Raw genomic sequence first — 57671 nt, forward strand, 5'->3', positions numbered from 1 at the left:
ACTCTACGCTCACCATTCCCGCGATCATTGAAGCGGCGGTTGCATACGACATGCCTGCCGTGGCGATCACCGACAGGAATCTGCACGCTGCCGTGCCATTTTTCCAAGCAGCAACCGCTGCCGGTATCAAGCCAATCATCGGAGCCGAGTTGTGCTGCAATAAACAATCTCTGCTCGCCTATGTGCAGAATGTGCGCGGCTACCAGAACCTCTGCCGTCTGCTTTCCTTCAACAACGATGCCTGCATCAGCCTGGCCCAACTCAATACGCATCGCGAAGGCTTGATCATCATTCCTGCCGATTCCGCCGATGTGGTCTTGCCAGAAATCCGTTATCACAAACCAGAAGACAAAGTGTTTTTCGACATCGTGCAGAGCATGAAGACGCTCACCCTTCTGCATGAGAAGCATGCGAAAAAGAGGCGTGGTGATTTCGCCTTTCATCCACCCGGCCAATGGGGCGAGCGCTATTCGTCCGCTGCCCTGCAGGCTGCGCGTGAAGTCGTTGATCAATGTGATTTTGCCTTCGACTTTAAGACGCTGCGTTTTCCTCGCTATACGCCTGTTGATGGGAGCACGCCTGCGGCCATGCTGTATCAGCTGGCTCATGACGGGCTGAATCGTCGCTATGGAATCAAGGCCAGACAGCATGAAGCGCAGCTGCGTGAGGAGCTTTCGATCATCGCCGAAGTCGGATACGAGGAATACTTTCTCACCGTGTGGCACCTGCTTCAGGAATGTGCAGGGCAGGGGATCGGCTGGATCACCCGTGGAAGTGCTGCCGATTCTCTCGTCTGCTACGCTCTTGGCATCAGCAACGTCTGCCCGATCCGGTTCGAGCTTTATTTCAAACGCTTCCTCAACCGCGATCGGATGGCATTGCAAAAACTGCCGGACATCGACATCGACTTTGCCCATGATCGTAAGGACGATGTGGTAAGGCTACTGCTCGACCGTTACGGACCCGAACATGCTGCCATCGTCGGAGGGTTCAACACCTTCCAAGCGCGCTCCGCTTTTGGCGACGTCGCCAAAGTGCTTGGTGTGGCTGAAAATGAGATCCGCCGCCTCACCGAGCACATGCCTTGGACAGATGCCCGACATGTTGCCGATGCCGTTGCCCTCTCGCGTGAGTGCGATCATACTGCATGGCAGGAGGAGCCATTACGTACAGCATTGCTCATGGCGGGGATGCTGGATGGTGTTCCCCGATACGCCAAGATGCACCCATGTGGTGTTGTGCTTTCGCGTGACCCGATTCGTGATCAAACGCCCACGTTCATCAGTTCCAAAGGCTGGCCCACCACCCATTTCGATATGGATGCTGTGGAAGCAGTCGGCTTGATCAAGCTCGACATCCTTGCTCAGGGGGGGCTTGCTGTTTTGCGGGATACGCAGATCACCTTGGGTTCGCAGGGGAAGGCCTTGGATCTGCAATCTCTCGAAGTCGGCCTGCAAGGATGCACAGAGCAACCTGTTCGCACTGAGCCCATCGAGCCTTGGAGTGATCCGGGCATCTGGCACATGATCGCCACCGGCAATGCACGTGGTGTTCACCATATTGAAAGCCCTGCCATGACCAGCCTCGCCTGCATGGCCGACGTCCGAGACATCGACCGCCTCGTGGCGATTGTTTCCGTCATTCGTCCCGGTGCTGCCAATGGCCTCAAAAAAGCACAATTTGCTCGACGTGCTCAGGGCCTGGAACCCGTGGACTATACGCACGACAGCCTGGCTCCTGTGTTGCGGAGCACCTTTGGCGTTGTGGCGTATGAAGAACACATCCTGCAAATATGTGAGGCATTCGCGGGACTGCCCCCTGGTCGTGCGGATGTGCTACGCCGTGCCTTGGTCAAACAGGACCGTGCCAAGATCAATGAAGTGAAGGCTGAGTTCATGCAGGCGGCAAAGGAACGCCGACGTGATGCCCGCAGCATCGCCTACGTCTGGGATCTGGTGGCCGGGTTCCAAGGATACGCCTTCTGTCGTGCTCATAGCACAGCCTACGCCGTCGAGGCGTATCAAGGAGCCTACGCCAAGCACTACCACCCAGCCGAGTTCATGGCTGGGGTGCTCACGAATGGCAAGGGGTTCTACTCCCCTTTGGTTTACACCCTTGAATGCCGCCGTCTTGGGATTGGATTCCACTCGCCGGATGTGAATGTGCCTTCCAATGGTTTCACCGTCGAGTGTTCCACTGTCCCACAAGGTACGCCTGCAACCCCCATGGGCAAAGCGATACGCCTGCCAATACGAGCCATCAAAGACCTGGGTGAAGCCACCCTGGCCCGTTGGCGAGCCGAAGTTGCCTGTTCACCCTTTGCCAGCATCCGTGATTTCTGCGAACGTGTCCGCCCTGAAGGCACGGAGGCGCTGAACCTCATCCGTGCCGGTGCCTTTGATTCACTTGGGGGAGGGCGTACAGAGCAGTTCTGGCGCTGTATGCACAGTTCTCGGGATGTGAACGCCGGAGCCGACTGGCTTTTCCGGGATGCCCGAGAGGACGACATTCGGGCCACCTTCCGCGAGGAACCGACCCTGCTGCAGATGCTCCAAGATGAGCTTGAACTCTTCGGCTACACCGTCAACGGCCATCCTTTGGACCTGCACCCGCAAGTCGCGTGGCATACCTACTGCCCGATTGCCGAACTGCACTGCTACCCCAATCAACGTGTCACCGTCTGCGGCCTCATCATCGTTAGCCGATCCCACTTGCAGCAGAACGGCCAGCCCATGAAGTTCATCTCCATCTGCGACCGAACTGGCATTGTGGAGTGCGAAATTTTTGCCGCCGCCTACCGTTTGTACGGTTTGAACACCATCCGTTACCCCGTTGTTCAGGTAACAGGGGACGTGAAGCCGTTCGACAATGGCGCGGGCTACACGCTGGACGTGCTGCGGGTCGAAAAGGCGAGGATGATTTGAAATGAATGAAAATGCCATCCCCCTGCCAATGTCCCACCCCACGTGGTAAATGCCCAAACATCCTCATGAAACGAGATTCCCGTGAATTCATTCGCTCCACCACCACCCTGCTTGATCATGTGCTCACTAAACTCACCCAGGATGAGCAGCGGGAACTGCTCGAAGCACTATCGGTCGAGATCTCGCAAAGGCTTGATGCCCGTGCCGAGATGATGGAAGCATGAACACCCACTTCTCCAACTCCCTGATGTCCCCAGATTATTTCGATACACGCTTCAAACTCGACCTGACGATTTCTGAGTTGCGAGGGCGGGGGCTGACCACGGCCAGATTATCTGCTACAGCAAGGCCTCGCTCGACTTCTAGTCATAGTGGACACAGGAAAAGGTGCTTGTTCGCTAGCTGTTCTCGTTTAGGAGTCGAGAGCATCGCTGCGAGCTATCTGCTCTGCGGTTAGCTGGTTGATAATCAAATCCACTGCCAGTCTTCCACTCCATGAAATTCGATTTGCCCGAGACATTTTTTCCCAACCTCGCTGACTATACGAGGTTTCTACTTACACTAAAAGAAACTGCGAGCACGGCTCCCGACGGTTCATGGTTTGCCCACCTTAAGAAGGACGGAAACAAGTTCGTTTACACCCTCGAGTGGAACGACGGGCGTTTCGTGTGCGAACACGTCCGCCCCTTCATGGCAACCGAGGCTAATCTAGAATTGTTTAACGCAGGCTGCAAAGAGATGTCGCAGGCGCTCCAAATTTACCTTGAGACCAACGACTTGGAACAAGTGCCAAAGGGACCAGCCTTCGGGATTCTGTCCTGCGAATCACCAGAAACTCTCGCAACTGTAGATGCCCCGTCGGATCAACAGGAACCACCACGAAATTATTTCCCGGTGGTAAGTGACGCACAACTCGTCCGGAGTTATGACGGCGGACCATACAAGCTGGAGCTGTTGACCAGGGTGGAATGCCGGGGAATCATTCAGTGCGACCACATGCTTGTCGTATTCAGAAAGTCGGAAAATAAACTATCTTATGTGGTCGCTGCTGAAGCAAACAATCTCCGGACTCCTGACAACAATTCTGGTTCTCACTTCCTCGGTTGTTACCCTGGGTCGGGGCACGTGAACCTCGGATGCTCCGACGATTGGGGTGACTTGTCACGGTTCGAGAAGGAAGCATGCCGGATTGTGGGTGACGAGTTGGGTATTCTGATCACGGTCGCTGCATAGAAAATCATGGAGGCAGATTGATTTCTTCACACAAATTCCCAACCTCTTCCACGGCTTTATAGCCCTTGTGTCTTCCAATAGATTCTGAGGTGTTCTCGTTCAAAATCGGTCATTTTTACGTCTCTCAAATCCGCGCTATCGAGGCTCTTTGCCTTCGTAATGTCAGTGCCTGTGAGGTTTGCACCCGCAAGTTTTGCATTAGCAAGATTGGCATTGGTAAAATTTGACCCGGCAAGGTCAGCTCCGCTGAAGTTGGTTTGAGTCAGATCCTTACCACTGAGGTCAGCAGCTGAGAGGTTGGCTTTAAAGAGATTGGCACCTGCGAGGTTAGTCTCAAAAAGAGTTGCTCCAGCCAAATTTGTTCGTGTGAGATCCTTCCTACCGAGATCCACGCCTGAGAGGTTGGCGTTGGCAAAATCAACACCAGTCAAAATTGCTCGTGCGAGATCCATGCCACTAAGGTCCGCGCCCGAGAGGTTGGCTTGGGTGAGATCAGCACCCGCCAGATTCGTCCCAGCGAGCTCTTTTCCACTAAGGTCCACGCCTGAAAGATTAGCGTCAGTAAAGTTGGCCCCGGCGAGTTTAACTCCAGCAAGATTGGCTCCAGTCAAAATTGCGCGTGCGAGATCATTGTTGCCCAAGTCGGTGTTTGAGAGATCGACATCAGCAAGATTGGCTCCGGCGAGTTTAACCCCAGCAAGATTAGCTCCAGCCAAAATTGTCCGGGTGAGATCCTTCTCACTGAGGTCCACACCTGACAGGTTGGCTTTGTTGAGATCAGCGCCTGCAAAATTGGTTCCTGTGAAATCCTTGCCGCCGAGGTCAGCACCTGAGAGATTAGCTTTGTTGAGATCAGCACCCGCCAGATTCGTCCCAGCGAGCTCTTTTCCACTAAGGTCCACGCCTGAAAGATTAGCGTCAGTAAAGTTGGCCCCGGCGAGTTTAACTCCAGCAAGATTGGCTCCGGTCAAAATTGCTCGTGCGAGATTCTTCCCGCTGAGATTCACACCTGAGAGGTTGGATGCGGTGAGATTAGCGCCTGCGAGAATTGTACCGGTGAGTTTCTTCCCACTAAGATCCACGCCCGAGAGATTGGCATTGCTGAGGTCAGCACCCGCGAGGTTCGTTTCCACGAGATTTTTTCCGCTCAGGTCCACACCTGAAAGGTTAGTATCAGCAAGATTGGTCCCCCAAAGAACAGAATTTACGAGATTTTTGGTGCGAAGGTCGGCTCCTTGCAAATTCGCATTCGTAAAGTCATTTCTCCAAAAGTCAGCATTTGTGAGATCCGCACTAGTAAAATCAGCCCCTCTTAAAACGGCACCGCTAAACTTGGCGTTTAGAAGAATAGCAGAGCGAAAAATAACGCTTTCCAAAATTGCATTTCTAAAATCAGCACCAGTAAGATCTGCGGATGACAAATCGGTGAACTCAAGGTTTACCGAGGAAAAATCAACATGGGCAAGCTGAGCACCAACTAATACCGCGCTCTTCAAGATCACAGGATTCGGCGGTGGGTCGAACAAATCTATGCGCCCTCGCTTGAGCATAGCTCTCCAGTTGTTCCAATATTCCACTCCTTGTTTCAACCGGTCTATATGAATTTGATTTGTCATCAAGGAGGTTAGAAGTTGAGTGTGAATTTCCTAGCAGTGTCTTGGTCTATCGGAGCATTCGGTCAATCTCGCTACGTTTTCTGCTGAGAAAGTGAGTGCGTGGGTCTCAGGTCTTCATCATCCCAGCCAGTTCCTCTTGAACCCGCTGCCTCAGTTCCGGCGGTCCCAGCACCTTCGCCTTGCTACCCCAGCTCAGCACCCAGCGGGTGATTTCCTCTAGGCCGGACAGGTCCGCCTGAAACTCGATCACGCTGCCATCGGGTTTCAGCTTCCGTATCGCTTGGGTCGAGTGCCACTGGCGCTCTGCCACCACGCGGGCGGCGTAGCCTTCAAAGCGGATGTGAACCTCATGTGTGCGCTTCTCCTCGCCAGCATAGCTCCATACGCCAAAGCCACCACCCAGATGATCCCTTGCATTGAATCGCGGATCACGCTCGAACTTCGTCTTCAGCAGGCTCAGGTTCGTGATGCGTTGCAGGGCAAAGGTACGTACGGCTTTCCGTGCCGGGTCGTAGGCCAGTAAATACCAACCGTGTTCGATCTGGCCCACGTGATACGGATGCACCGTGCGCTGCTCGGGCTTGCTGCCGGTGAGTTTGTGATAATCAAAACTCACCTCCCGAGAGGCCCGTACGGCATCAAGCAGATCGCCAAACAGCGTCACATCCGCTGGCAATACCCCCGAAGCCTTCACCGAAAAGGCCTCGTCAAGTTCATGCCACTCGATGGAAATCTCCCCAGGGCAGGCATCCGCAATCTTGCTGAAGCTCTCGGTCAGCATGCGTTCCAGGCGTGTTCCCCGCAGTGGTTCTAGCGCATGCCGTGCAAGGAACAGGGCCACCAAATCATTCCGGGACAGATGGAGCATGGGGAACTCATGCACCTCCTGTGTGTAATGGTAGCCGTGCTTGAGCGGGTCATACTCCAGCGGCAATCCCAGTTGGTCCCGCATGAAGCTCACGTCCCGCTGGATGGTCTTGGGCGTCACCTCGATCTCCTTTGCCAGGGTGGAGCAGTTGGGGAATTTGCCTGTGCGGATGATCTTGTGGATCTCCAGCACCCGCCACATGGCCGGACGACTGGTTCCTGAGCGGATGGCCGGTGCAGAGCTGGAAACCTTGGCCCGTGATCGTCGGGAAGGGGATGTTTGGGACATGGGAGGAAGGCATACCGCAGAAAGTTTGCGGCGCACCGTGGACGCTTCCAATGTTCGTGTCTCAAGCTGCTTGCGCCATGCAATTAGATGCGACCGTTTCACCAGGCGAAATTCTTCTGCTTGGTGAATGCCTGCGAACCGCATGAACTCGCGGACATCGTTCCGGTAGGCCCGACACGCCTTTCGACCGCTTCATGCGGGGTGCTAAATCCGCCATGACACCCGCCCAGCAGCATGGGATGCAGGTCTTCCAAAAAGCAAAATACACTCTCTGCCACAACGGCCCCATGCTCTCCGACTATAGGCTCCACGCTATCGGCCTGCGCGACAGCGCGACGAATCGGCACGAGTTCCCCACCCCCACGTTGCGCAATCTCAAACACACCGCCCCCTACATGCACCATGGCGGCTCGCTCACGCTCGATGAAGTGCTGCTATTCTATGACCAATTCATGGATCAGGTCGCCGAAACCCTGGAAGGCGGCGACGACTCGACTCTGCCGCCGCTTGATCCATTGCTGCGGCAATGAACATTCTCCCCGAGGATCACGTGCCGATTGCTGCTTTCCTTGATTCGTTCAATGGTGGCTAATACGATTAAAGCATCCCGGAGAAAGTTCCGAGCGGGCTGCCAGTGGCGTCGAGTCGCTGAATGAGTGAGTTCAGCATTTAAATTCAGTTCAAGTGTGCCTGCGGCGGCGCAGAAGGATTCCCAACCCAGTGCAAGCGAGGAGCAATGCTGAAGAGGGCTCCGGCACAGGAGCCGTGTGGGTCTGGAGGACAAAGGCACCCGGTGTGCTGCTAAAGTCACCTGCATATTGCGAGTCATTAAGCCCTCCGAAGGGACTGGCAGTAGCGTCTTCGATACGCCAGTCGAGGGTGGTGGAGACGTGCCCCGAGGGAGCCGGGAAGAGCCAGTCGTCCGAAGGGTTGCCGTCTCCCAGACCGTTGGTGACCAAGGCCCAATTCAGTGCAGCATTGTAGCTGGGCGTGGGGCTGAGATTGCCAAACGTGTCGTTGTAAACCCAGATGTAAGCCTGCTCGCCTTGGTTGAAGACGAACGGAGGGAGGGATGCGTTACTTGAAACTGAATCGTACAGCAAATCAGTCGGAGCCGTTATGATTTCCGTAGCTGTCGCGCTGCGGGCGACAACGCCAGCGGCGGAGTTCCAACCACTGCCGGATGGAGCGAGCGCACGGTCAAAAACCTTCCAGTTGGCGAGCCAGGTGGACATGTTGGCTTGGGTGGGAGTGAATGAGCCGAAGGTGCCGAGTTCGAAGACGTAGTCGTCATTGAGGTTGGCACCGGTGGAGTCGAAGAGGTAGCTGCTGGGGCTGATATAGGTGCCCCAGTTGATGGTGGTGGCGCTGGAGGAACCTGGGAGGAAAGCTAGGAGGAGAGCTGCGAGGGAAGCGAGCTTGGCGGCAGCGGAAGAGAGTGTTGAAGCGTGTGTTGTTTTCATTGCAGTTATTATAATTATAACCTTAAGGTCTGGCGTGGTCAAAGAGATTGGCGGGGGTTTTCCGTGTGGGAGCCGTCCCTGTGCCATGGGCTGGAGCTGTGTTTGGAGTCCAGCCAGGGCGGGGGAACGGTTCGGTTACTTTTTAGGGTGTCCAGGGGTTTGGCATGACGTAGTTGGCTTTGCCCAGTCTGCTGGTGAACACGACGCCGCGCATGGCTTTGAACAGTTTGAGGTCGTTCTCGTTGGTGAGCGTGGCGTTTCCATCGGTGATCCATTGGGTGAGGCCGCCAAAGTTGTAGAGGAAGTGGGTTTCATACCCCTCGGCATGCAACACGATGTCCCCCTTCCACAACTGGAAGCGGTCGGCATTGGTGGAACTGCGAGCACCGGTGAAGCCGTTCGTTACGCTCATGAGGCGCTCGTTCGGGCTCTGGTCGATGGGCCAGCCACCGCCGATGTAGTTGGTGCCAACCTTAAGCGGCACGGCGAAGTCATTGGCGCGGACGATGCCGACGAAGGACATGGTGATCGGGCTGTTGCGTGGGTGGACGAAGAACGCACCGGCTTCACCAGGGCTGAGGATGCGGGTGCCCGCGTCGGCCCGGGTGGTGTCACCTTCGAGGACCCAGCGGCGCTGTCCGGCGACGGTGGTCATGAAGATAATGTCGTAGTCGTTCTTGGCTGGGTTGAAGAACATCAGTCGATCCCCGGCTGTGCTGGTGGCACCTGCGACGAAGTAGGTCTTGGGGAACAGGCTGTTGAGTGTCCAGTGGTTGCGCACGGTGACCTTGTCGCCGACCAGGCTGGCTGGGAGGGTGGCCTGGGTGTTGCGTGCGCTGCTGGCCTCAATGCTCAGTGTGGTGGCCGTGGTGGCGGCTTCATTCAACTCGAAGCGGTGGCCTTCGTTGTCGCCGTCGGTGACTTCGAGGAACGAGGGTTGGGCTGGGTTGATGACGCCGGTGAGGCTGACGAGGCCAGCGGAGGTGGCGACGTTGATGGTGTTGCCGCTGATGCTGTCCACGACGCCGCTGAACAGTTCTTTCTGCAGGTAAGGCATGGAGAACGTTTCACACTGGAGGGGGAACGCGCGCTTGGTCCAGCCGAACACTTCGGTGGTGCCGCTATTCGGTGTGCCGGTGAGGCTGACCTTGAGACGGACGAACCCGTGATCGGTTCCGGCGAATGCTGGATCCTGCTCGAGGCTTGGGTAATACACCCTCTCGGTGCCGTCTCCGTTGGCGGTGATGGTCGGAGTGAGCGTGGAAGCTCTCCAGCCGGTCGGTGACTGACTCAACTCGTTCAAAACTTCGAGGGTGTAGGTGATGTCGCTCTGACCACCACCTGCGCGGCGGGTGTAGAACGCTTCCACCTTGCCGTCGGCAGGGTTGGTGCCGGCATTCAACCGTGCGCAGAACGCTGGCGATGGCTGCACGCCGCTGGCGGGGTTTTGGCAAAGGGCGTATTCGACGAGGTTGTTGAACGTGTCGGTGTCGCCGTTTTGGGTCGGGCCGTTCTGACCGTTGAGGCCGTTGATGGCCTGCCAGTAGCTGAACGTGGAGGCTTTGGCGCCGACGAACCCGAAGTCAATGGTGAGGTCGGTGTTGGCGTCGTTGGCGTTGTCCTGATCGGCACGGTTGCCGCCTTCGCTGGTGGCGTCGATCGGTTCGGTGCCTGGCGAGAGGGTGAACACGATGGAGTGGATGCCGCTGACAGCGGTGCTGGCGACGTCGATGCCGTTTTCATCACTGAGGTCATCGACGCCGTTGTCGATGCCTGATCCAGGGATGGAGTTGCGCCCTGCCAGCGGTGCGCCGGTGGCGAACTGGGTGGCCGGGATGTTGATGAAGTAAGCGCCGGGCTTGAGGTTGCTGAACAGGTAGTTGCCCCCTGCGGTGCTCGTCGTGGTGGCCACCGGTGTGCTGGTGCCCACGGTGTCGCCCTGCTTGTAGAGACGCAGGGTGACGCCTGCCACGCCTTCGCCGTCGTCGCCCACGCCGTTGCCGTTGTGGTCGATGAACACGAAGTTACCCACACCGACGGTCGGCACGAAGCCAAAGCCGATGGTCTTGTCGCTCTCACCGTAGCTGAGGGTGATGACGGGGCTCTTGGTCGGTGCGCCTGCACCGTTCTGGTTGCCGTTGTCATCGCCAGGCTGATTGTTGTCAGCAAGGTCGGTGTTCGAGGAAGAAACCGGTGCGCTGGTCGGTGGTGTGTTCACCTTCACGCGATAGAGGGCGGATGGCAGGTTGGTGAATTCGTAGCTGCCATCGACTTCGGTCGTGGTGGTGGCGACGACGGTGCCATTCAGCAGCGTCAGCGTCACGGTCACTTCATCGAGACCTGTTTCCGATGGGTCCTGAATGCCATTGTCGTTGCTGTCATTCCAGACGGTGCCGCCAAGGGTGGATGGGCGGAAGATTCCTGCATCCCATGAACCATCGCTTTCGGTGGCGTCGAGCGTGGTCTTCGGTGTGCGGCCGGTCGTGGCATCGGCATCGCTGTCGATGTTGTCATTGGTCCCCTGCTCCGCCTTGGTGAAGGCGAAGCCCTGCGGAAGGCCGAACTGGACGCAGTAGTCGCCAGCCGTGAGGCCGGTGAAGCTATAGAATCCGCTGCCGTCGGTGGTCGTGCTCTGGCCGGTCGGCGTGCCGCTGCCATTGAGGAGATAGACGGTCACGCCGCCAATGCCCTGCTCGTTCGGATCTTGCAGGCCATTCGCATTGCGGTCTTCCCAAACGCGGTCACCGAGCGTCGGGCCACTGAGGACTTCGACAAGCTGGATGTCAGCGCTGTCATGATCGCCGAGAGCGCCGTTGAGTTCGTCATCGACGATGGTGGCCTCGTTGGCGGCATTGGCGTCGAATGGACCATCGACATCGGTGGTGACAGCCACGTTGGTGGTGCCATTCCGTGCGGCGAAGATCTCGGCGAAGTTCTGCGCGTTGCCCGTGGTGGTGCCAGCCTTCAGCGTGATGTTCACGATGCTGCTGGTGCCAGGGAGGAGTGGTCCGGCGATGCTGCGCAGGGCCATGTTGTTTGGCATGGAGACCCAGGCGCTGTCTGAGAGCGTGAAGCCCGCAGGAATGATGTCCACGATGCCGATCTGCGTGGCGGGGATGCTGCCTTGGTTGAAGACCTCGATGGAGAAGGTCACGAGATCACCTGGGCGCACGCTGCCGATCTGGTTCGGAGCCAGACGCTTCTGGAGCGCGAGGTCGAAGCGGTTGGCGGCGCTGACGGTGATGTCCACGCAGTCGTTGTCGTCTTCATCTTCTTCCACGAGGCCGCAGCAGGTGCCGTTGTCGCCATGGTTGTTATTGAAGGTGCTGTCTGCATCCGTGACGGCCTGGCCTTGCTCATTCTTGGCAGCAGCGACTTCGGCGCAGTTGTTCAGCGTGGTGCCGGGGAGCACGTTGTCACCGACGACGAAGGTTACCTGCACGGTCTGAGTGGCGCCAGGAGCTAGCGGGCCAGGGATGACTTGGCTGATGGTGCCACCGCCTTCGTTGGTCCATTGGTCGATGCACTCAGGAGCGAGCGTGAGACCGGATGGGACGTAGTCGTTGATCTTGATGTCCTTCACAGGCTCACCGCAGTCATTGGTGACTTCGATTTCATAGATCACCTTCTGACCGGGAGCTGGCGTGTTGGTCTGGCCGGGAGCCAGCTTCTTGTGGAGGGAAAGATCAACCTTCTTCGGCGCGAGGATGTTCACCGCTTCACCGTCCGAGTCATCCTGGTCAAAGGACTCGTTGTTGATGGCGTCGTTGGTCATCTGGCCGTCGTTGCCGAAGACATTGTCTGGAGTGCTGTCGGCGTCGGTGGTGATGATCACGCCATTCGGGCCAGTGGCCTTGAAGGAGCAGATCTCAGCGTAGTTCACCACACTGCTGTTCGGCGTGGCTGCGCTGCCGACGGTGAGTGTAACCTCCAGCGTGGCGCTGGCTCCCGGTGCAAGCGGGCCCGTCACAGTGCAGGAGACGATGTTGTTTGGCTCGCTGGTCCAGAAGACGTTGTCAGCAGGAACGAAGTTCATGTTCGCAGGGACGTAGTCGCACACCTTGATGTCGGTGGCTGGCAGCACGCCTTGGTTGAAGACTTCGAGGCGATATGTGACCTTGTCGCCAGGGCGGACACCACCGGCCTGGCCGGGTTTCAAGGACTTGCGCAGGGCGAGATCGACGCGACCTGGATCATTGACGGTGACGAGGGCGAAGTCGCTGTCATCTTCATCAAAGGCGGCGTTGTTCAGCTCGTTGTCGGTCATGAGGCCGTCATTCGTGCCGTTGGTGTCGTTCACGCTGTCGTTGTCAGCGACCACGTTGCCATCGGCATCGCGAGCGGAGATGATTTCAGCGACGTTGCGCAATTGGCCCGCGGTGACGCTGTTACTGACCTTCAGGCGGATCGGAAGCTGCACGCTGGCTCCAGGAGCGAGGGTGAAGATGCTGCCAAAGCTGCCCGTGGCGGTGCCGTTGCCATTGTCGATCCAGTTCGCATCTGCCAGCGTCATGCCAGCAGGGATGTAGTCGATGACCTGGATGGATTTGGCCGTGACGGAGCCCTGATTGAAGACCTCAATCGTGTAGCTGACGAAGTCGCCTGCATTCACCGAGGTGGCTTGACCAAGGGCCAACGTCTTGCGCATGGCGAGGTCGAAGATGCCCGGAGGCTGCACTGTGAAGGTGGCAAAGTCGGCGTCATCCTGGTCGCCATTGGCACCATTGATTTCGTCGTTGGTTGGCACGCCATCGTTGTTCGGATTGTTGTCCATGGTGCTGTCACCATCGATGGCGGTGGCTCCGGTGCCGGTCTGCGCGGCGCTGATCTCGGCGCGGTTGTTGATGGTTGCGTTCGCCGTGGCGTTCGCACTGAGGCGGGCGGTCAAGGTGAGGCGCACGGACTGGCCTGGAGTGATCGGACCAAAGACGGTCGTGGCCACCTGACCTGGCAGGGTGCTGAACCAGTTGTCGTCTTCGAGAGCGAGGCTGTTCGGCAGGTAGTCGGTGAGAACCACGTTCTGCGCGGTGATGGAGCCCTGGTTGAAGACTTCGAACTCGAAGGTCACAAGACCACCGCGTGCCACGGTGCTGCTCTGGCCTTCGGCAAGCTTCTTGCGCAGCGCGAGGTCGAACACGAGCGGGGCGTTCACCTTCACGAGAGCACCGTCATGGTCGTCCTGATCGCTGTTCTCATTATTGATGGCGTCATCGGTGGACGGGCCATCGTTCGTTGGTGAGTTGTCGGCGAGGCTGTCTCTGTCAGGGCGCGTATTGCCATTCACATCGAGGAAGGACTGCACTTCAGCGAAGTTCGTGATGTCGAGGGGACCGACGACATTGTTGTTCACCCTGAGGATGATCGGCAGGATCACGCTGGTGCCGGGTTGCAGCGGCTGATTGAGCAAGCTCGTCGCGGTGTTGCCGGTGGCGGCGGTCCAGCGCAGGTCATTGAGCGTCATGTTCGCCGGGATGTAATCGACGACGCGGACGCTGTAGGCTGTTTCAGTGCCTTGGTTGAAGACCTCGACGTTGAACGAGACGTTGTCGCCTGGATTCACGGCCTGAGCCTGAGTGGTGGCCAAGGATTTGCGCAGAGCGATATCCCAGACGCCCGGAGGCAGGATGACGATGTCGGCCTGATCATGGTCGTCTTCGTCGCCGTTGTTGTTGTAGAGTTCGTCGTCATCCACGAGGCCGTCATTGCCTGGGATGCTGTCAGGCGTGCTGTCCACATCGGCGATGAGCGCGCCGTCAGGATCTTTGGCTCCGGTGATTTCAGCGAAGTTGTGCAGAGTGCTGCCTTCAGCCGTCAGTGCGACGGTGTAGGTGATGCTGACCATGGCGGATCTGCCAGGAGCAACAGGATTGATGATGAGACCGGTGGCTGTGCCATTGACCTGTGCGACCCAGTTGGGTGAGAGCGCGGTGTCGAGGACAAGACCAACTGGGGTGTAATCAACGAGCGTGATGTTGTTCACTGCAATGTCGCCTTGATTGAACACTTCAATATTGAAGGTCACCTTGCTGCCTGCCTTGATTGGATTGGCCTGTGCTGGAGCCAGCGTCTTGCGGAAAGCGAGGTCATACTTCGGATAGTAGAAGCCGAAGTCGAGGGTGCGATTCGTGTTGGTATCGACATCGCTGTCGTTCACAGGCTCGCTGTTGTTCAGCAGCGTGATCGGCAGGGACTGCACGAAATCTTCGCCGAGCATCTCCACGCCGTTGCTGTCCTTGTTGTTGTCGTTGTCAGGATCGACGCCGCCGATGGTAGGTGCGAGACCTGCTGGAGCGGTGACACGAACGATGTAGTCACCAGGAGCGAGATTGGTGAAGAAATACTCACCATTGCTGCCGGTGGTCTGGAAGACGACGAGGTTACCCTCATAATCGCGGGCCGGAGTCATGTTCGCGAAGAACAGTTCCACCTTCGCAAGAGCAATGCCAGGTTCACCGAGGTCTTGCAGACCATCGTGATCCTGATCAAGCCAGACGAAGTCGCCGAGGCTGAGTGGAGGATTGATGTAGCCAGCATCCCAAGTCATGTCGTTCTCGCCAGCGACGAGCACTGTGGTGACGGTGCGTCCGGTGGTGGCGTTGACATCGCTGTCCCTGGCGTCGTTTGCCCCCTGATCAATGGTGGTGATCAATGCGCCGTCGATGAGTTCGGTCGGGAAGCCCAAGCCGTAGGTGCCGGGCTGGAGATCATAGAAGCCGTAGTAGCCGAGACCATCTGTGATGTCGGTGCCGATGGCGACGCCTGTGCTGTCATACAAAGTAACTCGGATGCCAGAGATGCCGGGCTCGTTGCTGTCCTGGATGCCATCGCGGTCGGTGTCACGCCAGACGCGATCACCAATGCTGGCGAACGGTGTGTAGTAGCCAACATCCCAAGTCGGATCATTTTCACCCGCAGAAAGCGTGGTCAGAGCGGAGCGGCCCGTGATCTGCGAGACATCGCTATCGAGCGTGTCATCGGTGCCTTGATCCTGCGGGCTGACGGTGAGGCCATCGTTCAGCGTAGTGGTCACGCCGATATAGTATTCACCGGGCTGCAGGTCATAGAATGAGTAGTAGCCATTGCCATCCGTCGAGTCGGTGCCGACGGCTGTGCCTTGGGCGTTGTAGAGAGTGACGACGACGCCCACGATGCCGGGTTCGCCGGGCTGCTGGATGCCATCGCGATTGAGGTCATGCCAGACGAAGTTACCAAGCGATGCGAAGGGCGAGGTGTAGCCTGCATCCCATGTTGGATCGTTTTCGCCAGCGACCAGGGTCGTGGTGATGGTGCGACCGGTGGCTGGGTTGGCATCGCTATCCTTCGCGTCATTGCCGCCCTGATCAGCGCTGGTAAGCACGTATCCGGGCTGCACGCTGGCGGGGAAGCCGACGCTGTAGTCGCCGGGTTGCAAGTCGATGAAGGAGTAATAGCCGTCGCCGTTGGTGACGTCGATGCCGACAGCCACGCCATTGGCGTCATAGAGAGTGACGATGACATTGGCGATGCCGGGTTCACCGGATTGTTGCTGACCGTCGCGATTGAGATCAAGCCAGACGTAGTCACCCAATGAAGCGAGCGGTGAGTAGTAGCCTGCATCGACATCCGAGTTCACTTCGCCCGCAGCGAGCGTGACGGTGGCAGTGCGGCCCGTGGTGATGTTCGCATCACTATCCGTGGCTTCCGTTCCGAGGTCGGCACCGGTGAGCAGATTGACTCCATTGACCACCGTTGGGAAACCGACGCTGTAGGTGCCTGCCTGGAGACCGAGGAACCAGTAGTAGCCTTCGCCATCGGTGACGTCGTGACCGACTGCAGCACCTGCGCTGTTGTAGAGCGTGACGGGGATGCCTGCGATGCCGGGTTCGTTGGCGTCCTGGATGCCGTCCTTGTTGATGTCGAGCCAGACACGATTGCCAAGGGCAGCGAGCGGCGAGTAGTAGCCTGCGTCCCACGTTGGATCGTTTTCACCAGCGACCAGCGTGGTAGCGATGGTGCGGCCCGTGGTCGTGTTTGCATCGCTGTCGAGCGTGTCATCACCTGCGGCCTGATCGGCGACGGTGAGCACGGAGCTGTCGGCGAGCGTCAGCGGGAACTGCACTTTGTAGCTGCCCGGAGTGAGGCCGGCGAAATGGTAGTAGCCGGTGCCATCGGTGACCGTGGTGCCGATCTCGACGTTGCTATTGTCGAGCAACTTCACGGTCACGCCAGCCACGCCGGGTTCGCCAGCGTCCTGCTTGCCATCCTTGTTGAGGTCCATCCAGACGAAGTCACCCAGAGAAGCGAGCGGTGTGATGTAACCCGCGTCGATGGTCGGATCATTCTGACCGGCCACGAGCGTGACATTGGCGGTGATGCCAGTGGTCGCGTTGGCATTGCTGTCGGTAGCGCTGGCTCCGGTGGTCGCCGTGGTCAGCGTGTAGCCGCCATTGTTCAGCGAGACTGGGAACTGCACGGCGTAGGTGCCGGGCTGGAGATCGACGAAGCTGTAGTAGCCTGTGCCGTCAGTGACGGTGGTGCCAATCGGCGTGCCGGTGCTGTTGAGCAAGACGACCGTGACATTGGCAATGCCTGGCTCAGTGGACTGCTGTTGACCGTCCTTGTTCACGTCTTCCCAGACGAAGTTGCCAAGGGAAGCGAGCGGCGAGTAGTAGCCTGCATCCCAGTTCGGATCATTCTGACCCTGCACAAGGGTGATGCTCGCGGTGCGGCCGGTGGTGAGGCTCGCGTCGCTGTCGCTGGCGTCGTTGCCGACGTTTGCAGGGCTGAGCACATTGCTGCCGACGGTCAGCGGGAAGCCGACGCTGTAGGTGCCGGGTTGCAGGCCGTAGAAGCTGTAGTAACCGACGGCGTCTGTAGTGGTGGTGCCGATGGCGACACCACTGTTGTTATAGAGTGTGACGATGACGTTCTCGATGCCGGGTTCGCCGCCGTCCTGCTGGCCATTGCGGTCGAGATCCTTCCAAACAAAGTCACCGATGCTGGCGAACGGAGACACGTAACCTGCGTCGATGGTTGGATTGTGTTCGGTCGCGGCAAGCGTGACGTTGATCGTCTTGCCGGTGGTGATGCTGGCGTCGTTGTCGGTGGCGTCTGCGCCTTGATCGACGCTGGTGATGACGCTGCCGTCCACAAGGGTGATCGGGAACTGCACAGCGTAGGTGCCGGGCTGCAGATCATTGAAGAGGTAGTAGCCCGTGCTGTCGGTCGTGGTTGTGCCAATCACGGTGCCGGTGCTGCTGAGGAGGTTCACCACGACACTCTTGATGCCGGGTTCGCCACCATCCTGCTGACCGTTACGATTGAGGTCCATCCAGACGTAGTCACCGAGCGAGGCCAGCGGATTGTAGAAGCCGGCATCGAGCGTAAGGTTATTGTCACCAGCGGCGAGGGTGACGTTGATCGTCTTGCCAGTGGTTGCATTGGCATCGCTATCGAGCGTGTCATTGCCACCCTGATCGATGCCAGTGAGGACGAGATTGCCGATGGTCGTCGGGAATTGCACGGCGTAGTCGCCGGGTTGCAGACCAGTGAAGAGATAGAAGCCAGTGGCATCCGTGGTGGTGGTGCCGATGGATGCGCCTGCGCTGTTGAGCAAGGTCACGACCACGCTCTCAATGCCGGGTTCACCGGAATCCTGCACGCCATTTTTGTTGAGATCCTTCCAGACGTAATTACCCAACGTCGCGAGTGGCGAGTAATAGCCGACGTCCCAAGTGAGATCGTTTTCACCCGCCACCAGAGTGGTGACGATGGTCCTGCCCGTTGTGAGGTTAGCATCGCTGTCGCTGCTGTCAGAACCGACATCAACAGGGCTGAGCACCTTGCTGCCAACGGTAAGTGGGAAGCCGAGTCTGTAGTCGCCGGGTTGGAGATCCGTGAAGCGGTAAAAGCCGGTGGCATCTGTGGTGGTGGTGCCGATGGAAACGTTGCTGCTATTGAATAGAGTGACGGTCACGCCTTCGATGCCGGGTTCGCCGCCGTTCTGCTGGCCGTTGCGGTCGGCGTCAAACCAGATGTAATCACCGATCGAAGCGAGCGGTGAGTTGTAACCCGCGTCGAGGGTGAGGTTGTTCTCACCAGCAGTGAGCGTGACGTTGATCGTCTTGCCGGTGCTGATGTCGGCATCGCTGTCCTTGGCATTATCACCGCCAAGGAGAGGCGTGCTGAGTACGAGGTCGCCACCATTGAGGCTGGCTGGGAACTGCACGGCGTAGGTGCCGGGTTGGAGATCGGTGAAGACGTAGTAGCCGCCGGCATCCGTCAAAGTGGTGCCGATGGCTGTGCCCGTGCTGTTCAGCAGCGTGACGGTAACGCCCTGAATGCCGGGTTCGCCTGAATCCTGCACGCCATCGCGATCTGTGTCGGTCCACACATAGTTACCGAGTGAGGCGAGAGGTGAGACGTAGCCTGCATCAATGGTTGGATTGTGCTCCGCAGCCGCGAGAGAGACGTTGATAGACTTGCCCGTGGTTGTGCTGGCATCGCTGTCCGATGCGTCTGCACCTTGATCAATCGTGGTGAGGACGAGATCGCCGCCTTCAAGAGAAGCTGGGAACCGCATGGCATACGTGCCGGGCTGAAGCTCGGTGAAGACATAGTAGCCAGTAGCGTCCGTCGTGGTGCTGCCGATGGCGACACCGCTGCTGTTGAGCAACAGGACGGCAACACCCTGGATGCCGGGCTCACCGACATCCTGCTGTCCGTCCTTGTCGAGATCGCGCCAGACATAGTCACCCAGAGAAGCGAGCGGCGAGACGTAGCCTGCATCGAAGTCAGGATAGTTTTGGCCAGCCACAAGTGTGACCGTGGTGGTCTTGCCCGTGGTCAGGTTTGCATCGCTATCGAGACCATCTGCGGCGGCATCCAGCGAGGTCAGCACGTGACCGTTGCCGAGATTGATTGGGAACCCGATGCTGTAGGTGCCGGGCTGGAGATCGCCGAAGTGATAGTAGCCCACGCTGTTCGTGGTGGTGGTTCCAATGAGGACATTGAGGTTGTTGTAAAGATTGACGGTTACGCCCTGGATGCCGGGCTCTCCAGAATCCTGCGCTCCATCACGATCCAGATCACTCCAGACGTAGTCACCGATGGAAGCCAGCGGCGAGATGTATCCCGCGTCGATGGTTGGATTGTGCTCACCCGCAGCAAGCGTGACAGCGGCCGTGCGCCCGGTGGCGACGACAGGATCGCTGTCGGTCGTAGTTGCACCCTGAAGCGAAGCGGTCAGCACGGCGAGATTGCCGAGTTCGGTCGGGAAGCCGACACTGTAAGTGCCCGGATCGAGATCGCCGAAGTGGTAGTAGCCGACCCCGTTGGTGGTGGTGGTGCCTATCGCGGTGCCCGAGTTGTTGTAGAGCACGACGGTGACGCCTTCAATGCCTGGCTCGTTGGCATCCTGCTGGAAGTTTCGATTCAAATCGAACCACACGTAATCACCGATGGAGGCCTTCGGAGAGATGTAGCCTGCATCCCAGGTTGGGTCGTTTTGACCGGCGACCAGAGTGATCGAGGCAGTCTGGCCCGTGCTGGTGTTTGCATCACTGTCCGTGGTGACGGCACCACTGTTGGCAGCGGTCAGCGTGTAGGAGTTGTTGTTCAGCGCTGTTGGGAATAGCAGCGAGTAGCTTCCGGGCTGGAGACCGCTGAAGCTGTAGTAGCCAGTCGCATTCGTGACCGTGGTGCCAATGGCCGTGCCACCATTGTTGAGCAGGGTGACCGTGACTCCAGCGATGCCGGGTTCATTGAGGTCCTGTGCGCCGTTCTTGTTCACGTCCTCCCAAACAAAGTTGCCGAGGCTGGCGAGTGGTGAGTAGTAGCCAGCATCCCAAGTGAGATCGTTGTCACCCGCAGCCAGCGTCAGGCTGATCGTCCTGCCCGTGGTGGTGCTTGCATCGCTGTCACTTCCATCAGAGCCACTGTCGCGAGTGGTGAGAATATTCACTCCGCTGGTCAGCGGGAATCCGACGCTGTAGTCACCGGGTTGCAACTCCGTGAAGTGGTAGAAGCCGGTGGCATCGGTGGTGGTCGTGCCGATGGCGTCTCCATTGTCATCAAAGAGGGTGACGATCACGCCCTGGATGCCAGGCTCGCCGCCATCCTGCTGGCCGTCGCGATCCAGATCGAGCCAGACGAAATCACCAAGGGCAGCGAATGGTGAGTAGTAGCCTGCATCCAGCGTGAGGTTGTTTTCACCCGCGAGCAGAGTGACCGCACTGGTGCGACCTGTGGTGAGGCTGGCATCGCTATCCGCAGCATCGTTTCCACCGGCATCCACTGGCGAGAGAACCAGGCTGCCGACGGTGAGTGGGAACTCGACCGAGTAGGTGCCGGGCTGGAGGTCGGAGAAGAGATAGAGGCCGGAAGCGTCCGTGGTCGTGCTGCCCAGGGTGTTGCCAAAGCTGTCGATGAGCTTCACGGTCACGCCTTGGATGCCTGCTTCACCAGCGTCTTGGACACCATCGCGGTCGGTGTCGCGCCACACGTAGTTGCCGAGGGACGCCAGCGGCGACTGATAGCCCGCATCAAGCGTGAGGTCATTAGCACCGGCAGCGAGTGTGACATTGTTGGTCTTGCCCGTCGTGATATTGGCATCGCTATCCGTTGCATCATTACCACCCTGATCAGGCGTGCTGAGCACAAGGTCACCCCCATTGAGGCTGGCCGGGAACTGGATGGCATAGGTGCCGGGTTGGAGATCGGTGAAGACGTAGTAGCCGCTGGCATCGGTCAAGGTGGAGCCGATGGCGACACCGCTGCTGTTCAGCAAGATGACGCTGACGCCCTGGATCCCAGGTTCGCCGGAGTCCTGAACGCCATCACGATCCGTGTCGCTCCAAACGTAATTACCAAGCGAGGCGAGCGGTGATACGTAGCCTGCGTCGAGCGTTGGATTGTGCTCAGCGGCAGCGAGTGTGACGTTGATCGTCTTGCCGGTGGTCGTGTTTGCATCGCTATCGGAAGAGTCTGCGCCTTGATCGATGGTAGTCAGCACGAGGTCGCTGCCATTGAGGCTGGCTGGGAACTGCACGGCGTAGGTGCCGGGCTGGAGATCAGTGAAGATGTAATACCCGGTGGCGTCAGTCGTCGTGCTGCCGATGGCCACGCCGCTGCTGCTCAGCAAGGTGACAGGAACACCCTGAATACCAGGCTCACCCATGTCTTGGGCACCATCCTTATCGAGATCGCGCCAGACGTAATCACCGAGTGAAGCAAACGGCGAGACGTAGCCGGCATCGAAGTCTGGGTAGTTCTGGCCGGAGGTGAGCACGACCGTTGTCGTCCGGCCAGTGCCGATGTTGGCATCGCTGTCGGCGATGTCCGCTGCGTTGTCGCGAGTGGTCAGCACATAACCGTTCCCGAGCGTGGTCGGGAATCCGATGCTGTAGGTCCCTGGCTGAAGATCACCGAAATGATAGTAGCCTACGCTGTTGGTCGTGGTGGTGCCCACTAGCACGCCAAGGTTGTTGTAGAGATTCACAGTGACGCCATCGATGCCTGGCTCGCCCGCATCCTGGAAACCATCTCGATCCAGGTCTTTCCAGACGTAATCGCCAATCGAAGCAAGCGGCGAGACATAGCCGGCGTCGATGGTTGGATTGTGCTGACCTGCGATGAGAGTCACCGAAGCCGTGCGACCATTGGAAGTGACCGGATTGCTGTCGGTGGTGGTGGCTCCCTGGAGTGAAGCCGTGAGAACTGCACTGTTTGGCAAAGCCGTGGGGAAACCGACACTGTAAGTTCCAGCGTCGAGGTTGGTGAACTGATACCAGCCGAGGCCGTTGGTAGTGGTCGTGCCCACGGGCGCGCCGCCACTGTCATACAAGGTGATGACAACGCCCTGGATGCCTGGCTCATTGGCGTCCTGTTGGAAGTTGCGGTTCAAGTCCATCCACACGAAGTCACCGAGGCTTGCCTTGTTGCTGATAAAGCCGAAGTCCACGGTGATGTTGTTTTCACCTGCCGCGAGAGTGATGTTGGCGGTCCTGCCAGTCGCCGGGTTGCCATCGCTGTCAGTGGCATCAGTGCCCAACTGATCTGCGGCACCGAGAAGTTTACCATCGGCCAAAGTCGGAGGCACTCCCACTGTGTAGGTGCCGGGATCGAGATCCCAGAAGCTGTAGAAGCCCACGGCATTAGTGGTGGTCGTGCCGATGGCGGTGCCACTGCTGTTGTAAAGCGTGACCACCACATTTTCGATACCTGGCTCACCGGCATCCTGGATACCATCGCGATCCAGATCGAACCAGACGAAGTTACCCAGCGAGGCTTTCGGGCTGAAGTAACCGGTGTCGAGGTCCGGGTAGTTGTCTCCAGCCGCCAGCGTCACGGCGGCAGTGCGGCCCGTGGTGACATTGGCGTCACTGTCCAGACCTTCGATGCCAATGCCGGGAAGCGTGAGGATCAAATCAGGATTGAGTGATGCAGGGAAACCAACGCTGTAGTCGCCCGGCTGCAAACCGGTGAAGGCATAGTAGCCAAGGGCATTGGTCGTGGTCGTGCCAATCGCAATGTTGCTGCTGTTGTAAAGTGTGACGACCACGTTCTCGATGCCGGGTTCGCCAGCGTCTTGAACGCCATCACGATCAAGGTCACGCCAGACGAAGTTGCCAAGCGAGGCAAGCGGATCGTAGTAGCCCGCGTCCAGCGTCGTGTTGTTGTCGCCTGCGGCGAGCACAACGTTGGCCGTTTGGCCGGTGGTGAGGCTTGCATCGCTGTCGGTGGCGTCATTGCCACTGGCATCCAGCGGCGAGAGCGCAAGGCTGCCGACCGTGACAGGGAAATCGACCGAATAAGTGCCAGGCTGGAGTCCGGTGAAGGTGTAGAAGCCCGTGGCATCCGTCGCGGTGCTGCCGATGGCTGTGCCGCTGCTGCTGAGCAAGGTGACGACGACACCGGCGATGCCGGGTTCGCCGGAGTCCTGGGTTCCGTCTTTGTCGAGATCCTTCCAGACGTAGTTGCCGAGGCTGGCGAGCGGCGAGCTGTAGCCCGCATCGAGCGTGGTGTTGCTGTCGCCAGCGGCGAGCGTGACGTTAGTGGTCTTGCCAGTGGTCGCGCTGGCATCGCTATCAAGCGTGTCATTGCCACCGAGATCAATGCCGGTCAGCACGGAGCTGGCACCGGCGGTCAGCGGGAACTGCACGGCATAGGTGCCGGGCTGCAAATTCGTGAAGGCGTAGTAGCCGGTGGCGTCTGTTGTCGTTGTGCCGATGGCGGTGCCGGTGTTGTTAAGCAAGGTCACGATCAGGCCCTGGATGCCGGGTTCGCCAGCGTCTTGCACGCCATCGCGATCAAGATCGCTCCAGACAAAGTTGCCGATGGAGGCGAGCAACGGCGTGACATAACCCGCGTCGAGGTCGGGGTAGTTCTGGCCTGCGCTGAGCGTGACGTTGGCGGTTTTGCCCGTGCCGACGTTTGCATCGCTGCCGGAGGCTTGCGTGCCTTGTCCGGCTTGGGTGAGAGTGGCCGTGGTGCCGAGAGCGGTCGGGAACTGCACGGCATAAGTGCCGGGCTGGAGATCGGTGAAGTTGTAGTAACCGACGCCATTCGTGGTGGTGCTGCCGATGGCGACGCCGCTGCTGTTGAGCAAGGTCACGGTCACGCCCTGGATGCCGGGTTCGCCCGCATCCTGGATGCCGTCCTTGTCGAGGTCACTCCAAACGAAGTCACCCAAGGAGGCGAGCGATGAAACATAGCCAGCGTCCCACGTTGGATCATTTTCACCGGCCGTTAGCACGGTGGTGATGGTGAGTCCGGTGCTGGTGCTGGCATCGCTGTCGAGGGTGTCCGCAGCATTGTCCGCCGTGGTCAGGACCATGCCCTGGCCGATGATGGTCGGGAAACCGACGCCATAAGTTCCAGGAGCCAGCTCAGTGAAGCTGTAGTAACCGAGGCTGTCGGTGGTGGTGCTGCCGATGGCAACGCCGCTGCTGTTGTAAAGCGTGACGGCTACTCCTTCGATGCCGGGTTCGCCTGCATCCTGGCGACCGTTGCGATCAAGGTCCTTCCAAACAAAGTCACCGAGGCTGGCCTTCGTGGACTTGTAGCCGGCATCAATCGTTCCGTTATGCTGACCTGCCGTGAGCGTGACATTGGCGGTGAGGCCCGTGCCAGCATTTGGATTGCTGTCGGTGGCAGTTGCCCCTTGCAGTGCGGTGGTCAGCGCGTTGCCATTTGGCAGTGTGGCGGGGAAGCTGACGCTGTAGGTGCCGGCATCAAGACTGGTGAACTGATACCAACCCGCGCCATTCGTTGTGGTGGTGCCGATGGCTGTGCCGCCGCTGTTGTAGAGGGTGACGGTCACGCCTTCGATTCCGGGTTCATTCAGATCCTGTTGGCCATTGCCGTTGAGGTCGAGCCAGACGAAGTCACCGAGGCTGGCTTTGTTGCTGTAGAAGCCGAAGTCGATGGTGGAGTTGTACTCACCCGCCACGAGTGTGATCGAGGGACTGCGACCTGTGCTGATGTTGCCGTCGCTGTCGGTGGCATCTGTGCCGACTTGATCGGCAGCGCCAAGGATGAGGCCATCGGGCAAGGTTGTTGGAACACCCACACTGTAGGAGCCTGGATCAAGGTCCCAGAAGTTGTAGAAGCCAACGGCATTCGTCGTCGTGGTGCCGATCGCCGTGCCACTGCTGTTGTAGAGAGTGACGATGACGTTCTCGATGCCGGGTTCGCCGACCTGCTGGATGCCATCGCGATTCAGATCCTTCCAGACGAAGTCGCCGAGTGAAGCCTTCGGTGAGTTGTAGCCTGCGTCGAGCGTGGTGTTGTTTTCACCGGAGACGAGGGTCACGGTCGGTGTGCGGCCGGTGGTGACATTCGCGTCACTGTCGGTGAGATCAGAGCCAACATCAGCCGTGCTGAGCACGCCTGTCGGAGTCAGCGAGGTTGGGAAACCAACGCTGTAGGTACCTGGCACGAGACCTGTGAAGCTGTAGAGGCCGACGGCGTTTGTGGTGGTGGTGCCGATGGCGGTGCCACCGCTGTTGTAAAGAGTAACGACGACGTTCTCGATACCGGGTTCATTGAAATCCTGCACACCATCACGGTCGAGATCCTTCCAGACGAAGTTGCCGAGTGAAGCAGGCTGCACAAAGCCGCTGTCGAGTGTGAGATCGCTGCCGCCACCCGCGAGCACGGAGCTTTGGGCGCTGAGGCCGTTGCTGTCATTCGCCGTGGTGCTGCCGGAGGCATTCACAAGCGTCGGATTCCAACCCGCAGGAGCGATAAAACGCACGGTGTATTGGCCAGGAGGCAGATTGGTGAACGTGTAGAGACCGGTGCTTGTAGTGACCACAGGCGCGATGGCCACGCCATTGATGTCAGTGGTGATCTGGGTGGTGCCAGCGGCGTTGTAGAGCGTCACCGTTGCGCCAGCGAGGCCGAGATCGCCGCCTTCTTGGATGCCGTTGCCGTTCATGTCCTGCCAGACAAAGTTGCCGACCGTCACTGGCTGCACAAAACCACTGTCGAGTGTGTTGTCTGACTGACCGCTGGCGAGCACGCTGCTCTGGGCGCTGAGGCCATTGTTGTCATTCGCCGTGGTGCTGCCGGGGGCGTTCACCAGAGTCGGTACATAGCCGGGCGGCGGTGTGAACTTCACCGTGTATTGGCCCTGCGGCAGATTCGTGAAGCTGTAGAGCCCCGTCGAAGTCGTGACAAACGGCGTGATGGCTCCACCAAGCAGATTGGTAGTCACCGGCGTGGTGCCTGTCGCGTCGTAAAGAGTGACGGTGACGCCTGCGAATCCGAGTTCAGCAGGGTCCTTGATGCCATTGTAAGTGCTGTCGATCCAGACCTGATCACCCACGCTGACTGGCTGGGCAAAACCAAAGTCCACCGTGAGGTCTGTCTTCGCATCACCAGAGACATTGTCACTGTTGGCAAGCACACCGATTTCGGTGCCCGCATCTATGGGGGCGGTGCCGACATTGACGGTCACATTTGCGAGGATGCCGTTGGTGCCAGGAGCGGTGTTGTCCACGCCCTTCTCACCCGCGTTGTCATCGACGCCCGCGCCGTTCACACCGGGAACCGAGTAGTAGCCGAACAAAGGTCCGCCGCTGAGGAACTGAGAAGCAGGGATGCGTACCACGTAGATTCCAGGCGTCAGATTCTGGAATCCATAGATGCCTTTCACGCTGCTGATCGTCGCCGTTGTGGTGGTGGCGATGGGACGGGTGGCGAGGGATTGACCTTGCTGGAACAACTCGACTGTGACGCCGTCGATGCCTTCGCCCGGCGTGTATTTACCATCTCCGTTCGCGTCGATGAAGACAACGTTACCGATACCGACAAGCACGGCGTCATTCCAGAAGCCGAAGTCGATGGTGAGATTTACATCGGAGTCATACGGATTGTCGGACGTGTTGAGGAAGCCGACTTCATAACCCGAATCCTGGGGTTGGCCGCCGAGTGCGAGCACGACATCATCACTGCGGAGACCGGAGCTGAGGTAAGTGATGCTGTCGAGGGCATCATCGCCATTGTCGTCGTCACGCAAGTAGCCTGGAGTGCCACCGATGTTGATCAGTCCATTCAGCGGCTGGCCCGCTCCGAAGTTGGTCGGTGGTATGAAGACGAAGTAGGTGCCTGGATTGAGATTGCTGAAGAGATAGGTGCCATCAGGAGCCGTAGTCGTGGTGGCCACCGCAGGATCAACGAGCGGATTGGCACCCGTTGCGAAAAGCCTCACCGTGACGCCATTGACGCCTTCACCGACGTCGTGGTTGCCGTCGTTATTGAGGTCGTTGAAGACGACATTGCCCACGGCGATGGGCTTGATGAAGCCGAAGTCCACGGAGAGGTTACCATTGTTGTCATCGACATTAAGTCCATCTGGAGTGCCAAGGCTATCCTCACCGGTGGGCTCGGTGTTCGGAGCCAAAGTGAAGGGCTGGCTCGTGGTTGTGTTGCTGCGGACAACGATGCCGTTGCTGTCGGTGTTGCTGCTGTCGGCATCGGGGTCGAGTCCGCCAGGCGAGGTGATAAAGCCCTGGCCGGCTGGAACGGTGACGGAGACATTGTAGTCGCGTGGAAGCAGGTTGATGAACTCATACTGACCATCGGCCACGGTGGTCTTCACCGCTACGGCATCGCGATAGGCATCGAGAGCGCCTGTTGAGCCACCATCATAGCGGAGAGAAAGGGTCGCCCCAGAAATGCCAGGTTCACCCACATCTTGCTGACCGTCTTTGTCGAGGTCGAACCAAACCACGCTGCCCACGGAAACGAGATCTGGGAGATTCGGCACGAATCCAATGTCCACCGTCATATTGCCATCGCTATCAGTTCCGGCACCTGCGCCAGGAGTCTGATTGTCACCCGTGGGTTCGAGGCTGGAGTGAAGTGTGACGGGGAGTGTTTTGACCACGCCGGGAGATTCGTAGTAGCCGTTGCTGTCTCCCACGACATCATTATCAGGATCATTGCCAGTCGGCGTCGTGAGGATGTAATAAGGCGGCGGTGCCACGCCGACCACGTAGTCACCTGGAGGAAGATTGGTGAACTCGTATTTGCCAGTGTTTGGCGTGGTGATCGTGGCTACCTGCGTGCCGCTAATGTTGTTGGCGCGGGTTGTGCCATCTGCGAGGTAAAGGGTGACCACGGCTCCTGGCAGCCCGTTTTCACCGGCATTCTGGATGCCGTTCGGATTGCCTGCGACGTCGCGTTTGTCGATCCAGATGTAGTTGCCGACGGAAACTGGACGGATCAGGCCGAAGTCCACGGTGGTGTCGTTTTCACCTGCGGCGAGAGTCACGACTGAGCTGCGGATGACCCCTGAAACCAGGGTGCCGTTGTTGTCGGTATTACTTGGATTCGTATCAGGATCACCACCGTTGACGAGGGTGATGCTGTGCCCTGCAGGAGGAGTGACTGTGACGTAGTAGTCACCTGGCAGGAGATCCAGGAAACTGTAGCTCCCGGACGCTGTCGTCGTGACATTCGGAACCGGATTGCGGTGAATGTCGATGGCCGGAGAGCCGTCTGGATTTTTGAGGCTTACAACGGCACCCGTGATGGCCGGTTCACCCAGGTCCTGGATGCCGTTTCCATTGCGATCAAGCCAGACATAATTGCCGAGGGATGCGACGTTGGCCGGGATGGGCACGAAGCCGAAATCGTCCGTCATGTTGCCATCAGAATCCACGCCGGAAGTCTGCCCATCACTGGTCGTTTCACTGCTGATGGTGAGTGTGATCGGAGCACTCTTGGAGGCTGGGCCTGCGCCATCGATCACGCCGTTGTTATCGTTGGCTGTGTTGTTGTCCGGGTCACCACCATTGACGCTGGTGGGCACGTAGTTGGCAGGAGGGGTGACCTTCACGACGTAGTCCGTGCCGGTGACGACGAGCCCGCCTGGGAGCGTGTTGCTCAGATTGCTTGGCATCAGGCCGGTGAATTCGTAGCGGCCACTCGAACTGGTGATTTGTGATGGCACGACGACTCCATAAGCATTCGTGACGGGCGTAACGCCATCGGCTTTGAAAAGCTCGACTGTGGAACCAGGGAGAGGATTTTCGATGCCGTCCTGGATGCCATTTCCAGTCGTCACAGGGGAGCCAAGTGTACTGTCGATCCAGACATAATTCCCCAGACTGGAAGCGCGAACTTCGATACCCGCTTTAATCGGCTCCGAAGGAGAGATGACTTCGTTGTCGTTGGCGTTTTTGGCAGCGAACGCAAAGCTGTTCCAGGACACCTCACCGGGATCTGCATCGGCGGCCACACGAACGGGGGTGTGGAATTCCAGATCATCGAGAGGATTGAGAGCCAGAGCTCCGAAGTCGAAACGAATCGAGCGGATCAGACTCCAGTTGGAGACGGCTCCCGCCGCCATCCAGTTTGGAACATCACTTCCTACAGGAGCCGGGCCGGAAAGAATCTCCGGGAAAAGTTCGGGACGTTGTGGGTTGGATGAAGTGCTGTAAGTGATCGTGATCGGGGCCGTTGTCGGTGCATCGTAGGATTGGGTCCCCGTGTTCCAGCGGCGCACCGTGGCAGTGGTAGACAGCGGGCCTTCGAGATTCACGGCGTATTGCGAGCCACGACCGTCATCAATGGTCAGCACTCCGGTGTCGCCGATGTAGGGAAGGATGTCATAAACGACCAATTCGTCGGCGGGCTGATTGCCCGGATTGAAGAGGTAGTGACGGTAGTCCGCAGTTCCCAGCGGCAAGGTTTTTCCCAACTGCGGAAACTTGGAGTAAACAGTGTCGAGGTAGCCCAGAACCTGCTTTTCAGAGTCGAGACCCGCCAGCTCGGTGACGGTGTATGTTGCCGTCGAACCCACAAAGACCTCTGCGGAATCAGAGTCACCATCGAGATCCAGCGTGTCGGTGATCGGAGTGCCATCGTCAGGGTGCATCGGCCCGTTGGAGAAGGTCGATAACACGATGGTATTGATGCCGACCGTGCCCGAGGCAACACCCGGATTGACCTGGGCCTGCAAGGTGACGACGGCAGATCCAGCGACGGGAATCGAACCGGTGAAGTTCAATTTGATCCTGGTTTGCCCAGGGAGGAAATTCGGTGTGATCACCGGTGAAGCCATCGTAAAGCCTCCAGGTGCGCTCGTCAGAGAGATCGAACCAGGAACCAAAGTCACGGTGCTCGGCAGTAGGTCAATGACCTCTGGATCGATCAGGCCTTCGGTGGCTCCCGCCCCGTTGTTGATGTTGATCGTGTAAGTCAGAATGTCAGTTGGCTTTGGTGAGGCGCTGCTCACGGTCTTTTGGAGCGATGGGCGTGGGCGGGTTTCACGGATGGTGTTGACGGAGGTGACCGGCGTGCTGGAGGGCGTGCCGTTGAACACATAGCTTACGGTTCCATTGTTGGTGATGGGGTGGTTCTGAACACTTCCATCAGGCGTCTGATAGGTGACGATCCCGTTGTCCGAGATCGTGTAGGCCACTCCGTCGCGATCCGGTGATCTAAACTGTCCGTAAATGCGTATGGCGTCATTCACAAAGCCCACACCAACGGTACTGTAGGTCAATCTCACCTTGGTCACCACATCCAATGCAGTCACTAGCGGCGGGACCAAGTTTACCACGGCAGAACTTGAGGTCACTGCAAAGGGTGACCCGGTGACTTCGGCATAGGCCGGATTGTTCTTCGTCCAGATTTCCACTTTGACACTCGTTGCTCCGCCAAACGCGGTGTCATAACCCGTTTCAATACTCGATGGGAAGAACTCAGGCGGGAGCACGTCTTCGACCACCACATTGCTCAGCGCAGCCGTGCCGTTATTTGCCACGTTCAGATTGTAGTAAGTAGGGCTGAAATTCAGGGCTGGTGTGCTCGAAAACAGACTTTTGCTCGACGACATACTCGCAGCGCCGGCATTGAGAGTGAGTGGCACAGTCGCGTTCGCCGACACCGGTGGCAGCCCCACCGGCGTTCCCGCTGCGGTCACTTGATTGACCACCGTTCCACCCAGGGGAAAAGCTGCAGCCGGGTAGGCCACCCGCAGCAGATAACTCACCGACTGCCCTGCATTCAGCGTTCCCAGGTTCCAAACCACCGTATTGGCTGGAGGACCACTGTAGGTTCCCAAGCCCGATGGGATCATTTCCACCAGCACCGCATTCGCTGGAAGTGTGTCAGTCAGGGTGGCACCGTTGATATTCAGGGTGCCGGTGGCCGAGCCATTGGAGGCTGTCACCCGATAGACCACCTCACCGTCGTGCGCACCGCCGGCCACTATAGTTTTTGTGGTGGTCAGATTGGGAGCTGCGACAGACGTCAGGTTGACCGTTTTCGAACTAGGCGGATCGCCAGTCGCAGTAAACACCGGAGTAATCGCCACAATCTGGCCGTTGGGGGTCGTCCCAGCAGGAAAACGAACACTGAGGCGCAAAGTGCCAGTCGAACCCGCTCCCAAAGGATTGATGAAGGTAAATGTCGCTGTCCGCGTGCCCGGATTATAAAAGGCCGCTGTTGTATGGGCCGATCCTGCAAGCTGCACATCGGCAGGAACACCACCTGCCAGAGCTAGAGGGATTGGCACGTTGATCTGAGCATTCAGTGCATTCTGGGTGATAGATGCATTTCGATACTTAATATCCACGGAGCCAACCTCGCCGATGAGGAGATTTGTACTGCCCGCCACAACTTTAACATCGGTTATCTCGACGGCAGCCATTAGCGAGCCCCCAAATAGAAGGGTCAATAGAAAGCTGATGTGTGCCAGCCAACCACGAGCGCTCCAATAGGTTTTGGAGACACCGCGTGGTCTAGGAAAATGGTGAGACGATGAGTTCATTTGAGAAAGAAGTGATGGCAGGTCTATGCCCTAGAAGAGTATGAGAGTTATGGATAACATGATATAAATCAATAAATTTAGTCACTCTTGGTTAATTATCTTTAGTGAGAGAGTATTCACAATTGATATTCATGCATGACTCGGTTATTGCGCCAAACCTTGCTTGCATGGGCCCAGACATGCCCGCCGACAGTTTTGAAAGTCGATTTGCCGGACTCCTACCACCGAAACCTGTGGATGAAAAGACTCGCCAAAATGGGCAAGGTTCTGGTTGAGGCGATGGGCGTGAAGGTGAGGATGCTGAAATAAAGCCATGCCCCGAACCATTCTCCACGTCGATATGGATGCGTTCTTTGCCTCCATCGGACAGCGTGACAGTCCAGAAATAAGGGCGTAGTGTGTGCAGCCAGCTATGAGGCCAGGAAGTTCAAGGTGCGGTCCGCCATGACTTCTCGAACCGCTGCAAAGCTCTGTCCGCGTGGCATTTTTGTTCGCCCTCGGATGAAGGTTTATCGTGCTGAATCCGTTCTCATCATGGAGATCCTGCGGAGCATCACGCCACTGGTTGAACGGATGTCAGTGGATGAAGCCTATCTTGCCTAATCGTTATTGCGGTTTTGCAGTGACCTTCAGCGGCACGTCTTCCATCATCGAGCCCTTCTCTTCACGGCGGGCAGTGTAGGCGGCCACGATCTCGGGCAGCCCGCGCAGAATCTGTCCGCCGCGTCCCTCGCCGCTCACACGTCGGATGATCCCGTCCGCCTCGGCTTTGTCAGACATGCCCTTGTAGAGGTCCCGGTGCCAGCCCAGGCTGATGAACGCCGCCTTCACCTGGTCGCCGGAGAGCAGCGCCTCGCGCGGCTCCTTCTTGAAGCTGGTGGGGAAGAGCTTGAGGAACTCCTCCATCGTGGGCTTGTGGCGGCCGAAGCGTGCCTCGGCTGCGTCGGGCTGCTCCCTGGCGGCGGCCAGCTCACTCTGAGGCACCTCGCGCCAGAACTGCCGGGAGGCGCTCAAAGCCGCCGGCATCAAGCCGAAGGCCATGGCGCACATCACCGGTGGCGGTCTGTCCGAGAATCTCGGCCGTATTTTCCTCAAACGCGGCCTCGGCGCGAACCTGCGCATTCCGTTCTGGCAGAACGACGCCGTGCAGAAGGTGCTGCGGCACGCAGACCCGAAGGACGCCATCGACACCTTCAACATGGGCCTCGGCTGGGTGGCGATCGTGTCGCCAGACGACGCCGACAGGGCACTGACCTGCGGTGAGAACGCGAAGATCATCGGATCGATGGACACGAGCGCCCAAGTGAGCGTAGAGATCGACTAAGCCGCTGTGGTCTCACACATGGCCTAGGCGACGACGACGGCACATGAAGGCTAGCCCTGCGCTAAACATTAGCAATGCGCTGCCTGGCTCTGGCACAGGCAGAAAGAAATTGTTGAAGACGTTGTTGGCTACATTGGCCCCGAGTATGGCCCCATCTCGGTTGTCAGACGCCCAATGAATGCCGCCGTAAATACGGCTCATACCAGCCTCTTGGGCCGCCTGACTGAAACTGGTAAAATCGCGAGTGGTCCCACTAGGGAGGAAGGGCGACTCAGAGTCCGTGGTGAAGGCGATGTTGTCCGTCCCAAAGAAGTTCGCCAAAATTTCTGCGCCCGCCATGCTGAAGGCGCTGTGACCACTGGTGTAGGAGCCGAATGAAGGTGTTGGAATCAGCGGTGACCAAGCGGCATCGCCAATGGTAGCGGGATTGCCATCCGTGTCTGCCGTGTTGATCGCGAGCATGGGGCGCCAGTTGTCGAAGTAACGCTTTGCCTCCCAAGTAGCGATGCCGGTGTCTGCTTCCGCGATATTCAGCAAGGCAAAAAGACGGGCATTGTCCTCCACGCTTAATCCCGCTCCGCTGTTGGCAGCCGTGGACACGGTTTGTGCGATGCGGTTCCAGTGACCAGGCGGTGAGGCTGTTCCCGGACCATCCACCCAGAAGTAAGCGATGACCGTCTGGTCCGTTGTGCGAGTCGAACCTGTGGCGGCACCGATACTTTTGACCTGATGGAACTCAGCGGTGTAGGCTGAGCTTTGAACCCAATTGGCATAATCAGTCGTGGTCAAAGTGCCGCCGGGTCCAGTAGCGACGAGGCCATCAGGCCCCGCAGGGCGAAATTGACTGCCGCTGGTCATGGTGAACGGCGTCACATAACCCCATTCCGATTTGAGGAAAGTGCCCGTAGAAGCTCCCCACGCGCCGGCAGTGCTTCCAGCTTGCCAATAACCAGGCGTTCCAAAGGGCTGCGCTGTGTAGGTGCTAGCGGCATTCCACCCGTCACCCGCACGGGAGGTCACCATGGCCTGAGCTGCGGCCAATCCGACCTCCATGCCACGTGTTTTGGCCTCTCCATCGGCGATACCGGCCATCTGCGTGTTGTATTTGTTGGTAAAACTCGATATGTAGGGATTGCCGGGGCCGTAGGAATCATTGTAGTTCGAAACGAGCACATTGTAGGCGGCGGTGGCAGCCGCTGCATTGACATCGATGCCCGAACCCGCTGTCACAGGGTTAAAATAACCATTGTACCCCGTGTAATTGCGGTTCACTGAGTTCACCGCGTCAAACATCGCCCCGCCCATCATTCCCATGGTCCGCGAATTGCTCGGCGGCGTGGCGGTTGATCCTTCTGCGGCAAAGGTCTGCCGTATGAGCGTGTTCCACTCCATAATAACGTCAGCCCGAATGCTGGCCGTGAGGGCCAGCAGGGTGAGAGAAGAGAGAAGTTTATTCATGGAGGTGAGAGAAGTTTATTCATGGAGGTGATCCTACACTCAGTCTCGTAAATTATGACAATTATATAAACGAGCAAGGCCTAATGTTAAAATTTCATATATCCGAAAGAACGGCGCACCCATCCCTGTCTGGGAAAACCACATGAAGACGATCCTCCCCCTGTTTTTCGGCCTATTTGCCGCCTCAACCCTCTTTCTTCCTCCAACCACCCTCGCGCAACAGCCTGCGATCCCTGCCAAGGCCAAGCGAGCACCCAATCCGGCACCGATGCAGCACAAGGCATCGTGTCACTCTTCAAGGGTAAGGATCTGGCGGGATGGACCACCAAGCAGCTCCATAATCACGATTGGAGCGTCGTGGATGGCGTCATTGACTGCAATCCCCAGGGGGAAGTCAAAGGGGACCGGGAGCTGTGGACGACGAAGGAATACGCCGACTTTGAGCTGTGGGTGGACTGGCGCATCAAGGAAAGTCCCTTCGTGAACAACAAAGCACGGATCATTCTGCCAGATGGCTCCTACCAGAAGGACGATTCAGGCAACGTGATTACGGTTGCAGCACCCAATACCGACTCTGGAGTCTTCCTGCGCGGCCAGCACAAGTCGCAGGTGAACATCTGGTGCTGGCCGGTCGGATCTGGCGAAGTGTGGGGCTACAGGACCGATCCAGCCTTTGACGCCAAAGTCCATGCCGGGGTGACACCCAAAGTGAAAGCTGACAAGCCGATTGGCGAGTGGAACACATTCCACATCACCCTGAAAGGCGACCGCCTGACAGTCACACTCAACGACAACCTGGTCATTGACGACGCCCAGCTACCTGGCATTCCACGCCAGGGGCCGCTGGCCCTACAGCTGCATCCAGAACGCAAAGACGGTGAATGGGGTGCCTCGCTGGTTCAGTTTCGCAACATACGTATCAGGCAGCTTGGGGCAGGGGAGTAGCGTTGGTGCCGTCGTCACCTTTCAATTCTGCGGGACGAGGGCCTGGATGAAAGTGCACTTCAAATGCACTGTGATCGGATCGGTAAATGCGGAATTCCCTTGTATACTCGCTTGTATACTGACGGCCATTGATTGGGCCAAATTGTGACTAAGTGGGACGCGCGCCTTTTCGCTTCGATACATACATTATCCATTCATTAACAATGATTTGAATGCATGTGGGCAACTGGGGGGAAGTACGCGAAAAACGCCAAAAACTCATTGCGAACGAGACGCTCTACCAACTGAGCTATAGCCCCAAAATGGGATGTGCTGCGGATGGAGTGTGACGTGTGGCGTCTGCCGCCGTGGTCGCCTTCCACCGAACGGAATTAAATATGCGAGGAACCGGTGATCCGGCAAGCTTATTTGCGGAGGCGTGGAAAGTGAGGGGGGAATGAGGGGTCTCAGCCCTGCGCGAGCTTGCGGTAGAGCTTTTCCATGGCGGGGGCGCTGCGGCAGGCGATGGCGGCCTGGGCGAGGATGCTGGCGACGTCGAGGCGGGAGATTTTGATGCCTTGCTGGACTTTGTCCCAGGGGGAGGAGCGCATCTTAGCGACGGTTTGAATGCCGAGGAGCAGGGGCAGGGCGGTGGCGTAGCGGAGCTTGGTGTGAAGGACGTGCTGGACGTAGAGCAGGCCGCACTCGAGGTGCTGGGTGCAGGTTTGCAGCCAGAGGCTCCACTCGGTTTGGATGTCTGCGGGCTGGCAGGGGAGGTAGCAGCGGCCGTCGCGGGTGTCTTCGCCGATGTCGCGCAGGATATTGATGAGCTGGAGGCCTTTGCCCATGCGTGCGCCCCATTCCTGCATTTGGGCGGTGGTGACGGTGGGATCGAGCGAGCCGGGGAGCTCGGTGGCGCAGAGCTGGGTCCAGAATTCGCCGACACACCCGGCGACGAGCCAAGTGTACTGGTCGAGCTCTTCGGCGCTGGCGAGGCTGCGCAGGCGGCCATCGGCGGGAAAGCGGCGGATGTCGAGCATCTGGCCGTCGATGATGTGCTCCAGGACGCTCTGGATGGCGGCGAGGGGTGTGGGCTGCATGGTGCGCAGCCAGGCAATGCCGCTGGCGAATTTCTCCATGAGGCGGCGCTCGGCGTCGTCGCTCTGCTGGGTGCAAAACTGCATGGTGAGAATGTCGGCCAGGCTCTGTGCTTCGCCGGAGCCGCGTACGAGAGTGCGGTAGCGTTCGAGGCAGTCGAGCCGCACGGAGGCGCTGACGATGGCGGTGTCTGCGATGGTGTCGGCGGTGCGGGCGAGGAGATAGGCGAGGGAGATGGGCTCACGCAGCTCCTTGGGCAGGGCTTTGAGCGTGAGGTAGAACGAACGGGAGACCGAGGCCAGCAGCTGGCCGCCGAGTTCGCGTTCGTGATGAGTTTCGTCGGACATGAGGGGGGGCTAAATGATAGATGGTGGATGCCGGGGCAAGCATTCTCTGCTAGCATACGGAGAGTGAAGCATCTCTACGTCCATATTCCTTTCTGCCACCGCATCTGCCCGTATTGCAGCTTTCACAAGCACACGCCGGGCGGCACGGACATGACGGCGTTTGTGGATGCGCTGCTGCGGGAGGCGGAAAAGCAGCCGTTGAAGCCGCAGACGATTTTTTTCGGTGGTGGCACGCCGACGATGCTGAGTGATGTACACCTGGAGCGGTTGCTGCGCGGACTGATGGAGCGGGTGGATATGTCCCAGGTGGTGGAGTTCACGATGGAGGCGAATCCGCGCACGGTGACGGCGTCCAAGGCGGCGATCATGCGCGAGATGAACGTGACGCGGGTGAGCCTGGGAATTCAGGCCTGGGATGATGAGACGCTGAAAACACTGGGGCGTGACCATGCCCGGGCGGATGCGGAAGCGACCTGGCAGGTGCTGAAGGAGGCGGGGTTTCCGAGCTTGAACCTGGATCTGATGTTTTCGATTCCCGGGCAAAGTGTGGAGACGTGGGGCCAAACTTTGGCGCATTCGATCTCGCTGCAGCCGGATCACATTTCGGCCTACAACCTCAACTACGAGGAGGACACAGATTTTTTCCGCCGGCTCAAAGCGGGGGAGTATCGCGAGGACGAAGGCCGTGATGCGGAGTTTTTCAATCTGGCGATCGACACGCTGGAGGGCGGCGGATTCGAGCACTACGAGATTTCCAACTATGCGAAGCCGGGGCACCGCTCCGTGCACAACGAGGCCTATTGGCTGGGGGAGGATTATCTCGGCATCGGGCCCGGGGCGTTTTCGACGGTGGGCGGGAGGCGCTGGAACAATGTGAAGGACACGCCGCGCTACATGGCGATGACGCTGGCCGGTGAAGAAACAGCGGTGGATGTGGAGGAGCTCACGCCGGAACAGCGCCGGACGGAGCGCTTTGGCCTGGAGTTGCGCACCGCACGCGGCCTGCCGCTGGATTTGGTGCAGGCCGAGTCACGCCAGATGCTGGAGACGCTGCGTGAACAGGGGCTGCTGAGCTATGATGCAGGCCATGTGCGGCTCACGCGTGTGGGCAAGCCGCTGGTGGACCCGATCGCGGTGGCGCTGATGGGATGAGATCAGCGCGGGAATTTCATGCCAGAGCCGATGGCGGTGAAGATCAAGGCGAAAAAGGCGATGATACCGATGAGGACCATGCAGATGCCAATGAGGGTCATGATGCCGTGAAACTTCCAGTAGCGACGCTGTTCGGTGAGGGCGGCATCAAGATCCGCAATGGAGCGTGAGGCCATCAGTCGGGCGATGCAGTTGGCATACTTCCAAAGTTTGAGAGCGGGGTAGATGGTGAGAAAGGCAAAGACACCCAGGTAGACCGATGTGCCAATCAACAAGCCCGTAAGGATTGCGGGATTCTTGGAGAGCATCGGATTGCCTGAAATGGCAGGATTGCTGGTGAATTCTGGATTGTTGAACGTTCCGGAGACGGCGAGCAAAGCATAGAGGCAGCTCCCGAGGACGAGAAACAGGCCCACGAGCCAGAAGATCACGGACATGAAACGCACCCATGGCTTGGTGCCCGCAAGCTGGGCGATCGTGCTGGGGGAGACAGCCTCTGCCGCGCTGCTGGTGGCGGAACCGAAGAGATTGGCGACCGGGGAGGAGTAGGGATTTGAAAGGGGGGATTCCATGGCAGGCGAAAGTGGGAGGAGGATGAGCGCTGGAACAATAGCGGTCGTTTGCCAACTCTACGAAAATAATTCGAAGGTTGTCAAAATCAAACGGAGCCGCTTCATTGATCGCTCATGGCAGCGGCACGTGCGGACACCTTGCAAACAGTCGAACTCGCGGATGGCGTGGAGATTCAGCTGCGCGTGGCGGGGCCGGCGGTGCGCAGCATGGCCTACCTGATCGATCTGCTCATTCGCATCGGCATCGACATCCTGGTGGCGATCTGTGCGCACTGGCTGCTGCAAGACCTGATCGGCGAGGAGATGACGCACGGGCTGTCCCTGCTGTTCGTGTTTTTCATGGAGTGGTTTTACAACGTGTTTTTTGAAGCCGGTGCGAAGGGGTCGACGCCGGGGCAGCGAGCCATGAAGCTGCGGGTGATGAGCGTGACCGGCGGGCCGGTGTCTCTGGCGCAGGCGGTGATGCGCAATTTTCTGCGCGTGGTGGATTTTATGCCGGGGCTGTACCTCACGGGTATCGTGTGCATGCTGTTTACGAAGCGGTTTCAGCGTCTGGGGGATCTGGTGGCAAACACCGTGGTGACGTATGCGGAGGTGCCGCTGTTCAACGCGCCGCAGGTGGAAATCCGTGCGGAACGCCGTGCGCCTTCGCAGGTGCTGACGCGTGAGGAGCAGGCGGCGCTGCTGCAGTTCCTGGAGCGTTCGCCGCTGTGGGCGGATGAGCGCCGGATCGAACTCGCCACGCTGGTGCAGCCGCTGACTAAGGCGGCCGGAGTGGAGGGGCTGCGGCGGCTGTGCGGCATGGCACTGTGGCTGCAGGCCCCGGAAGATAAAAGCGGGACTCCGCCACCGCTGAAAGGAGCAGCCATGTTCCGCCCATGACACCGGCCCAGTTTGAAAAGCAGATCGAGCCGCGCTGGCAGAAGCTGGAGACGCTGCTGAAGGAAGCGGAGAAGTCACACCCCACGGCGGCGGTGGAGGAACTGCCCGCCACTTTCCGCCAGGTGTGCCATGATCTGAGCGTGGCGCAGCACCGCATGAGCCCGCAGCGGCTGACGCAGCACCTCAATGCGTTGGCGATCCGCGGCTACCGCGTGCTGGAGCGGCACAGCGCCGGGGGCTGGGATGCGTTTGTGCGGCTGCTGGTGGTGGAGTTTCCGCAGGCGGTGCGTGCGGAGTGGCGGCTGTTCTGGTGGTGCACGGCATTGTTTTATCTGCCGGCGGTGCTGATGGCCGCCATCACGCCATCGCATCCTGAATGGGCGATGTCTTTTCTGGGGCCGGATGCCATGGTGCAGATCGAGAGCATGTATGGCGAGGCCAGCAAGCCGACCGATTTTGTGCGTGAAAGCTTCGGCTCAGGGTTTGCCGCGTTTTGCCACTATATTTTGAACAATGTCAGCATCGACTTCAGGACCTTCGCTGGAGGTGTTCTGGGAGGCGTGGGGGCGTTGTTTGTACTGCTGTTTAATTCCCTCTACTTCGGTGCTGCGGCTGGATACGTGCATTATGCGGGCAATCCGCTGACGCTGTACTCCTGGGTGATCGCACATGGCGCCCCGGAGTTTACCGGGATCGTGATTTCGGCCATGGCGGGCATGCGGGTGGGCTGGTCGGTGCTGCGACCGGGCCGCTTGGAGCGGCGCACGGCGCTGGTGCTGGCCGGGCGCAAGGCGCTGCCTTTACTGGTGGGGGCGGCGGTGCTGACGAGCATCGCAGCGGTGCTGGAGGGATTTTGGTCGCCGCTGGATCTGCCGCTCGTGATCAAATTCACGGCCGGCGGCATGTGCTGGCTGCTGGTGGCGGTGTTTCTCCTGTTTAGCGGAAGGAGGCAGGCGGATGCGGCTTGAAGACATCACGGTCGCTTTGCGGCCACGCCAGCCGTGGGAGGCTGTGGACCTGGGCTGCGCCATGGTGAGGCGTGACTTTGGCCGCATCCTCGTGCTGTGGGTGTGCACGGTTGTGCCGCTGTGGGTGCTCGTGGGTGTGCTGCTGCGTTCATCGCCTGCGTGGATTCCGCTGGCCGTGTGGTGGCTGAAGCCGCTGTATGACCGTGTGCCGCTGTTCTTTCTGAGCCGTGCGGCCTTTGGCGAGCGGCCCACCTTTCTTGAAACCTGGAGGGCGTGGCCGCGGCTGTGGCTCACGAATTGCCTGCCAGCGCTGCTGTGGCAGCGGCTGTCCTTCATCCGCAGCTTTGCGCTGCCGGCGCAGATGCTGGAGGGGCTGCGCGGGGCGGCGGTGAAGAGACGCATCAAAACTCTCGCGATGGATGGGGGCAGCTCAGGCGTTTCGATGACGCTGGCATTTTCCAACATCGAACTCGTGGCCTGGATCGGCCTGATACTGGGGACGCATGGCATGCTGCCAGAATCCGCCCAGCCTGACTGGGAGGGGCTGTTTGAATCCTTCGATTTCGAGAGCACCATTCCGGATGCTTTTCTCTGTTGGGGGGCTGTTTGCCACATGGTGATCGTCACGCTGATCGAGCCCTTCTATGTGGGGGCGGGCTTCGGGCTGTATTTGAACTGCCGCACGCGCATCGAAGGCTGGGATGTGGAGCTGGCGTTTCGCCGCATGGCCGCGCGGCTGACTTCCGCGACTGCGGCGGTGCTCATCGCCGTGCTGATGCTGGGTGGCGCTCCTTCTAACGTTCAGGCGGCTGACCAGAATGACCCGGCCGTGGTTGCACGTGAGGTGCTCGCAAATCCTGAGTTTGAAATTCACAAACTTAAAATTCCGAAATGGGTGAAGGATGAAGACAAGGACAAGAAGGCAGACCGGGCCAAGGCGCAGGGGCTGGATTTTTTCGCGGTCCTGTTCAGGTTGATGTTTTGGGCGCTGGTGGTGGGGGTGGTGACCTGGCTGATGATTTACCTGGTGAAGAACCGCCATCTGTTCAGTTCACGTGGCGTCAGCAAGGCGCCGGTGCGGGTGCCCAAGGTGCTGATGGGGATGAACATCACGCGCGAGAGCCTGCCGGAGGACGTCGTGGGCGCAGCGCGAGCGGCATGGGCTGCGGGTGACTTCAAGGAGGCGCTGAGTCTGCTGTATCGGGGGTCACTTTCGTGGCTGGTGATCCGCCGCCGGGTGCCCATCACGGACAGTGACACGGAGGAGGACTGCCTGGTGAAGGTGCTGCAGGCCGGAGAGAAGACCGAGGCGGATTACTTCCGCCAGCTCACGGGTGCGTGGGTGCAGGTGGCGTATGCGGTGATGCCGGTGTCGGAAGATGAAATGCAGGCGCTGTGCGACCGGTGGCCGTTTGTGGAGAAGGGAGGTGCGGCGTGATGCGGCGCTTCATTCGTGGCCTGCTGATGCTGGCAGGTGCGCTGGTGCTCTGCGCCTGCGGGGATGGCCGCGGCGGCCACTGGAAGGAGGTGGAGAGAATCACCGGCTACAAGGGCAAGGCGCGGGTGAACCCCTTCCTGGCGGCGGAGCGGCTGCTCAATGAACTCGGCCACCATGCCCATGCGGCGAAGTCGCTGGGGAAACTGCCGCAGCATGATGCGGTGATCTTCATCTCCGGGGAAGACGGACTGCCGCAAGGCCGGGCGAAGCAGCTGCTGCGCTGGACCTACAGCGGCGGGCACCTCATCTATTTCCTCGATGGCACCCGGCCCTACAATGACTTTGAAACGCAGTTTGGCTCCTTCATTTCCGCCATGCTGCTGAAGGAGCAGAAAGATCCGGTGCTGGAGCAGCTCGGGGTCGGGCTGCAGAAACGCTTCCCCGAGGAGGATCTCAAGGAGCTGCTGAAAAACAACGACGGCTGGCAGGAGGCCGAAAGCGAGCCGGATGCCCAGGAGAAAGCACCTGGGAAGGAGAATGTGAGGCTGGAGTCCGACCAGGAGGTCACGTGGAATGGCAGGACCTACCAGCTCAGTCTGGGCGGTTATCAGAGCCTGATCCTCAAGCGCAAGCTGCTGCGGGGTGAGTTTTCCGCCGGGGCGAAGGACGAGTCGCTGGCGCTGCATTTGAGGCACGGCATGGGCACGGTCACGCTGCTGGCGCATGCGCGGCCTTTCCGCAATCACTGGATCGGTGACCACGATCACGCGCGCTGGCTGTCCGCGCTCGTGGGTGAAAATGGTTCCAAGGAGGTGCTGTTTGTCGCGGCTTCCATAGGCAGTTTCTTTGGACTGCTGTGGCAGGATGGCTGGATGGCTGTTGTAACACTGGCGCTGTGCCTCGGCTTCTGGCTCTGGCAGCAGATGCCGCGCTTTGGGCCGCTGGCGGAGGTGGAGCTTGATTCGACCCGCCATTTTGCCAGCCACATCGGCGCGCTAGGGGAGTTTTTCTGGCGCATGCGGCGCGTGGCGCTGCTGGTGAATTCTGCCCGAGATGCGGTGTGGGAGCGTGTGCGTGAGCGGCTTCGATCACTTGATGACGGCAGCCGGCAGATGAACGATCCCCTGGCCGAGGAGATCGCCCGCCGCAGCGGACTGCCGGTCAAGCGGGTGACCGCCGCGTTCGATGTGACGCCGCCAAACAGCGCTCATCAGTTTGTGACTCTCATGCGCGATCTTCAGGCCATCCGCCGTGCTCTTTAAAACTTCACCAACACCTCCATGAATCCGATCCTTCCTGAACCTGACGTCTCCAGTCTCTACACACCGCCGCCGCCCGGTGGTTTTGCGCCGCCGTCCGTGCCGAGGAGCACAGAGATCTTTCGGAAGATCCACACTGCGGTGAGCCAGGTGTTTGTGGGGCAGGAGGAGGTGCTGTATCAGGTGCTGGCGGCCTTGCTGGCCGGAGGGCATGTGCTGCTGGAAGGGAAGCCTGGGCTTGGAAAGACGCATCTGGTGCTGGCTCTGTCCCACACCTTTGGCGGCAGCTTCCGCCGCATTCAGTTCACGCCGGACTTGATGCCCTCCGACGTCTGCGGGCACACGCTGTTTGACATGAGCAGCAGCACGTTCCGAGTGCGGCGCGGGCCGGTGTTTGCCAATCTGCTGCTGGCAGATGAAATCAACCGTGCGCCTGCCAAGACGCAGTCATCCCTGCTGGAAGTGATGCAGGAAACGCAGGTGACGATTGATGGCGAGAGCCACGCGCTGGCGCCGCCGTTCATGACCTTTGCCACGCAGAACCCCATCGAGCAGGAGGGAACGTATCCGCTGCCGGAGGCGCAGCTCGACCGCTTTCTGCTCAAGGTGCTGATCGACTACCCGGATGTGGCGAATGAGACGTGGATCGTGAAGGCCGTTTCATCGCGCGCTTCGGGGGGCGGACTCTCCACGGCGGATGTGCCGCAGGTCTGCACGCCGCAGGACATCCTGGCCGCACAAGAAGAGGCTGCTGCCGTGCAGGCGGTGGAGCAGGTGGTGGACTATGCGGTGAAAATCGTGCGTGCCACGCGCCAGCACAGCGCCATCTCACTCGGTGCGGGGACGCGCGGCGCGATCAGCCTGGTGCGTGTGGCCAAATCGTACGCGCTGCTGGAGGGGCGCAGCTTCATCACACCTGCGGATGTGAAACGCGCGGTGCTGCCCGTGCTGCGGCACCGTGTGCAACTGGCGCCGGAAATTGCCATCAGCGGCCAGAGTGTGGATGACATGCTGAACTCACTGCTCAAGTCCATCGAGGCGCCTCGCGTCTGATTTTCATGCGCCCGACCGCCCTGCTGCTCCGACTTCTCATCGCCTGGCTCGTCCTGGCGGTGGTGGCGTGTGTCTGGGAGAGCCTGGCGGTGCTCTGGCAAATCGGCGGCGGATTGCTGCTGCTGGCGCTGGTGGTGGATGCCTTCACACTGCCGCGTCGCGGGCGCATCACGGGCGAGCGCTCGCTGCCCGGACGCTTTGCGCTGGGGGTGGACTCCTCGGTGACGCTGACGGTGACGCATGCGACCCGGCGTACGCTGAAGCTGGAGGTGTTTGATGGCATCCCCACGGCGGCGGAGGCGGAAGGGCTGCCCTACCGTGTGAGCATCCCACCGGGGGAGTTTGCCGCGATCTCGTATGAGGCGCGTTTTGTGCGGCGGGGGCAGCATGCGTTCAAACCGGCGCATGTGCTGGTGGATTCGGCCTTGGGTCTGTGGCGGCGGCTGCACTTCATCGCGCGTGAGAGCCAGACGCGCGCCTACCCGAACTACGAGCCTGTGGTGCGCTTTGCCCTGCTGGCGATGGCGAACCGCGTGGAGCAGATGGGCATCATCAAGCGGAAGCGCATGGGGGCCTCGCTGGATTTCCACCAACTGCGCGACTACCAGGACGGGGATGTGCTTTCACGCATTGACTGGAAGGCGACGTCGCGCAGATCCATGCTGGTGAGCCGGGACTTCGAGGAGACGCGCAATCAGACGATCCTGCTGGTGCCGGATTGTGGACGCCGCATGCGTGCGCTGGACGGGGGGCTGAGCCAGTTTGACCACTGCCTGAATGCGATGTTGCTGATCGCCTTCATCGCGCTGCGGCAGGGGGATGAAGTGGGCGTGGTGGGCTTTGGCGGGGTGCAGCGCTGGCTGCCGCCGGTCAAGGGCGCGCACAGCATGCCGAAGCTGCTCAACCATCTCTACAACTATGAGGCCAGCAGCGAGCCGAGCGACTTCACCGAAGCGGCAGAACGGGTGATGACGCTGCAACGGCGGCGTGCGCTGGTGATCATGCTGACCAATCTGCGCAGTGAGGACGGTGCCACACTGGCGGCGGCTGTCGGCGCGATGCAGAAGCGTCATCTGGTGCTCACCGCCACGCTGCGTGAGCAAGAGCTGGAACAGCGCGCGGCGGCTACCATCGATCACCTGCACGACGCGCTGCAATACGGGGCGCTAACGCATTACTTTGGCGAGCGCCGTCAGTTGCTGGAGTCGCTGCGCGCACGCCGGGTGCTGACGGTGGATGAGTCCGCGCAGATGCTGCCGGTGGCGCTGGCGAACAAGTATCTGGACGTGAAAGCAGGCGGGCTTCTCTAAATCAGTGCTTTACATCATGTGGCGCTTACCGCTATGTGTGGCGTTATTTGCGACAAATTTGTCATGGATGATGGTGAGGACATGCCAAGTTCAATCAACCACTGGTCCTTGCCTTTTCCGCAGGCAGATCAGCGCCGTCATGAGGTGGCCCTGACCCAGGCGATGCAGCGTGTCTGTGCCAGTGGGAGCTATATTTTGGGCGCCGAGGTGGATGCGTTTGAAACTGAATTTGCGACTTATCTGGGGCTCAGCCAGGTCGTGGGTGTGGCCAGCGGGACGGACGCGATCGAGCTGATTTTGCGGGCGCTGGGGATTGGTGCGGGAAGCAAAGTGGCGGTGCCATCCTTTGCTCCCTCAGCAGTGGCGGCTGGGGTGGCACGCAGCGGCGCGGCCCCTGAATGTGTCGATATTGAGCCGGGCACTTTCACGCTTTGCCCTGAAGCCCTGGATGCCCTGCTGACTTCTCCCCGGGGCCGGGGAGTGAAGGCGGCGGTGGTGGTGCATTTGTACGGGCATCCGGCGGACTGGGAGAGTCTGCAACGGGTGGCGGATGCGCACGGCATCGAACTGCTGGAGGACTGCGCGCAGGCGCATGGTGCGATGTGGCATGGTCGGCCGGTCGGAACGCTGGGCAGGGTGGCGGCGTTCAGCTTTTACCCGACGAAGAATCTGGCGGCATTGGGAGATGCCGGTGCGGTGGCGACGAATGACCCGGAGCTGGCGGAGCGTGTGCGCATGATCCGGCAGTACGGCTGGAAGGAGCGCTACGTCAGTGAGGAGGCCGGGGTGAACAGCCGGCTGGATGAACTGCAGGCGGCGGTGCTGCGGGTGAAACTGGGTGCTTTGGATGAGAGCATTCTGCAAAGGAGAAGGCTGGCGGCGGAATACGATGCCCGGCTGGTGGGCAGTCGCGTGGTGACTGCGCCCATGGTGAGGGGCGGGTGTGAGCATGCCTACCACCAGTATGTGGTGCGTTCTGAGCGGCGCGACGCGCTGATGCTGCATCTGCAACGAGCCGGGATTCCCGTGGCCGCGCTTTATCCCGTGCCGCTGCACCGGCAGCGTGCTTTTGGCGAAGGCAACGAGCTGCTGCTGGAGTCTGACCGGGCTGCTGCTGCGGTTGTGTCACTGCCCATGCATCCTTACTTGTCCGAGGGGGCCGTGGGTGCCGTCCTGAAAGCCATCGAAAGGTTTGAACATGAGGGCTCCTGAATACGATCTCATGCGGGCGGTGGAAGACCGCCACTGGTGGTATGCGGTGCTGCGCAGCCAGGTGCAGCATGCCCTGGAAGGGCGACTTCCGCCACATGGCCGGCTGCTGGATGCGGGATGCGGCACGGGGGGCATGCTGGAGTTTTTGAAAGGACGGATTTGTGATCTGAATGTGGCGGGCGTGGATGCTGCGGAAGAGGCGGTGCGGCACTGCCAGCAGCGCGGTCTAAGCATGGTGCAGCTGGGTTCGGTGGAGGCGCTTCCGCACGCGGATGCAGCCTTTGATGCAGTGCTCAGCCTGGATGTGCTGTATCATGAGGGAGTGATCGAAAAGCGTGCGCTGGCGGAAATGAGCCGTGTGCTGCGCGCGGGCGGCCTGCTGGTGCTGAACCTGCCTGCGTTTGAAGGTTTGCGCGGATCCCACGATGTGGCCGTCAGCGGTGCGCGGCGCTATGGTGCATCTCAGGTGCGGGCGCTGCTGGAGCATTCGAGCTTTACCGTTGAAACAATCCACTATTGGAATGCCTGGCTGTTTTTGCCGCTGCTCGCGTGGCGGCAGCTGAGCAGGGGGAAAGCAGAGCGGCGTGCGGAGGGTGCGTCTGACCTGAGGCTCACGCCGCGCTGGATGAACTCGCTGCTGGCAGGCGTGGGCAGACTGGATGCCGGACTGTGCCGGGAACTGCGCCTGCCGTTTGGCTCGTCGGTCTTTGCCGTTGCACGAAAAAGGGAGAGCTCAACCGGAGGGAGTCCGCATGGAAGCAACTGAGATCCATCCCGAAGTGAGCTTTGTGGTGCCGCTGTACAACACGGGCGAAGGCCTGCGCCCGCTGCTGGACGCCTTCCGCGCCTTGTCTCTGCCGGAAACCTGGGAGCTGGTGCTGGTGGATGACGGCAGTACGGATGGCACGGCTGCGGCGGCCCGGCGGGCGGTGGCGGATTTTCCCGCCCCAGTGCGTGTGGTGGAGCTGGCGCGCAATTTTGGCGAGCATGCCGCCGTGCTGGAAGGCTACCGGCATGCCAGCGGCGACTTCGTGGTGAACCTGGATGATGATCTGCAAAATCCCCCCGGTGAAGCGGTCAAACTGGTGCGCCACCTGCGCGAGTCGGATGCTGAGGTGGTCTATTCGCGCTATGCAGAGAAGAAGCACCCCTGGGCGCGCAATGTGGCCAGCTGGCTGGCGAACTGCTGCGCGACTTTTCTGCTCGGCAAGCCGCAGGATCTTTACCTCTCCAGCTTTCGGGCGCTGCGCCGGGACCTGGTGGGGAGGATTGTGGCGTATCGCGGTCCCTATCCGTATGTGGATGGATTGATTCTGGGCGCGACCAACCGCATCGCCACGCTGGAGGTGGAGCATGTGGAGCGCCAGGAAGGGAGGAGCGGCTACACGCTGCGCAAGCTGATCCGGCTGGCGCTGAGTTTGCTGTTTGATTTCAGCGTCATGCCGCTGCGCATCGCCAGTGTGCTGGGGGTGCTGCTGTGTGTCCTGGGGGGATTGATTCTGACGGAGGTGGTGCTTGAAACCCTCCTTGTGGGACAGCGACAGCTCGGCTGGGGTTCGCTGATGGGGGCACTGGCTGTTTTCAGCGGTGCCCAGCTGCTGATGCTGGGAATCATCGGTGAATATGTCGGGCGTGCATTTCTGACCGTTTCCGGCAAGCCGCAGAGCCTGGTGCGTACTTTGACCACCCATGTGAAACCACCCTCTTCATGATCCACGAAACCTCCATTGAAAGCTGCTCTGTGCGCGGCGTGCGTCTGTTTGAGATGCGCCATGTGGTTGACCCTGTGAGGGGCAATCTTGCGGCGCTGGAATTCAGCCAGGATCTGCCCTTTGACGCGCAACGCATTTTTCTGACCTACGGCATCCCTTCGCTGAGCACACGCGGAGAGCATGCCCACCGCTTGTGCGAGCAGTTCCTCGTCTGTGTGCATGGCGAGTGCCATCTCAGCGTGGATGACGGTGAGAACCGTGAGGAGTTCTGCCTGAATCGTCCCACCTTTGGCGTGCTGGTTCCGCCCATGGTGTGGGCGCAGGAGCATCTGCATTCAGCGGATTCGGTGCTGATGGTGCTGGCCTCGCGCCCTTATGAGGTGGAGGATTACATACGAGATTATCGTGATTTTAAGAATATGGTGAAAGGATGGAAAATGCAGCCATGAATGCCCGCACAATCTCAGCAGCGTTTGAACCGGTCATGGCGACGAGGCTGTCGCGCTGGTGGAGTGGTGCCACGAATGCAATGCGCAGCCAGTCCCTTTGGCTAACGATTGCGGTGATGATGATGGTCACGCTGGGCATCGGCTGGCTGGACTACATCACCGGCTTTGAAGTGACGTTGTTTGTTTTTTACGGCATCCCTATTTTCCTGGCGGTGTGGTGGGCGGGAAACAGGGTGGGATTCTTCATCGCGCTGCTGTCAGGCGTGGTGTGGTGGCTGGCAAACATGAACACGAATCCCTATGAGACCCAGCTGGGCTATGCCTGGGCTCTGATCAACCGCCTGGTGTATCTGTGTGTGGTGGTTTTTGCCGTGACTGCGCTGCGCAACAAACAGGAGGCTGACGAGGCGCGGATCCAGATGCTGGAGGAACGGCGGCAGCTCGAAAAAGACATTGTCAGCGTGAGTGAACATGAGCAGCAGCGCATCGGCCAGGATCTGCATGACGGCATCTGCCAGCAGCTGGCGGCGATCGGCTGCGCGGCGCGGGTGCTGGCGGAAGACCTGCAGGCGCAGGGAGTCCAGGCTGCGCATGACGCCAGCCTGATCGAAGGATCTCTGCAGCAGGTGGTGATGGAGGCGCGCAATCTCGCACGGGGCATCTTTCCGGTGCATGTGGACCGCAGCGGGCTGGCGGCAGCGCTGGCGGATTTGGGGAAAATGATGAGCCGGCTCACGGGCATCCCCATCGTGGTCAATGACTGCGTGGATGTGCCGCTGGATGCTCCGGACGTCTCGATGCACCTCTACCGCATCGCCCAGGAAGCAGTGGCGAACGCGGTCAAGCACAGTGGCGCGACGGAGATTCATGTGGCGATGAAGCTCGAGGACGAAATGCTGGAGCTGCGGGTGGAAGACGATGGCAAAGGCATGCCGCCGTCCTCACGCACGCGCAGCGATGGAATGGGGCTGCGAACGATGCATTACCGTGCGCAGGCGCTGCAGGCCATGCTGGCCGTCGAGCCGCGAATCCAAGGTGGCACCATGGTGTGCTGCCGTGTGCAGCTGAAAGATCTCAAAAAACTCAAATATCTCAATGACCATGAAGAAAACTGAATTGAAAGCAGCGAACAGCTGCAAGGTGCTCCTTGTCGAAGATCATCCCATGTTTCGGGAGCATCTGGGACAGCTGATCGACCGTGACCTGGGCATGTCCATCTGCGGTGAAGCGGACAACATTCGTGATGCCATGCGGCTGATCCTGGAGACCAAGCCGGACATCGCCATCGTGGACATCACCCTGCATGGCTCCAGCGGTCTGGAGCTGCTGAAGGACATCAAGGCGCAGGGACTGGACATCAACGTGCTGGTGCTTTCCATGCATGATGAGGAGCTCTACGCGGAGCGCGCCCTGCGTGCAGGCGCCAAGGGCTACATCACCAAAAACGAAGCCTCCACGGAAGTGATTGAGGCCATCCGCTGTGTGATGAAAGGGGATGTGTATGCGAGCCGGCAGATGACGGCCAAGCTGCTGGAGCGGATGACGCAGAAACGCAGCAACTCGGAACTGGCCGGGATGGAAACGCTGGCGGACCGCGAACTGGAGGTGTTTCAAATGCTTGGCCGCGGCAAGAGCACGCGCGAGATCGCCCAGACCCTGAATCTGGGGGAATCGACGGTCGAAACGTACCGTGCCCGCATCAAAGAAAAGCTTCAGCTGCGCAGTGCCGCCGAGCTGTACCTGCGTGCGGGACAATGGGTGCGCGACCATGGGGCCTAGCTGTAATACGTGATTTCTTTAGCGAGGGTGGCGTCTGACGTGACGGGCCATGTTACTTGGTGGAAGAGGAGATTTTGCAGCAAAATACTGCGAATCAAAAATCTACCTTACCGAAGCCATGTCAAAACACAGACGCAGCAAACATCCGAGCGGTAAAAGAGTCACGCACGCAGCCACTGGCACTTCAATCGATAACGTTGCATCTACGGAGCTTCTTGCTGAGCCGGACCAAATGCCTGCTCAAACGTCACGGGCGTCCTGGTTTTGGGTTCACACAGTTCTGGCCGCTTTGCTGATCGGCCTCTGTGCCAGCCTTTACCTCTGGACGGCCGATTTCCCCATGGCGTTTGACGACCATACCTACCTCAAAGACAATCCGTTCTTCCGTGGAGGAAACACCTTTGATTATCTGAAGGACTTCAACGAGTTCGTGAAGCGCCCTTTCAAAATAGGGTCTGATCCTGATTACGCCGTCAATGCTGTCATGCGCCCGGTCGCTTATGCGAGTTTTCGCCTGAACTACAGCCTGGATGAATTTAACCCGCACTGGTACCGGCTGGTCAACGTGGGGATTCATGCACTGAATTCGGTGCTGATTTATGCGCTGGTGTCGATGCTGCTTCGTTTTTCCAAAGTGGGGGCAGGTCTGCAGCGGGGTTCGGTGCTGTTTATTTCGGCGACGGCAGCCCTGCTGTTTGCGGTCCACCCGCTGGCCACGGAGTCTGTGACCTACATCGTTCAGCGCTTCACCTCGCTGGTGGTGCTTTTTTCGCTCGTGAGTTTGTGTCTGTATTTTGCTTCATGCTCGGTGCACCAACGGTGGGGCCGGTGGCTGCTGCGGGGCGGAGCGGTGGCGGCGGTGCTGCTGGCCATGCAGACGAAGGAGGATGCCTTCATGATTCCCTTGCTGGCGGTGCTGCTGGACTGGCTGGTGCTCGGCACGCGGCTGCGGGCGGCGGCCATCAAGGCGCTGCCACTGCTGCTGTGCATGCCGCTGATTCCGGTGCTGGTGTTCATGACTGCGGCAGCGCAGCACGACGGATTCAGTTTCGATGCGGCCATGAACATCGTGAACTCGCGGGATGAGCCGCTGCGTCACTGGCACTATTTTGTGACCGAATTGACAGTCATGACTCATTACCTGCGGCAGATGTTCTGGCCCAAGGGAATGAATCTCGATCCAGAATGGCCGCTCTATGACTCGCTCTTTCAGGGGCCTGTATTGCAGGCTCTTGCCGTGCTGGGCGGCATGGTGCTGACGGCGTGGGGCTTGGCCCGCCGGTTCCGGGGGGATGTGCGCTTTGTGCTGGGCTTTGCCTGCGTGGGCTGGTTTTTCATCACGATTTCTGTTTCTTCGGCGCTGACCCCGCTGCCGGACTTGGTGGCGGAGCATCGCTCCTACCTGCCATCCATTGGCATTTTCATTCTGGTGGCGTGCCTGCTGGACTGGCTGCGGAGCAGCAGCAGCAGCGGCGTCCGCGCCCATGTGCTGCGGGTGGGGGTTCCGGTGCTGACTCTGCTGTGCGTGGGTGCGTTGTCCTGGAAAACCTGCGTACGCAACAATGTCTGGCGGACGCGTGAAAGCCTCTGGGAGGACACCGTGGCCAAAAGCCCCGGCAAGTACCGTACCTGGGGCAATCTGGGCGCGGCCTATTCCGACGCTGGCAAGAATGAAAAGGCGGTGCAATGCTTCCGCGAGGCGCTGAAAGTCGAACCGCGCTTTCAAAACGGACTGCTCAATCTTTCCAACTCACTGCTCAGGCTCAACCGCCCGAAGGAGGCGCTGGATGCCACGATGCAGCTCATCAACATCGACAAAAATGCCACCACCAAACCGCCGGTGGCATTCACCCTGGGCCTCAGCCTCGCAGGGGTGGGCAGGTACGATGAAGCCGTTGCCGTCTTCCGGGACATCTTGCGGGCCATGCCCAATGATCCGCAGACTCACAAGGCCCTCGGGCTGGTCTATTTTCAGACCGGCCTGCCTCACCGCGCCTTGGATCATTATGAGGCGGCCTCTCTCGTCCAGCCTAATGACCCCCAGCTTCAGAAGCTTATTCAGGCGGCCCAAGTCGCGATGGCTGAGAAGGGCAGGGCACGGTGAGCCAGATGAAATTCAAGGCGCTGGTGGAATGCGAGCCGCCGATTCGGCGGCGATCCACCCGGCAACGAGTTTCAGCACCTCGGCGCGCTGGTGGAAAAACAGGAAATGATCTTCACCGTCAAAACGACGTGATGTGACATCCAGTCCGCCAGCCTTCAGCTTTTCTGCATAACCGGAGACATGCTCCCAAGGCACGCGGTCATCGCTGCCGCCTGAGAGGATCAGCACGCGGCGCGGCTGCAGACGTGCGGCGAGTTCTGAAGATTTGATGCGGGTGTGCAGCACGGCGGAGAGAAAGATGAGGGAGCGAAATTTGGGGCCTTCGGCTGATTCGGCGAGGCAGAGGCCTTTGCCGCCATTGGAGAGGCCCATGAGGTGGATGTGATCGGGATCAATGGCGGCGTGCTTTCCGGCATCGGCGATGGCGCGTGTGATGGCCTCGTAGCCGCCTTTTTTCTCCCAGTTTCCGAGGCCGAAGGTGGGGGCAATGACGGTGATGCCGAGTTCATCGGCCAGCTTTGAGAGCAGCCAGATGTAGGCTTTGAAATTGCCGCCGCTGCCGTGCAGAAAGACGAGCGCTGGGGTGGGCCGGGTGCGGTCCACTTTGGCGGGGATGTAGTGGTAGTAATGGCCGTCGCGAAATTGGCCGAAGCTCATCTCGCTGTAGATGGAGGTCAGGGCAGAGCCTGCGGCGGTGAAGTCTGGATCTGCGCCGGCCTCGGTGTAGATAGCGTCTGTCATGGCGGAGAGTTCGCGGCGCTGCTTCTGAGTGAAGAGGGGATCCAGAGCCGAAGCGACGGCATAGCCGAGATGGATCTGGTCGATCTCCGGCAGCACGGAGCCCGGGGCAAAGCGGCTGTAGTGCCAGCCGCCGTCGGAGTAACGTGAATGAATGCGCGCTGTCCTGGGCGTGTGAGCATCGGGAATCTGCCAGAGAACCAGCGCGATGCCCACACCGGACAGGGCGAGCAGGATTTTCGCCAGACGCATTTGTGGCATGGAGCCGCGCTCGTCGCCGATCCAGTAGAGCAGCGGACCGATGCCGAGTGCGCCAATGGCCGCACTGAGGAGCAGGCCCTGCCAAGTGACCATGCAGCAGAGGCCGAACATGCTCAACGGTCCCAAGAACAGCGCCAGCAAAAGCGCGAAGGCTTTCAGGAGGACAAGCGGCAATGACATGGGGTTGATGCAATCTCACTGGCAGAAAAAGACAATGAGTACTTTTACCGCTGGTCGAATTTAGATTTCAGCGATGAGTTCTTCTGCCTGCCGGGGTGCTGCAATCTTTGGATTCCAGACTTTCCGCAGAACAATGAACGTTACGGAGCAGCGAAGACATGCTTCGCACCCACCAGCAGCCTACTTCTTCGAGATCGAATCGACGATCGTGTCCCAGACTTTGGCGGCTTGCTCTTTGGAAAAGTTCGAGGGAGGGCTGTATGAAAGGTAGATGCAGTTGGTCTCGATGTTGGTGGCGATGTACGCCGAGTAAATCAGGCGGCGGGAACCGTCCTCCTGCTTGTGGTTCACGATGTAGGAAATCACCGCAAAGCCGCCGGCATTTCGCTTTTTCTGGGACACCAGCGCAAGTCCCGCTGCTGCCAGTTCCTCCTTGAGTTCGGCTTCGTGAGTGAATTTTTTTGTCTCGGCGATGTAACCGACATCCAGCGAGATCTTGCCCCAGACGTAGCCTGTCTGGGGAAGATCGCCGGTGTCTGCGGTCGGCTTGATCGCCTTGGGCAGCATCCAGTAGGTATAGCTATCCTCCACCTCCAGACCCTCGGCATGGACATAGTCCTTTGGGACGTCGAGCTTGAGAGGCAGAGGCTGCAACTGCCCGGCAAAAAATTCGTCGATGCTGACCGTCTTCATGGCCACGTCCACAGCCTGCAGGGAGGCAGTGGCCAGCAGGACGAGAATGCCAGTCCGAAGGAATGAGGCCATGAGCAGTCTGGGATGGATCAATAATACTTCACCAGTCCATCGCGCCACAGCGGCTTGAGCTGATCGACGGGGGAGTCGATGAGGGTGGTGCCGTTGTGGGAGATGTAGAGGTAAGGATCACGCGTGGAATCACCAATGATGACGAGGCCGGCGGCTTCAGCGGCGCTGACGTGCTCGGGGGCGATCTCGATGAGGATGCGGCCTGGAGTTTCGCCGAAGAGGAGCTCGGCGGTGGTGAGCCCGGCGTGGGCGGGCATCTTGTCGGTGGCGATGCGGAGGCCTGCTTTGCCGCTGAAGGCCATTTCGGCCAGGGCGACGGCGAGGCCGCCTTCACCGATGTCGTGGGCGCTGAGAATGGCACCCTGCTTCACGAGTTCAAAGTAGCGGCGGTAAGCAGCGAGGCTTTCGACTTCGCAGAAGTCGGGGCCGGCGTCCATGCCGATGCCTTTGGTGTACTTCGCGACGATGCTGCCGCGCAGGCCGGCGCTGGCTTTGCCGAGGATGGCGATCTTGCTGCCGACGCGGCGGAGGGATGCACCGACGACGTGCTTGGCATCTTCCACAATGCCGAAACCGCTGAGGAGCAGCGTGACGGGGATGGAGACGGGGCCTTCATCGGTGATGAAGTAGTTGTAGAAGCTGTCTTTGCCGGAAACGAAGGGGGCGGCGTAGGCGATGGCGGTCTTGGCCATGCCCTTGGTGCATTCCACGAGGGCGCCGAGCTCGCGCTCGTTGTCGGGATTGCCCATGCAGAAATTGTCGAGGATGGCGATGCGGTCGGGATTGGACCCCATGGCGACGAGCTGGCGCACGCACTCATCTACGACGGCGCGGCCCATGAGATGAGGGTCGGTCTTGCCCCACTCAGGGAGCAAGGCGCAGGCGAGGGCGACGAGCTGCTGGCTGCCATCCACACGGATGACGCTGCCGTCCTGCGGGGCGTCGCCTGAAGCACCAGCGAGGGGCTTGAGGACGGTGTTGCCCTGCACTTCGTGGTCGTACTCACGGATGATCGGCTCACGGGAGACGATGGAGAAATCGGCGAGAAGGGTCTTGAGCGTCTCGGTCCAGGATTCCGGACGCACGGGGACGACGGGCTTGACGGATGGCGGGGTGCGCCATTTGGCCTTCATCTCCCGGCGCGGGGCCTCATGCAGTGCGGTGACGTGGAGATCACAGACGATGGTGCCGTGGTGGAAGACTTTGAGGCGCTGGGAGCCGTCGGCCTTGGCGAGAACGCAGAGTTCAGTCTGATAAATGGCGGCGAGCTCGTGCATGGCGGCGAGGTCTTTTTCCTCGATGGCCATGACCATGCGCTCCTGGGATTCGCTGATGAAGACCTGCCAGCTTTCGAGATCAGGGGCTTTGAGCGGGGCGTTTTCCAGCCAGACTTCGCCGCCGGTATCGCGCAGCATTTCGCCTGCGGCGGAGCTGAAGCCACCGGCACCGCAGTCGGTGACGAACTGGATGAGGCCCTTCTCACGGGCGGCGAGAACGAAGTCAGCGGCCTTCTTTTCTTCGATGGGGTTGCCGATCTGCACGGCAGTCTGGTCCTCTTCGTGGGAATCGGTCGTGAGGGAGGCGGAGGAGAAGGTCGCGCCTTTGAGGCCGTCCTTGCCGGTGCGGCCGCCAGCGGCCACGAGCAGATGCCCGGGCTTCACTTCCTTGGCGATGTCCTTGATCGGGATGATGCCGGCGGTGCCGCAGAAAACGAGGGGATTGTAGATGAAGGTGTCGTCAAACTGGATCGCGCCGTTCACCGTGGGGATGCCCATGCGGTTGCCGTAGTCGCGCACGCCGCGCACCACGCCACGCATGACGCCGAGGGGGTGGATGACGTCCTTGGCCTTGATGTCTTCCTGCTCGATGTTGGGCGGGCCGAAGCAGAACACGTCGATGGAGGCGACGGGCTTGGCACCTTTGCCTGCGCCGAGGATGTCGCGGATCACGCCGCCGAGGCCGGTGTTCGCACCTGCATAAGGCTCGATGGCGCTGGGGTGATTGTGCGTTTCCACCTTGAGGCAGACGGCCTTGTCGGCGTCCAGGCGGACGAAACCGGCATTGTCCTCAAAGGCACCGAGCACGAAGTCGGGCTTGTTCTTGCAGATCTCTTCCGTGACCTTGCGGATGTAGGTCTTGAACAGGCCGTCCACGGTTTCTTCCTTGCCGTCCAGCACATGAGTGATCTTCGCGCCAAAGATGCGGTGCTTGCAGTGCTCGCTCCAGGTCTGGGCGATGACTTCCATCTCGACGTCCGTAGGCTCGCGGCCTTCGTCATTGTAAATCTTCTGCACGGCCAGCATGTCGGCGCGTGAGAGCGAGAGCTTCATGCGCTTCGAGAGATCGAGGAGCTGGTCGGCGTTGAGTTCGCGGAGGGGGATGGTGCGGAAAACGGCTTGGGACATGGGTGGGAACCCCTGACTTGGCGAGGAATCCGCCGTGTTCAATGGCGGAGGGGGAGGAAAATGGTGTGCCGGCTCAGGGCTGATCCCGTTTTTTTAAGGTGGTCAGCACCGTTTTGGGGTCTTGTCGGAGGCTGAGAACAGCATGTACATAGCATCGGCTGCCTTGAGAGCGGTAAAAGATCGCCATATCCCAATCCATCAAGAGCCATTTCCGAAAGGGAGAATGAGAATGGGCTGAGCCAATGAACGGATTTTGACTGATGAGATCCAGCGCTTCCTGTGTGTCGGCGGCGAAGGAATTGGCGAGTTCCTCTGAAAAGGCGTCGAGTTCGACATGTTTGCGCAACATGTCGTCGTCAGCTCCAGCCAGAATCACCAATTCATGGCTCATGCCTGTCCCGCTCGTCGTTGTGCACGGTAGGCATGCATGCGCTCCTGCACTTTGCTCCATGTCGTGGCTGAGCCAGGATCAGCCAGATAGTTTTGCCAGCGCTGTTCAAGAATCTCTACCACCGCCGCTTTTCCTGCCAGAGTTTCCGTCGAATCGTCAGCAGCTAGCTCCTCTTCAAGCTCCCGAAAAACGAGCCATTTTTGGTCTCGGGACATGGCGGCCAGTTCTGGCA

Annotated in this window: 33 protein-coding genes and 2 pseudogenes (1 of these 35 running past the window's edge); 21 read left to right on the forward strand and 14 right to left on the reverse strand. The window is 59.5% G+C overall.

Annotated features, from left to right (window positions below; translation table 11 throughout):
• The 3 genes from dnaE to ACILSL_RS07720 form a co-directional block, all read left to right on the forward strand.
• Positions 1-2924, forward strand: a 2924-nt coding sequence (gene dnaE / locus ACILSL_RS07710) for a DNA polymerase III subunit alpha (protein ID WP_395731426.1), incomplete at its 5' end; no start/stop codon positions are given.
• A gap of 65 nt (positions 2925-2989) precedes the next feature.
• Positions 2990-3148, forward strand: a complete 159-nt coding sequence (locus tag ACILSL_RS07715) for a hypothetical protein (protein WP_395731427.1) — start codon at positions 2990-2992, stop codon at positions 3146-3148.
• A gap of 271 nt (positions 3149-3419) precedes the next feature.
• The gene (locus tag ACILSL_RS07720) at positions 3420-4157 is read left to right on the forward strand and encodes a hypothetical protein (RefSeq protein ID WP_395731428.1); all 738 of its coding nucleotides are present in this window, start codon (positions 3420-3422) and stop codon (positions 4155-4157) included.
• 56 nt (positions 4158-4213) lie between these two features.
• Here the strand turns inward: ACILSL_RS07720 and ACILSL_RS07725 are convergent, their stop codons facing one another.
• The 3 genes and pseudogenes from ACILSL_RS07725 to ACILSL_RS07735 all read right to left on the reverse strand — a co-directional run.
• Positions 4214-5773, reverse strand: a complete 1560-nt coding sequence (locus ACILSL_RS07725) for a pentapeptide repeat-containing protein (RefSeq protein WP_395731429.1) — start codon at positions 5771-5773, stop codon at positions 4214-4216.
• A gap of 106 nt (positions 5774-5879) precedes the next feature.
• The gene (locus ACILSL_RS07730; RefSeq protein WP_395731430.1) at positions 5880-6929 is read right to left on the reverse strand and encodes a helix-turn-helix transcriptional regulator; all 1050 of its coding nucleotides are present in this window, start codon (positions 6927-6929) and stop codon (positions 5880-5882) included.
• A gap of 24 nt (positions 6930-6953) precedes the next feature.
• Positions 6954-7097 (reverse strand): annotated as a pseudogene (locus ACILSL_RS07735) (integrase); the annotation flags it as partial.
• 47 nt (positions 7098-7144) lie between these two features.
• On the opposite strand from ACILSL_RS07735, the gene ACILSL_RS07740 reads away from it, so the two are divergent.
• On the forward strand, positions 7145-7459 hold the full coding sequence (locus ACILSL_RS07740) for a hypothetical protein (protein ID WP_395731431.1): 315 nt from the start codon (positions 7145-7147) through the stop codon (positions 7457-7459).
• 150 nt (positions 7460-7609) lie between these two features.
• On the opposite strand, the gene ACILSL_RS07745 is transcribed toward ACILSL_RS07740, so the two are convergent.
• Positions 7610-8392, reverse strand: a complete 783-nt coding sequence (locus ACILSL_RS07745) for a PEP-CTERM sorting domain-containing protein (RefSeq protein WP_395731432.1) — start codon at positions 8390-8392, stop codon at positions 7610-7612.
• Positions 8393-8534: 142 nt separating this feature from the next.
• A complete protein-coding gene (locus ACILSL_RS07750) occupies positions 8535-31403 on the reverse strand; it encodes an SdrD B-like domain-containing protein (protein WP_395731433.1) in 22869 nt (7622 codons plus the stop codon).
• Between the two features lie 568 nt (positions 31404-31971).
• Between ACILSL_RS07750 and ACILSL_RS07755 the strand changes: the two are divergent.
• Positions 31972-32255: pseudogene (locus ACILSL_RS07755) on the forward strand (DNA polymerase IV); the annotation flags it as partial.
• Positions 32256-32264: 9 nt separating this feature from the next.
• Here ACILSL_RS07755 and ACILSL_RS07760 read toward each other — a convergent pair.
• Positions 32265-32699: a hypothetical protein gene (locus ACILSL_RS07760; protein WP_395731434.1), complete on the reverse strand. Its 435-nt coding sequence runs from the start codon at positions 32697-32699 to the stop codon at positions 32265-32267.
• Between ACILSL_RS07760 and ACILSL_RS07765 the strand changes: the two genes are divergently transcribed.
• Positions 32698-32982 carry an AIR synthase-related protein gene (locus ACILSL_RS07765; RefSeq protein WP_395731435.1) on the forward strand — a complete coding sequence of 95 codons (285 nt, stop codon included), beginning with the start codon at positions 32698-32700 and terminating at the stop codon, positions 32980-32982. The two genes, ACILSL_RS07760 and ACILSL_RS07765, sit on opposite strands and share 2 nt — an antisense overlap.
• 12 nt (positions 32983-32994) lie before the next feature.
• On the opposite strand, the gene ACILSL_RS07770 is transcribed toward ACILSL_RS07765, so the two are convergent.
• Positions 32995-34440 (reverse strand): phosphatase PAP2 family protein, encoded by a 1446-nt coding sequence (locus ACILSL_RS07770; protein ID WP_395731436.1) that lies wholly within the window; start codon positions 34438-34440, stop codon positions 32995-32997.
• A 285-nt stretch (positions 34441-34725) separates the two neighbouring features.
• On the opposite strand from ACILSL_RS07770, the gene ACILSL_RS07775 reads away from it, so the two are divergent.
• Positions 34726-35385, forward strand: coding sequence for a DUF1080 domain-containing protein (locus ACILSL_RS07775; protein WP_395731437.1), 660 nt, complete (start codon positions 34726-34728; stop codon positions 35383-35385).
• 446 nt (positions 35386-35831) lie between these two features.
• On the opposite strand, the gene ACILSL_RS07780 is transcribed toward ACILSL_RS07775, so the two are convergent.
• Complete coding sequence (locus tag ACILSL_RS07780) at positions 35832-36809, reverse strand: phytoene/squalene synthase family protein (RefSeq protein ID WP_395731438.1); 978 nt, start codon at positions 36807-36809, stop codon at positions 35832-35834.
• Positions 36810-36872: 63 nt separating this feature from the next.
• On the opposite strand from ACILSL_RS07780, the gene hemW reads away from it, so the two are divergent.
• The gene (gene hemW, locus ACILSL_RS07785; RefSeq protein WP_395731439.1) at positions 36873-37961 is read left to right on the forward strand and encodes a radical SAM family heme chaperone HemW; all 1089 of its coding nucleotides are present in this window, start codon (positions 36873-36875) and stop codon (positions 37959-37961) included.
• A gap of 2 nt (positions 37962-37963) precedes the next feature.
• On the opposite strand, the gene ACILSL_RS07790 is transcribed toward hemW, so the two are convergent.
• The gene (locus ACILSL_RS07790; protein ID WP_395731440.1) at positions 37964-38533 is read right to left on the reverse strand and encodes a DUF5362 family protein; all 570 of its coding nucleotides are present in this window, start codon (positions 38531-38533) and stop codon (positions 37964-37966) included.
• A 114-nt stretch (positions 38534-38647) separates the two neighbouring features.
• Here ACILSL_RS07790 and ACILSL_RS07795 point away from each other — a divergent pair, with 114 nt between their 5' ends.
• From ACILSL_RS07795 to ACILSL_RS07855, 13 genes are all read left to right on the forward strand, one after another.
• On the forward strand, positions 38648-39415 hold the full coding sequence (locus tag ACILSL_RS07795; RefSeq protein ID WP_395731441.1) for an RDD family protein: 768 nt from the start codon (positions 38648-38650) through the stop codon (positions 39413-39415).
• Complete coding sequence (locus tag ACILSL_RS07800; protein WP_395731442.1) at positions 39412-40383, forward strand: stage II sporulation protein M; 972 nt, start codon at positions 39412-39414, stop codon at positions 40381-40383. The genes ACILSL_RS07795 and ACILSL_RS07800 overlap by 4 nt, the downstream gene beginning before the upstream one ends.
• A complete protein-coding gene (locus tag ACILSL_RS07805) occupies positions 40373-41821 on the forward strand; it encodes a DUF4129 domain-containing protein (protein ID WP_395731443.1) in 1449 nt (482 codons plus the stop codon). Before ACILSL_RS07800 ends, ACILSL_RS07805 begins: the two co-directional genes overlap by 11 nt.
• Positions 41821-43083, forward strand: coding sequence for a DUF4350 domain-containing protein (locus tag ACILSL_RS07810; protein WP_395731525.1), 1263 nt, complete (start codon positions 41821-41823; stop codon positions 43081-43083). The genes ACILSL_RS07805 and ACILSL_RS07810 overlap by 1 nt, the downstream gene beginning before the upstream one ends.
• Positions 43084-43101: 18 nt before the next feature.
• Positions 43102-44133 (forward strand): AAA family ATPase, encoded by a 1032-nt coding sequence (locus tag ACILSL_RS07815; protein ID WP_395731444.1) that lies wholly within the window; start codon positions 43102-43104, stop codon positions 44131-44133.
• A 5-nt stretch (positions 44134-44138) separates the two neighbouring features.
• A complete protein-coding gene (locus ACILSL_RS07820; RefSeq protein ID WP_395731445.1) occupies positions 44139-45443 on the forward strand; it encodes a DUF58 domain-containing protein in 1305 nt (434 codons plus the stop codon).
• A gap of 81 nt (positions 45444-45524) precedes the next feature.
• Positions 45525-46655 carry a DegT/DnrJ/EryC1/StrS family aminotransferase gene (locus ACILSL_RS07825; RefSeq protein WP_395731446.1) on the forward strand — a complete coding sequence of 377 codons (1131 nt, stop codon included), beginning with the start codon at positions 45525-45527 and terminating at the stop codon, positions 46653-46655.
• The gene (locus tag ACILSL_RS07830) at positions 46642-47421 is read left to right on the forward strand and encodes a class I SAM-dependent methyltransferase (RefSeq protein WP_395731447.1); all 780 of its coding nucleotides are present in this window, start codon (positions 46642-46644) and stop codon (positions 47419-47421) included. The genes ACILSL_RS07825 and ACILSL_RS07830 overlap by 14 nt, the downstream gene beginning before the upstream one ends.
• On the forward strand, positions 47408-48367 hold the full coding sequence (locus tag ACILSL_RS07835) for a glycosyltransferase family 2 protein (protein ID WP_395731448.1): 960 nt from the start codon (positions 47408-47410) through the stop codon (positions 48365-48367). Before ACILSL_RS07830 ends, ACILSL_RS07835 begins: the two co-directional genes overlap by 14 nt.
• Entirely contained in the window at positions 48364-48816 is a 453-nt protein-coding gene (locus ACILSL_RS07840) for a sugar 3,4-ketoisomerase (protein ID WP_395731449.1), read from the forward strand. Before ACILSL_RS07835 ends, ACILSL_RS07840 begins: the two co-directional genes overlap by 4 nt.
• A complete protein-coding gene (locus ACILSL_RS07845) occupies positions 48813-49931 on the forward strand; it encodes a sensor histidine kinase (protein WP_395731450.1) in 1119 nt (372 codons plus the stop codon). The genes ACILSL_RS07840 and ACILSL_RS07845 overlap by 4 nt, the downstream gene beginning before the upstream one ends.
• Positions 49918-50595, forward strand: a complete 678-nt coding sequence (locus tag ACILSL_RS07850) for a response regulator (protein ID WP_395731451.1) — start codon at positions 49918-49920, stop codon at positions 50593-50595. The genes ACILSL_RS07845 and ACILSL_RS07850 overlap by 14 nt, the downstream gene beginning before the upstream one ends.
• A gap of 232 nt (positions 50596-50827) precedes the next feature.
• A complete protein-coding gene (locus ACILSL_RS07855; protein ID WP_395731452.1) occupies positions 50828-52699 on the forward strand; it encodes a tetratricopeptide repeat protein in 1872 nt (623 codons plus the stop codon).
• A gap of 12 nt (positions 52700-52711) precedes the next feature.
• On the opposite strand, the gene ACILSL_RS07860 is transcribed toward ACILSL_RS07855, so the two are convergent.
• The 5 genes from ACILSL_RS07860 to ACILSL_RS07880 form a co-directional block, all read right to left on the reverse strand.
• Positions 52712-53878 carry an alpha/beta hydrolase gene (locus ACILSL_RS07860; RefSeq protein WP_395731453.1) on the reverse strand — a complete coding sequence of 389 codons (1167 nt, stop codon included), beginning with the start codon at positions 53876-53878 and terminating at the stop codon, positions 52712-52714.
• Positions 53879-54058: 180 nt separating this feature from the next.
• Positions 54059-54643, reverse strand: coding sequence for a hypothetical protein (locus ACILSL_RS07865; RefSeq protein WP_395731454.1), 585 nt, complete (start codon positions 54641-54643; stop codon positions 54059-54061).
• Positions 54644-54660: 17 nt separating this feature from the next.
• Complete coding sequence (purL, locus tag ACILSL_RS07870; protein ID WP_395731455.1) at positions 54661-57048, reverse strand: phosphoribosylformylglycinamidine synthase subunit PurL; 2388 nt, start codon at positions 57046-57048, stop codon at positions 54661-54663.
• 73 nt (positions 57049-57121) lie between these two features.
• Positions 57122-57439 (reverse strand): type II toxin-antitoxin system RelE/ParE family toxin, encoded by a 318-nt coding sequence (locus ACILSL_RS07875; RefSeq protein ID WP_395731456.1) that lies wholly within the window; start codon positions 57437-57439, stop codon positions 57122-57124.
• Positions 57436-57671: the 3' portion of a hypothetical protein gene (locus ACILSL_RS07880; RefSeq protein ID WP_395731457.1), read on the reverse strand. Its footprint extends 16 nt past the window's final position; only the last 236 of its 252 coding nucleotides appear in the window; its start codon lies off the right edge, out of view — the gene reads right to left on this strand; the stop codon is at positions 57436-57438. The genes ACILSL_RS07875 and ACILSL_RS07880 overlap by 4 nt, the downstream gene beginning before the upstream one ends.

The organism is Prosthecobacter sp. (genome assembly GCF_044222345.1).
Lineage (GTDB): Bacteria > Verrucomicrobiota > Verrucomicrobiia > Verrucomicrobiales > Verrucomicrobiaceae > Prosthecobacter.

Coding starts and splice junctions, on each gene's coding strand:
- ACILSL_RS07715 (WP_395731427.1), top strand. CDS start 2,990: ATGAAACGAGATTCCCGTGAATTCATTCGCTCCACCACCACCCTGCTT.
- ACILSL_RS07720 (WP_395731428.1), top strand. CDS start 3,420: ATGAAATTCGATTTGCCCGAGACATTTTTTCCCAACCTCGCTGACTAT.
- ACILSL_RS07725 (WP_395731429.1), bottom strand. CDS start 5,773: ATGACAAATCAAATTCATATAGACCGGTTGAAACAAGGAGTGGAATAT.
- ACILSL_RS07730 (WP_395731430.1), bottom strand. CDS start 6,929: ATGTCCCAAACATCCCCTTCCCGACGATCACGGGCCAAGGTTTCCAGC.
- ACILSL_RS07740 (WP_395731431.1), top strand. CDS start 7,145: ATGACACCCGCCCAGCAGCATGGGATGCAGGTCTTCCAAAAAGCAAAA.
- ACILSL_RS07745 (WP_395731432.1), bottom strand. CDS start 8,392: ATGAAAACAACACACGCTTCAACACTCTCTTCCGCTGCCGCCAAGCTC.
- ACILSL_RS07765 (WP_395731435.1), top strand. CDS start 32,698: ATGGCGCACATCACCGGTGGCGGTCTGTCCGAGAATCTCGGCCGTATT.
- ACILSL_RS07760 (WP_395731434.1), bottom strand. CDS start 32,699: ATGGCCTTCGGCTTGATGCCGGCGGCTTTGAGCGCCTCCCGGCAGTTC.
- ACILSL_RS07770 (WP_395731436.1), bottom strand. CDS start 34,440: ATGAATAAACTTCTCTCTTCTCTCACCCTGCTGGCCCTCACGGCCAGC.
- ACILSL_RS07780 (WP_395731438.1), bottom strand. CDS start 36,809: ATGTCCGACGAAACTCATCACGAACGCGAACTCGGCGGCCAGCTGCTG.
- ACILSL_RS07790 (WP_395731440.1), bottom strand. CDS start 38,533: ATGGAATCCCCCCTTTCAAATCCCTACTCCTCCCCGGTCGCCAATCTC.
- ACILSL_RS07795 (WP_395731441.1), top strand. CDS start 38,648: ATGGCAGCGGCACGTGCGGACACCTTGCAAACAGTCGAACTCGCGGAT.
- ACILSL_RS07800 (WP_395731442.1), top strand. CDS start 39,412: ATGACACCGGCCCAGTTTGAAAAGCAGATCGAGCCGCGCTGGCAGAAG.
- ACILSL_RS07805 (WP_395731443.1), top strand. CDS start 40,373: ATGCGGCTTGAAGACATCACGGTCGCTTTGCGGCCACGCCAGCCGTGG.
- ACILSL_RS07810 (WP_395731525.1), top strand. CDS start 41,821: ATGCGGCGCTTCATTCGTGGCCTGCTGATGCTGGCAGGTGCGCTGGTG.
- ACILSL_RS07815 (WP_395731444.1), top strand. CDS start 43,102: ATGAATCCGATCCTTCCTGAACCTGACGTCTCCAGTCTCTACACACCG.
- ACILSL_RS07820 (WP_395731445.1), top strand. CDS start 44,139: ATGCGCCCGACCGCCCTGCTGCTCCGACTTCTCATCGCCTGGCTCGTC.
- ACILSL_RS07825 (WP_395731446.1), top strand. CDS start 45,525: ATGCCAAGTTCAATCAACCACTGGTCCTTGCCTTTTCCGCAGGCAGAT.
- ACILSL_RS07830 (WP_395731447.1), top strand. CDS start 46,642: ATGAGGGCTCCTGAATACGATCTCATGCGGGCGGTGGAAGACCGCCAC.
- ACILSL_RS07835 (WP_395731448.1), top strand. CDS start 47,408: ATGGAAGCAACTGAGATCCATCCCGAAGTGAGCTTTGTGGTGCCGCTG.
- ACILSL_RS07840 (WP_395731449.1), top strand. CDS start 48,364: ATGATCCACGAAACCTCCATTGAAAGCTGCTCTGTGCGCGGCGTGCGT.
- ACILSL_RS07845 (WP_395731450.1), top strand. CDS start 48,813: ATGAATGCCCGCACAATCTCAGCAGCGTTTGAACCGGTCATGGCGACG.
- ACILSL_RS07850 (WP_395731451.1), top strand. CDS start 49,918: ATGAAGAAAACTGAATTGAAAGCAGCGAACAGCTGCAAGGTGCTCCTT.
- ACILSL_RS07855 (WP_395731452.1), top strand. CDS start 50,828: ATGCCTGCTCAAACGTCACGGGCGTCCTGGTTTTGGGTTCACACAGTT.
- ACILSL_RS07860 (WP_395731453.1), bottom strand. CDS start 53,878: ATGTCATTGCCGCTTGTCCTCCTGAAAGCCTTCGCGCTTTTGCTGGCG.
- ACILSL_RS07865 (WP_395731454.1), bottom strand. CDS start 54,643: ATGGCCTCATTCCTTCGGACTGGCATTCTCGTCCTGCTGGCCACTGCC.
- purL (WP_395731455.1), bottom strand. CDS start 57,048: ATGTCCCAAGCCGTTTTCCGCACCATCCCCCTCCGCGAACTCAACGCC.
- ACILSL_RS07875 (WP_395731456.1), bottom strand. CDS start 57,439: ATGAGCCATGAATTGGTGATTCTGGCTGGAGCTGACGACGACATGTTG.